Raw genomic sequence first — 57671 nt, 5'->3', positions numbered from 1 at the left:
CATCATAATATCCATGATGAGCTTGGATTCCTCTTTTGAGAAAGAAAGATTACGTTTTTGAAGCTCCCGGTTTAACTGCATGATCTGAGGAAGCATCTGTTCCATAGTAGCATTGTGGGAACCGTTTGCAAGTTCCAGAATAATCTGACGTTTCAGGGGCATAAGGTTTTTCAGACGGGGATCGTTTTCAAATTGATTCATGGCAATGGATCGTCCTTTCTGTTTTATAGGATTTATTTTGATTCCGGTTATATGTATTTATAATCTATAATGACCGGTCAGGTTGCAGACCGGGTGTTCGTGTCGTATTCCTGTAACAACTGCATGATGTGATCTATGGAATTGTCGCTATGTTGGGATAATGATTGATCAGTCGTACTGGTATTTTTCGTGTTTTCATGTGTGGAGGAATCGTGAATTTTCTCATCTGTTCTGTTCCCCTGTATGGACGGATTATTATTTGTATATTCTGTATCTGTGGATATAGATGTGTTATCCGGCTCAGCTTGAACGGTTTGGTCATAAGACTGGAAAATGCTTTGAAAATCCGAAAACTCAGAATCGGTCCGGTTCATGGCATTCATAACCTGCATCATATTCATTGCCTGCTGCATATTTTTCATCTGATCGGCGATATCCGGAAAGCCACACTGGGCCAGCGATGCCAGAATATCATTTTGATTATGAAGATCACGGTTGAAATCACACTGACGGATATAGGACTGATTGTTGATCACACGCATGATCTGTTGGAGTTCCATCATTTTCAGATAGATAACGAGTGGCATGCGCATAGGTCCTTCCACAAAGGGTAGGATTGCTTCCAGAAGAAACAGACGGTCATCCGATATTAATTTGTCAAGTGGATGGGAGTGTGGAATCTGATTCATGGAAACCTCCTTATGAGTACTGTGATACGGATGTTTCCGGATGGTTAGCCGGTTACCCGTTTTCTGTTATAAGTTTCATAGTGTTATTTATGAATAGTCAGGTGTAATTATGCATAATAAACAGAAAATGGATGCTGCAAGAATAACCGGAACTGCCAGCGGTAGGGCATGGGACAATTCCGGTAGCATGCTTGTTATATTGGTGAAATGGTCACTGATCGCATTTCATATGTTCCCGCATCATTTTGAAATGAAAGGGAATGGTTGCTGTTAGCATCCACAGCCACAACCGCAGTCATTTCCATTGCCGCATCCACCACAGCAGCAAAGGAGAATCAGGATAATCCAGATGCAGTCACAGCCATTACTTCCGCCGCCACAGCCACAGTCATTTCCAAAACCATTTCCGCAGCAGGAGAAGAGAAGAAGAAGGATGATGATGCAAGAGCAGCTGCTGCCTCCACCAAAACCAAACATTCCATTTTTTCCACAACCGCACTGTGTTGCTGATAAATCACTCATGGTAAATACCTCCAATTTTCTTTATGCTATAGAGTATTCCGGGGAAAGACAAATGTGACAAAAATACAAAAACAATATACGAAAAAACCATAGATATGATATAATGATGAAAAATCGCTTGCTTGCAAGGGCGATTTTTCGAATGCATTGAGTGAGCTATGCTCACGAAATAATGAGCGAAAGAGAGCCAACATGCTCACGAAATAATGAACGCAAAAGCGCTTATAAAGGGGTAAAAACAGGAGGAGATAACAGTATGATTTATAAATGTGTAAACTGTGGTGGAAATGTTGTATTTGATCCACAAAGTGGACATATGAAATGTCTAAGCTGTGGCGGAAGTGACTGTGAGCAGAGTATACCGTCGGAGACACCGATGATCTGTCCGTCCTGCGGATCACAGATCACATATCGGAATGAATATGGTTCAGCAGGAAAATGTCCAGCCTGTGGTACATTTCTGATCAGAGATGACTTTGTGGTGTATCCGTATGGACCGGATATGATCCTGCCATTTAAGTTTTCAAAACGTCTTGCAGAAGAGAAACTAAAGGAAGAATTTGGAAAGAAGTTATTCCTGCCAGCGGACTTTTTATCGACAAAGACACTGGAAAAGCTTCGCGGAGTATATGTTCCATTCTGGATATATGATTTTGATTCCAATGTTGATTATACCGCAATAGGTACGAAGGTGCGGACATGGACATCCGGAGATACGAGATACACGGAGACATCTTATTTTGATGTATACCGGAAATTGCATATCAAATACAACGGAATTCCGGTTGATGCATCAGTCGAGATGCCGGATGGAATTATGGACCTGATGGAGCCTTATGGATATGATGCGCTGTTAAAGCATGATAATAAGTTCATGTCAGGCTTTGAGGCAGAGGTTTATAATTATACCCCAGATCAGTTATCCGGACGTGCGGTTAAAAAGATCAACGATACATCCATGGAGTGGGCAAAAAGTGAAGCCAGCGGATATCATTCGTTGTTGACTAAAAACATGAATGCCAATAATCAGTTGCTTGGAAATAAATTTGCTTTGATGCCGGTGTGGATTTATGAATACCGGTATCAAGGACAGAATTACATGTTTTATGTAAATGGTCAGACTGGAAAGTGTGTTGGAACTCCGCCAAGAAGTGTCAGCCGTGCAATCGGACTGACAGCAGCATTTGCTGCATCGGTTGCGGCTTGTGCCAGTGGAATTGCTATGCTTCTGGAGGTGTTGTAAATGAAAAAATTCAGGATAACAGTTCTTATATTATTTGCGATCGGTATTGTATTTATGATCATGGGACTGATCGTTTCAAACAGCAATCTGAAGCATGATGCACGGAGTAATACGGAATGCAGGACAGATCAGCGTGTGTTTGATTATGCAGATAAACTGACAGGCAATGAGGAACGGTCACTGGAAAAAAAGATTGCAAAATGGGAAGACAAAACAGGCATGGATATCGTTGTAATGACGATCGATAATGCACAGGCACAGAGTATGTTCGGTACTTATATGGACGATACTTATTATGAAGAATTTGAGGCAATCAAGACAGTTGCCAAGAGTTTCAGTGAGCAGGAACGCTTTGGTTGGGAAAACTGGGAATACAACCCACAAAGTAACCGGAGCACCAGCGATGGCTATGTACCAAGCGACAGCATCATTATAGCTGCAAATTATGAAGCTGGTGATGTATGGATGAGCACAACAGGAACAAGAGTCAGAGCAAGGATCAGTGATTCCAAAGCATCCAGCCTAACAGAGAAAGGTGGCAAGTACCTGAGAGAGGATGCAGAGAAGGGGTTTGCAACTATGATCCAGGGGGCGGTACAGTGTATGAAGAGCTCCAGTGGTGGCGGTCTGAAGATTCCCCCATTTTATATTGTGATTCTGGTGCTGATCTGTGGAGCTATATTCTTTATAACGAATATGTCAAAGAAGGCAGGCGAAACGACAACTAATCTGAATACATATGTAAATGGAAATGTGCAGGTACTGGACAGAAGGGATATATTTGTCCGCAAGGAAGTTACCAGTGTTAAGATCGAATCATCCAGCAGCGGCGGAGGCGGCAGCAGCGGTGGAGGAGGCGGCAGCCACGGTGGTGGCGGAAGCCATTTTTAAAACGAAATGCTAGAGAACAAGAAGTTAAATATATTATTATTAAAGAATACAGGAATGTCATTACTGCCTACGATCGTGATCATGTTGCTGATCGTTGGCGGTATGCGGCATTTTCATCTGTTGAATAATCTGGATTTTTATCATGTGGATGATCCGCAGCAATTAGGAGTCTTATATGACGCAGGCACCACTAATGTAGAAATGCGGTTTCAGAAGCTGACCTATATGGGATACGATTATGAGATAGATGGAGAACGGGTAGGCGGTTATTATTATGTCTGGGTAAATGGTAAATTTATGGTTGTTCTGCTTGACAGTGATGAGACGATCATCTGTGATTATCTGGTGCAGGGACAGTTGAAGAAGGATCCTGCGGCATATAACTATATATTGTCAGAATGTGCGGAGAGTGTAGGAATCGAACAGCAGCAGTTAGAGACTATCACATACGATTATCTGATCAGTGAGGTGGATTATCCAAAGACATTTTATATGATCGTAAAGGCAGCGTTGATCATTGCATTTGCAGTGATTATATTATCGATCATTGAGGGAATTGTATACTGGTTTTATCCATGGAAGCATCCACAGATCCGTCAGATGAAAGGATATCGTGACAAGAAGCTGTTAACAGGAGATATTAACCGTCAGTTGCATGATGCACTGGTATATGAAACAGGAAATTGTTATGTGACCAGAAAATATCTGGTAATCTGGACACCATTCCGGACGGATATCATTGTGCTGCGGGATATCGATGTGGTTTCCCGGCATAAGGAAACAAAGAAAATACTGCCATGGATGCCGCTGCGGGATGTGTACAAGCTGATCATTTCAAATTCAAATGGTGCAATATTTGAGCATGATTTTCATGATGAGAAGATCCTGGATACAATATTGCCATATATACAAAAGAAAAAACGGGACAGATAGGATAACACAGTGGAGTGTTACTGGGTCTGCCCCGTTTTTTAATAGCTATACTGCAAAGCAATCATTTGGTGATGTGCTTATACATCCAGTTTGTCCTGTTCTTCGATCACATCGAGATCCTCTGATACATCAGATAAGCCTTCATTTTCATAAAGGATCGGGCTTTCAGTTTCTTCTGTAACAGTGGCTACTTCTTCAGTGGAATGTTCTGTTTCCTTCGGTTTGGCATCATCTGCCGAAATGTCAGAGGTGTTTTCTGACTGCTGATCGATTGTTCCTTCCACAGGAGCATCATCTAAAGAGAAATAATCACGTTCCGGTTCTTCCTTTGCAGGCATTTTTTCTTTGATCGTATTTTTTACTTTCTCTACCTTGTCATCCATATCCAATGACTGGTATACAGTAGAATTTTTAATCTTATCCCGGAATACATAGCAAACACCGCCGATCGCAGCGATCGTAGCAGCGGCTTTGAATAATTTACCTTTTCCCATAATACATAATCTCCTTTATATATGATGTAAAGTCGTTATAAATAACGTTTCCATAATTTTAATATGTATACACGGAAAAAGCAAGAAAACAATGATAAACAAAAAGGGAATGCAGGCAGATTTCACGAACTTTTAACATTTGCCTGATAAGATGAAGTATGCTATAGTTTTGAAAGATATATGATCGTATATTGATCAGTGTGAGGATTTTCCTGGAAGAGGATCGAAAGGACATATATGAAGATAAAATTAAGAACAAATAAAAATAGCAGAGATCAGAGGGGGAAGAAAGATGGGTCGATTTGAGACAGAGTTAGAAGATTTAAAAAAGAGACAGAAGAAGCTGGAACATAGTTATTCCAATATTGGGACAATCCGGTTCCTGATGTTCCTTGTGATGCTGGGCGGACTGATCGTCGGACTATATGATTCCAATATACCGTTTCTTGCAGTAGGTATCGTGGCTGTCGTTATTTTTGTACTGCTGGTGTTCCGGCATGGTAAGCTGAATGAGGAACTGGAATATACGAAAGCAAAGGTGATCGTATATGAGCGGTATATGAAACGTTATGATGATAGTTGGAAGGAGTTCGCAGAAGATGGCTCCGAGTATCTGACCGATGATGATCTTGTAGCAAAGGATCTGGATATTATGGGAAAGAATTCCATCTATCAGTTTATCTGTGTGGCAGGAACAGAGGATGGCAGGCAGATGCTTGCTGAAACGTTAAGACAGCCTGAATTTGCGGCAGAGGACAGAACGAAACGTCAGATCGCGATACAGGAGCTTGCAGAGAAGCATGACTTCTCCATGGATTTTGAGACATTGTGTGTGAAGTCAGAAACCGGAAAGAAGAAAAAATATTCATCCGATGAATTTGTTGCCTATTGTACCAGTGATGATCATATACCGGAGATTTTCCAAGTGCTTCGTTTTCTGCTTCCGTTGATAACGATCGTGCTTCTAATTCTGGGTATTATGGGAAAAGTCAATCTGGGATATTCCCTGATCTCCTTTTTTGGAGTTTTGCTGTTTGCATGGATCACATCAGGTGTTGCAGGACAGGCGGTTATGCCGATGATCTCATTTGGATATGTGATCAATGACTATATCCGGATGTTTGAACTGGTCTCCGGTGAAACATTTGATTCAGAGTTGTTGAATGATATCAAGAATACAATCTCTACAGATTCCGGAGCACTGAATGCTGTAAAGAAGCTGGAGCGTATCAGCGCAGCATTCAATATCCGTTATAATCCAATCGTACATCAGGTATTATGTGGATTGTTTTTATGGGATTTTCATCTTGGAATTATGATGGATAAGTGGAGAGACCAGTATGGCAGTCAGGTGAAGGACTGGATCCATGCGATTTCAAGAATGGAGGAATTGTTATCCTTTGCAGTACTTGCCCGTACCAGAGAGGTGTCCTATCCGGAGGTGACAAGACATGAGAAAGTAGAAGTATCAGCAGAAAATCTGCGTCACCCGTTGATCAATCCGTCGAAGGTAGTTCCAAATGATGCAGCCTTTAAAGGGGGAGCTACGATCATTACCGGTTCTAACATGTCCGGCAAGACAACATTTTTACGAACCCTTGGCATCAACCTGATCCTTGCATATGCCGGAGCTCCGGTATGCGCAGAGAAAATGCATGCAGATTACATGAAGATATTTACATCCATGCGTGTGACGGATGATGTCAGTAATGGTATATCAACCTTTTATGCAGAGATACTCCGGATCAAGTCGATGGTTGAATATAAGAAGAATGAAATGCCGATGTTATGTCTGATCGATGAGATATTTAAAGGTACAAATTCGGCAGACCGTATTGTAGGAGCAACCCAGGTGATCCGAAAGCTGTCGGATGATCATTCCATGACACTTGTATCTACGCACGATTTTGAACTGTGTGAGCTGAAGAGTGAGAGCGGGGCGCCGGCAGCAAATTATCATTTTGAGGAGTACTATGAAGGTGATCAGTTAAAGTTTGATTATAAGAAGAAGGATGGCAGATGTACAACGACAAATGCGATGGCAATCCTTCATATGGCAGGACTTGATTAGTAAATACTGACAAAACGATTTTCAATTCATAGGATTTGTATTTTCAGCAATTATGCACAATGACGATTTGTAGAAATTACCAAAAACTGATTGAAGAGTAAAATGTTTTGTGATATAGTTATAAATATGAAGGAAATTTTATCGAAAGCATACAAAGAATAGACAAAAAAGGAGGAATAGAATATGCTACCAGCTAACATTGCATCAGACAATGATAATAATGTTCTATCCATAGCAGCATCCAATAACAAAGGATTACTGATCAGATTTTTGAACGAGCAGGTTGAGGACGGTTTTTATGCACTTGTTATTGATTATCTGAAAGACAGTAATTTTGATTTATCATCCATGATGGTTGATGATGAAGTAAAGGCTCAGTGTACAAAGTTATATGAGCTTGCTGAATTCGTTGATTTTAATATTAAGGCAACCGGACGTTATGAGATTGAAGAGTGGATAGAGCCATTATTCAAATTTATTTATGGTGATATTGATCCATCAGACATCGATGCGCCTATCAGTGCAACTGGTATTTACAGATACAGCATTTGGCTGATCTATCTGTATCAGACAGAGAAGTTCCCGGAGGCTATGCGGCTGATCGGTGAGCGTATCGCACCATTACTTATCAATGTAAGTTATCAGATCTTAGAGGATGACGACAGACCAAAGAACTTTGATAAGGCAGTGATGGGATATCTGGATCTGATCAATGTTGTAATGGAGATGGGACTCCCACTTTCATCAGCAAAATCAGATGCATACATCAACAATCTGGAAGTTCTCTTTGACTATGTAGTGGAAGATCCACATGTTGGAAATGATTATAAGATTCAGTTCAGCATTGGTTTGTTTAATGCATATATCAATGACAAGAATTATGGAAAAGCATTTGAATTCTACGGATTAAATGCAGAATACATTCCAATTGACAATCTTGCGGTATATGAGAATTTCAAGGAGCTGATTCGTAACTGTAACAGTGCACAGAGTACAAGTGTACTGTCCAGAAGCGTTGTATCTGCTATCTCCAAGCAGGAGATTTACAACAAGAGGATCGATACTCTTCTTGCTGAGGTTTCAGGATTTATCAAGAAGGTATACAAATATATCGAGGATGAACCGGAGATGAAGAAGAATCTTCAGACACTTGGAACCGGTTCCCAGTTGAATGGCAAGACAAATATCTTTGAAGGTCTGTATGAATATAACCTTGTATTCTACGAATGTGGTATCAAGGCAATCGTAAATCAGGATATGTCAACACGTTCATGGGAAGAAAAGTATGAGATGCTTGAACTTCTCTATACAACATTAAATGTTGTATTTGACGGATACAATGTATATGAGATTTCAAATAAAATCGAGCATCAGTACATTGAATTAACATGGATCAATAATTATGTAAATGCAAATCCAAATCTTCTGAAGCAGTTCTTCAGTGTAAAGGAAAAGATCAAGGCATTTAAGGTTCGTAAGAATTCAATCCTTGAGAAGAGCAAGACCAACTACGAGATCAAGAAGATGATCGACGACAGACAGAAGCACCTGTTATTTATGGCTGCTGAAGATATGATCGTTAATGGACTTGGCGGTGGTAAGCTGCAGATCATCAGCTCAGGATATGATTTGAATACGGCAAAGAAGTATTTACAGGAAACTTATGCAAAGATTGTATTGCCTGCAAAGTACGGTCAGGAGACACAGACATCCGGTGGTGGTTTCTTCGGAAAGAACAAAGGCTCAGCGGCTGATGCAGATCTTGCAAGATTACTGCGTGATGCATCTGTAGAAGAAATGTTGTGTAAGTCTGAATGGTTATGGAATCAGCATAATGATAAGGGCCTTGAGAAGCCAACTGCAGAAGAAGCAACTTATGCTGTTGCATGTCTTGTAAAAGTAATTCACAGAATGCTTGACAAGAAGGGAACTTCAAAGGCTGCAAGCTCTCCGAATAAGAAGGTAATCATTACCAAGACAGGTAAGGTTATCGAGTTATCTGATGAATCAGGTCAGGCACCTGTAAAGCAGCAGGAGTCCGGTGTGATTGAAGCAATTGATAACATCGTAGTTCTTCTGAAAGACAAGTCGGAAGAAAATGTAAAATATGTAAAGGCGTATATCGAAGATCTGTTAAATGCACTGATGAAGACAAAGTGGGACAAAGATACCATGCTGTCACAGTTTGATGCAGAAGAGCTTCGTGCAAAATCCTTCCAGGTAATCAAACGTCTGAATATGGATATGTTAGTTTAGTATAAAAGCTTAGACAATAAGAGCAAATAAAAAGAGGTATACATTCCAGATGAAAAACTTAGATCTGAAATGTATACCTCTTTATTGTTAGAAAAATGAGAACTGATACTATTATTATGGAACAAGCCTGCCTGATTTACCGTACAATCTGATGTTTTTTCAGGTAGGAATGCAAAATCCATTTTTCAGGGATCCGCTTCAGGACAATCTGGATCTCTTCTTTTTTGTCGATGGGCATCACTAACAGTGAAGTGATACCGGTGTTATTTGCGCCCCAGAGATCTGTAAACAACTGATCGCCGACAAAGAGGGTATTTGCTGTATCAGTACCAAGAAGCTGCATGGCCTTCTGGTAACCGGTGCGTTTTGGCTTTCCGGCTTTATAGATGTACTTTACATCCAAAGGCTTGTTGAATTCCGCAACTCTGGGCTCTTTGTTATTGGATACCAGACAGATACCAAATCCGATCGCTTTTAACTTCTGGATAAGTCTGATTGCTTCTTCTGTTGCCGGAGCATTATGGGGAACAAGGGTATTGTCGATGTCAAATAAGATGCCGCGATAGCCCTTTTTATAATATTCGGCAAAATCAATGACATAGGTTGATGTATAATATTCTGATGGATAAAATTTCTGAAACATGTTAAACTCCAATAGTATAAGATAGTAAAATTATAAATAGTGTAAAACGGATTTGTCAAGAAATATACAGGAAGTATATAAGAAACAGATAATTGTCAGATAGGAAATACGAGGTTAGACAGTATGCAGGAAACATATATGAGGAGAGCCATTGAATTGGCAAAAAAAGGAATCGGAGCGGTAAATCCGAATCCGCTGGTTGGAGCAGTGATCGTAAAGAATGGGCGGATTATTGGTGAGGGATATCACAGAAGATACGGAGAGCTTCATGCGGAGAGGGATGCATTTGCACATCTGACAGAGGACGCAGCGGGCGCGGAAATGTATGTGACGCTGGAGCCCTGCTGCCACTATGGCAAACAGCCTCCGTGCGTGAATGCGATCATCGAGCATAAGATCAGCAGAGTCTATGTCGGATCAGATGACCCGAATGCGCTTGTATCTGGAAAGGGATATCAGATACTACGGGATGCAGGAATTGAAGTTATCACACATGTATTAAAAGAAGAATGTGACAGCCTGAATCCGGTATTTTTCCATTATATTGTAAATAAGACACCATATGTCGTAATGAAATATGCAATGACTATGGATGGGAAGATTGCAACATACAGTGGAAAGAGTAAATGGATCACCGGCGAAGAAGCAAGAGCCCATGTAATGGAGCAGAGAAATGCACTTACAGGTATCATGGTCGGAAGCGAGACGGTGATAAAAGATGATCCGTCGCTTACCTGCAGGATAGAGGGAGGAAGAAATCCGGTTCGAATTATCTGCGACAGCAGACTTCGGATTTCAATGGATTCCCAGATCGTTAGAACAGCATCGAAAGTACCGACGATTCTTGCAACCATACAGTCAGAGGATCAGGCAGATAAGAAGCAGAAGCTGATCGGGGCAGGTGTTGAGATCATCGAGACGGAGAGTGTGGATGGTCATGTGGATCTGCAGGAACTGATGAAACAGCTCGGAGCAAGAAATATAGACGGAATTCTGCTTGAAGGTGGAGGCACTTTAAATGAAAGTGCATTAAAAGCAGGCATTGTAAAAGAGGTCGATGTCTATATAGCACCGAAGATTTTTGGTGGAAGTGCAGGCTATACGCCGGTCGGTGGTGTGGGAGTAGAATCACCGGCAGAATCCTATCCGTTTGAGCTTGGTTCCATTCAGAGGTTTGGAGCAGATATTATGCTTCAGTATTTTCAGATAACAGCTTGACAAACATAACAAACTGTGCCAATATAACCATGTTGAAGTCTTCAGGGCGGGGCTCATTTCCCCACCGGCGGTATACATAGTAATCTATGTGAGCCCGCGAGCCGTAAGGCATGATTTGGTGAGAATCCAAAGCCGACAGTAAAGTCTGGATGAAAGAAGAATGCAGAGAGAATTTCAATAGCAAATTGAAATTAAAACATGAATACGGACATGATGGAATGTGTAGTTGAATGTTTTACAATATGCTGTTGTATGAAAAAATATTAAAGAAATCTGCGACAACATTTCATAACAAACAACCCGCCGGAGACATAGTTCTCTGGCTTTTTTTATGTTAAGTTATATAGGAACTTAACATGTTAAAAGAAGTAATTCAGCGAGTAAGTTGTTAATTAATTAGGTTGACAGTTTTTTTGTAAATAGTCAGTTTGTTACTCCATTGATCTTGTGTAGTAAACCTTTTTTCATGTCGGTCCTTAACGAACTGCAAAGGGCAGTGAGTTTAGTACCGTTACATGAAAATAGAGCGCAAGCGTTTTACGGAACAAGAGTCAATGGGGTGACGAAATGACTGTTTGCAAAAAAACGTCCCCGAAAAGGAGGCAGTCATGTTCACAGGCATTGTGGAAGAGACAGGCACGATTAAGAAGATAGAAAAAGGCACATCATCCTGTCGCCTGACCGTAGAGGCAGATAAGGTTCTGCAGGGAAGCGAGATCGGTGACAGCATAGCTGTCAATGGGGTATGCCTGACGATCACAGGAATGTCGGGGCATTTGTTTACGGCAGATGTGATGGCAGAGACGATAAGAAGAAGCAATCTCGGAACCTTAAGCTCCGGCAGCAGGGTAAATCTGGAACGGGCGATGGCGGCAGATGGAAGATTTGGTGGACATATCGTATCCGGACATATCGACGGAACCGGGGTGATCACAGAGTACACTAGAGAAGAAAATGCAATCTGGGTGACAATAACATGTGATAAAAAGCTATTAAAGTATATCATCGAGAAGGGATCGATTACGATCGATGGAATCAGCCTGACGGTTGCTTATGTCGATGATCGCTGCTTCAAGGTTTCGATCATCCCACATACGGCGGAGGAGACAACGCTGATCCGCAGGCAGACCGGAGCAGTGGTCAATCTGGAAAACGATGTGATTGGCAAATATGTAGATAAACTGCTCCATTTTAAAGACAAAGAAGAACCGGATGCAGGGAAAAAAGTAGATATGAATTTTCTGGCAGAAAATGGATTCTTATAAAATAAATGTTCCTATGGAGGTAAAGACAGATGGAATTAAACAGTATAGAAGAAGTATTAGTAGATCTGGCAGCCGGTAAGGTGGTCGTTATGCTCGATAACGAAGACAGAGAGAACGAAGGAGATGTCATTTGCGCATCTGAATTCGCGACCACGGAGAATGTGAACTTTATGGCAAAATATGCAAGAGGTCTGATCTGTATGCCGATGGATGATTCTTATGTGGAGAAATTAAATCTTCCGCAGATGTGCATCACAAATACAGATAATCATTGTACTGCATTTACAGTTTCTGTTGATCATGTAAGCACTACAACCGGAATCTCAGCGTATGAGCGTGGCATTACAGCCAGAAAGTTCGTAGAAGAAGCTGCAAAGCCGGAGGATTTCCGCAGACCGGGTCATATGTTCCCATTACGCGCTGTTCCGGGCGGGGTGATTGAACGAGGCGGACATACAGAGGCAACGGTTGATCTGTGCAGACTTGCAGGCTTGAAGCCATGTGGTCTGTGCTGTGAGATCATGAAGGATGATGGTACAATGGCAAGAAAAGATGATCTGCTTGCATTTGCCAAGGAGCATAACCTGAAGATCTCCACGATCGAAAAGTTAGTTCAGTATCGTAAGGAACATGAAGTATTTGTAGAATGTGTAGCAAAGGCAAAGATGCCAACCAGATATGGGGAGTTCACGATCTATGGATATATCAATAAATTAAATGGCGAGCATCATGTGGCACTGGTAAAGGGTGATATCACGGATGGCGAGCCGGTATTATGCAGAGTTCATTCCGAATGTCTGACCGGAGATGCACTTGGTTCAGCCCGTTGTGACTGTGGCCAGCAGTATGATGCAGCAATGAAGATGATCGCAAAGGAAGGCAGAGGCGTGCTTCTGTACATGAGACAGGAAGGACGTGGGATCGGTCTGATCAATAAGATCAAAGCATATCAGTTACAGGATCAGGGTTTAGATACCGTAGAGGCAAATCTGAAGCTTGGCTTCCCTGAAGATGCAAGAGATTACACGATTGGAACACAGATCTTAGTAGACCTTGGTGTCAGAAAGATGAGACTGCTTACGAACAATCCATTAAAGGTATATGGTTTGTCAGGATACAATCTTGAGATTGTGGAACGAGTACCGATCCAGATGCAGCCGGGCAAATTTGATGCATTTTATCTGAAGACAAAGAAAGAAAAGATGGGTCATATACTTGATCTGTAAAGCCATATGGACTGGGAATTATATGCATAATGATTTAGTGGTAACAGAGAATAAGCAATTGTAAATATTGAGATCGAATCAATAACAGGAGGATAATAAAATGAAGAAGATTGAAGGAATGATCGTAGCAAATGGTGCCAAGATCGGTATTGTAGCAGCAAGATTTAATGAATTTATCGTATCAAAACTGGTAAGCGGTGCAGAGGATGCATTATTACGTCACAGCGTAAATCCGGATGACATATCTGTTGCATGGGTCCCGGGAGCATTTGAGATTCCGGTTGTAGCCAAGAAGATGGCGATGTCAGGAAAATATGATGCAGTGATCTGCCTTGGAGCAGTTATCCGTGGAGCAACCAGTCATTATGATTATGTATGTAATGAAGTATCCAAGGGAATCGCATCTGTTTCACTTGAATCCGGTATTCCTGTTATGTTCGGTGTTGTAACAACAGAGAATATTGAGCAGGCAATCGAGCGTGCCGGAACAAAGGCAGGTAACAAGGGTTACGATTGTGCAATGGGCGCACTTGAGATGATTGACCTGATGAAGCAGTTATAAAAATTGCATAGTATAAACGAAGGTTCAGGGTTTTATGATGCAAAGGTCATAGAACCCTGAATGTATTCATACTGCGTGGAGCGTTTTTGTTCTTATGCGATAATAAACGGAGGAAATAGATATGAATAAGACAAGAAAGATTCTCTTTTTTGATATCGACGGAACTCTGATCACGGATGATGGAAAACGGTATTTTCCGGACAGTGCAAAAGAGGCAATACAAAAGGCAAGAGAGAACGGGCACCTGGCATTTATCAATACGGGAAGAGTATTCTGCAATGTGACAGAAGAGATCAGAAGCGCAGGCTTTGATGGCTTTGTCTGCGGCTGTGGAACGCATATTGTTTATAATGGAGAGACATTGTTTCATCATGATACACCATATGTGGTCTGTGCAGGCGTTGTTCAGAAATGTAAGGAATATAGAATGGATGCCGTATTTGAACACGCGGACAAGGTATTTACCAGCTCTGCTTTTTCCGATAATGAGCATTTAAAAGAACTGATCAGTTATTTTAAAGCGACCAGCACCTATATGGAGAATGATGATCCGGCAAATGATCATATCTTTGATAAATTTTGTGCATGGTATGATGCTGACACTCCGTATCTGGAAGAGTTTAAGACATATCTGGAAAAAGATTATATGTATATCCAGAGAGAGGGAAATTTTTGTGAGGTCGTACCAAAGGGATATACGAAGGCAACCGGTATCCGGTATCTGCTTGATTATTTTGACCTGCCATTAGAAAATGCCTATGCGTTTGGAGACGGAAGTAATGATGAACCGATGTTGGCATATGTGCCAAATAGTATTATAATGAAAAAAGGTCCGGAGTATCTGAAGAAGAAAGTCCGTCTTGTAGCGGATGATGTCAGAGAAGACGGAATCTATAAAGCTATGAAAAAAATGGAGATTATCTAATGGACGAAGAATATTCAAAAGTAACGATGGTCGATCAGTTAGCCATCGCAGTATCCAGCCCGAAAAATTATAAGCATCTGACGAAGTTAAAAGCGAGCAAGACGGCAGGATTTATGATTCTGATTGCTTTTATCCTGACCTTTATCGAGTTTGGAATCGGTGTCATTACCTTTATCATGCATGTGGGAGGGTTAAATAACCTGATCACGAATAAGGTTCCGCAGTTTGTGATCGAGGATGGTAAGCTTACGGCAGAATCAGAGATGTCACTGGATATTGGAAATGCAACGATATATATGAATACGGATTATGACAGAATTACACTTGATGATATCAAGACAAATGGCGTGTATATTGCATTTGGCAAAGAGAATGTAGTTATGGGAATGATAAACGGCGGACAGACGTATGAATATTCAACGATGGATCTCGACAAATTATTCTATGATGGGTTTAACAATGATCAGCTTGCATCCGCAGTGCCGGCGTTCTATGTGGCTATTGTCATTATGTACATTGTAATGATGTTCGGAAGTGTAATAAAGATGATCTTCCTTGCACTTGTATTTTCGATCGTTGCACGGACACTTGCGAAAGGTCTTCATACAGGGCTGTCCTATGGAAATGTATTCCGGGTATGTCTTTACGGACTGACTTTACCGATGCTGTTGACATCCGTGAATACCTGTCTGGACTTCCTGATTCCATCATCGATCATGTTTGTGATCACTCTGATCCTGGCATTTTCCATGATAAACAGAGGTATCGCAAGTCATGTGGGAACAACAGCACCACCGGAGGATTGGTTATAAAGGGCGATATAAAAGGAGGCTTTTATGGAGATCGAAAGAAAATATCTGATAAAAGAGATACCGTTTTCACTGGAAGCGTATCCATATAAGAAACTGGAGCAGGGGTATATCTCGACCAGCCCCGTCATCCGTATCCGAAAGGCAGATGAACAATATATTCTTACAGTAAAGTCAAGCGGATTACTGGAACGACAGGAATTCGAGCTTCCGATGAATGAGACGGATTATAAACGGTTGCTTGGTAAGGTTGATGGAAATCTGGTGACGAAACGTCGGTATATCATCCCGCTTACGGATACAGAGGGAACAACCGGCGATAAGGAAAAAGATGCAGGACTTAAGATTGAACTGGATGTCTTTGAGGGGCTGTATCAGGGGCTGATCTATGCAGAAGTCGAATTTGAGACAAAGGAAGATGCAGATAATTTCGCAGCACCGGCTTGGTTTACCAGAGATGTATCTATGGATGGAGCGTATCATAACAGCGCATTAAGCAGTATGAATGAAGAACAGAGACTTGCATTTATGGCAAGAGTTTTCGGACATTAAGAATGGAGGCAGAAGCATGAAAGTCAGAATGTTATTTGAAACAGGATATGAAGAAGTAGAAGCATTGACCGTTGTAGATCTGTTAAGACGTGCAAAGGTTGACTGCCTTATGGTGGCAGCAGACGATCAGGATACGGTTACAGGTTCACATGGAATCACAGTAAAGATGGATGAGAAAATCAGTGAACTTGCAGATGATGCAGATATGATCGTACTTCCGGGTGGTATGCCCGGTGTGACGAATCTGATCGCAAATGAGAAGGTAAGGAATCTTGTATGCGGACAGTATGAAGCAGGAAGATATGTTGCAGCAATCTGTGCAGCACCTACTGCTTTTGGAGCATTTGGCATCTTAAAGGATAAGAAGGCTACCTGCTATCCGGGAATGGAGGCGGGACTTCATTGTGCGGAAGTATTATATGACAGTGTAGTAACAGACGGTAAGGTAATTACAAGCCGAGGTATGGGAACAGCTATTGATTTTGGTCTGAAGCTGGTTGAGATCCTGACAGATCAGGATACATCAGAGAAGCTGGCAGCAGCTATTGTTTACAAATAAGAATTATGGAATTTAAAGTTTCGGTCAGGCATATGGTAGAATTTATATACAGATGCGGCGATATTACAAGCAGCAGTAATGGGACTCTGTCAAAGGAAGCAATGAATGCAGGAAGTAAGATGCATCGGAAGCTTCAGAAAATGGCAGGGTCTTATTATGATGCAGAAGTTCCTTTAAAGATCACGATGAAGAAAGGAATTCATGATCTGGATGTTACGGTAGAGGGCAGAGCAGATGGGATCATAGATCTGAGAGGTGAAAAGAACCGAAGCAGGAAGAAGAAGGAAATTGAGCGGCAGGTGATTCGGGTAGAGGGTAGATATTGGAGCCGGCTGCTGCTCAAAAAAACGGAGAGTCTGGATCTGGAAGTCGGTGAAGACTTCATGGAACAAAATTCTGCCGGAACAATCGGTCAGATGCAGGAAATGAATGAGCCTGCGGATGTTACGATCGACGAGATCAAAGGTGTATACAGAAAACTTGCTGATATCGAAGTGCCGGAAACAGTTCATGTAGCACAGGCAATGTGCTATGCCTATATTTATGCAAAAGAGCAGTCTTTGGATCGGATCAATGTACAGATCACATATGTGAATCTGGAAAGTGAAGAAGTAAAACATTTTTTTTATGTGTTTTCTTGTTCATTTCTTGAGAAATGGTTTCATGATACAGTGGATGAGATGATGAAATGGGTTGATCATGCTGTATCACATGCAAGAAGCAGAGATGCGTCAATTACAGAATTGGAATTTCCATATGAATATCGGAAAGGACAAAAGCAGATGGCTGCCTGTGTGTATAAGGCGATTGAAGGGGAGCGCAGATTGTTTGTGCAGGCTCCAACCGGAATCGGGAAAACGATGGCAGCGATGTTTCCTTCCGTTAAGGCATTTGCAACCGGGCTGGTATCGAAAATCTTTTATCTGACCGCAAAGACGATCGCCGGAACCGTGCCGGATCAGGCACTTACATTGCTGCGGGAACGTGGAGTGAAGTTTTCTTCCGTTATGTTGACTGCCAAAGAGAAGATATGTCTGAATGAGACGATGGAATGTGATGCAGAGCACTGCCCTTATGCGAAAGGACATTTTGACCGGGTTAATGATGCATTATTTGAATTGATCACTCAGGAGGAAAAAATGGATCGGGAGATCATCCGGGCTTATGCGGAAAGGTATCAGGTCTGTCCTTTTGAGCTGGGACTGGATGCAAGCCTGTTTGCAGATGCTATTATTGGAGATTATAACTATGTGTTTGATCCGAGAGTGAATCTGAAGCGGTTCTTTTCACAGACAGCATATGATACAGGACGGTATGTATTTCTGGTAGATGAAGCACACAATCTGGTGGACCGGGCATCGTCCATGTACAGTGCCACGCTGTATAAAGAAGATTTCCTTGCTGTAAAGAGGCTGGTAATGCCGTACAGCAAAAAACTGGCACGGAGTCTGGAATCCTGCAACCGGGAGCTCCTGGAATTGAAGAAAAAATGTCCGGAGCATGGATATCAGATTTTAAATGATATTGGGGTTCTATATCTGAAGCTGCTGCATCTTCATACGACGATGGAGGCTTTTTTAGAAGATTACAAACAGATCCCGGAACGTAAGGAGATACTGGAGTTTTATTTTGCACTTACGACATTTTTAAATATTGCGGATCTGATCGATGACAGCTATGTGATCTATGATGAGCTTAAGTCGGATGGCAGATTTATGGTTCGGTTATATTGCGTCCATCCGGCGAATAATCTGAAGCTTTGCCTGGATAAGGGTGTATCGACTGTTTTCTTTTCGGCAACGATCCTGCCGGTAAAATATTACATGGAGATGCTGTCCGATACGGTGACCGATCAGGCTATCTATATTCCTTCTCCGTTTGATCCGGAGAAACGACAGATCATGGTTGGTGTGGATGTATCTACGAAATATACCAGACGGTCTGTAAAGGAGTATAAGCGCGTGGCTGAATATATCAGGCAGTTGTTTAACGCACATTCCGGAAATTATATGGTGTTTCTGCCATCCTATAAGATGCTTCAGGAGGTCTATGAGCAGATGATAGAGGGTGATTGTTCTGGCATGGAACTGCTCTGTCAGGAACAGAACATGAAGGAGGCAGACCGGGAAGCATTTTTGGATCATTTTTCAGCGAAAAGAAATGTGGTTGCCTTTTGTATCATGGGCGGGATCTTCTCTGAGGGGATTGATCTGACCGGAGAACGGCTGATCGGATCGGTTGTAGTAGGTCCGGGACTTCCGCAGGTGTGCAATGAGAGAAAGATCATGATGGACTATTTTAATGCCAGAAAGAGTATGGAGGCATATGCTGGCTCATCGGTTGATGGTTTTAAATATGCATACCTGTATCCGGGCATTAATAAAGTATTTCAGTCAGCCGGACGCGTGATCCGGACAGAAGCGGATGCCGGAGTGATCCTGTTGCTAGATGAACGATTTGGAACCGGGGAATATAATTCGTTATTTCCGGTGGAGTGGCAGGATGCGGTCTTTGGAAATTTTGATCAGATTTCGCAGAGCATAGAACAGTTCTGGTCGAATCTTAATCTTTCCTGAAAACGGGAATATATATACAAGAATACTGGAAATTCGCATATACATGTGATAGAATGGACGCAGGCATTTTTTACAGCCTGCATGCAGTGCATGCTTTTATATAAAATTATGAAACTGTTCTGGAAAGGCAGATAGGGGAAAAATGAAAAATATTACAGTAAAAGATATTGTGAAAGCAACAGGAGGTTTCCTGCTTTGCGGCGATGAAGATACACCGATCACAGGCCTGTGTATTGATTCCAGAAAAGCACAGCCGGGAGATTTGTTTATTCCTCTGTTGGGTAATAAAGTTGATGGACATCGTTTTATTGAATCCGCTATGGAGAAAGCGTCTGCAACTCTGACATCGGAGCATGATAATGTTGTTATTTCAGAGAAGCCGTTTATCCGTGTTGATGACACGATGAAAGCACTTCAGGCAATTGGAATGGATATCCGTGACCGGTATGATATTCCGTATATTGGAGTGACAGGAAGTGTAGGAAAGACAACGACCAGAGAGATGATTGCAGCGGCTGTCAGCACAGCAAAACGCTGTTTTCAGACAAATGGAAATGAAAATTCACAGATCGGTGTACCGATGACACTTTCCAGAATGACAGATGGATATGATGCTGCGGTGATCGAGATGGGGATCAGTGAACCTGGTCAGATGGAGATATTGTCTGAGATTGTAAAGCCATCGATCTGTGTGGTGACGATTATCGGTGTTGCACATATTGAATTTATGAAAACCCAGGAGAATATCAGAAAAGAGAAGCTGTCTATTATCAATCATATGAATAAGGACGGCCTGTTGCTGTTAAATGGAGATGATCCATTACTGCGTGAGATAAAAGCGGATATGCCATGTCGGACACTTACTTTTGGTATAGATGAAATTTGTGATTTTCAGGGATCCAATGTAAAATGTGGAGAGCAGGGCATGGAATTTGATTGTACTCATAATGGTGAGACCGTTCATGTTACCATGGATATCCTCGGAAAACATAACGTGAGAAATGCACTGGCAGGTATTGCAGTTGCATATCAGATGGGAATTCCGATAACAATTTCAGCAAAAGCCTTTGAACATTTTGAAGGACAGAGACAGAGACTCATCCATATGGAGAATCGATATACGATCCTCGATGATACCTATAATGCAAGCCCGGATTCCATGAAGGCAAGCATTGATGTGCTTTGTGATATGGACTGCGAGGGAAAAAAGATCGCAGTACTGGGAGATATGTTTGAGCTGGGAGCTGACAGTGCCAGCTATCACTATCAGATCGGAGAATACCTGCGGGACAAGAAGATCGATGAGGTTGTGGTAATCGGAAAGGAAGCTTTGGAGATTAAAAAGGCACTGGATGTCTGCGACACAAAGTATGCAAAAACATTTTCATTTATGGATAATGAAGAAGTGGCACTTTATCTGATGGCTATTATGAGACCAGAGGATGTTGTTTTGATCAAGGGATCACACGGCATGAAAATGGACGAAATTGTCAAAATTCTTACGAATTAATTATGCAAATTATACAAAACAACCATATAAACTACCAAATTTCATAAAATTTGGTAGTTTTGTTTGTCTAAAATGACTTTGATTTTCATGAAAAAAAACACTCTGTGGTACAAAACGGAGAAAAAACAGTACTTGTATTGAAAAAAAAAGGAAAATGGAGTAATATCAATTCTAGCTTGAATAAAGAATACATACATGAATTGTTACATAAGTAAAGTGATAGAAATTAGTTTTAAAACGGAGGGTGTTAATCATGGCTACTAAGAAGACTGAAGATGCAAAAAAGGTTGTTGCAAAAAAGGCAACAGTAGAAAGCGTTGTTGCTAAAGCTGAAGCTGTAAAGAAAGCTGAAGCTGCTAAAGAAGTAAAAGCAGCAGTAAAGGCTGAGCCAGTAAAGGCAGAAGTAAAAGAAGAGAAAAAGCCAGCAGCTAAAAAGCCGGCAGCAAAGAAGCCAGCAGCTAAGACAACAGAGACAGTTTTTGTTGAATATAACAATGGACAGATCAATGTTTCTGACATTGTAGCAAAAGCAAAAGAAGCACTTGGCAATAAGGCAGTTAAGGAATTGAACGTATATTACCAGCCAGAAACAGGTATGGTATACTATACAGCTGATGGAGAATCAGGTTCTTACAGTCTTTAATCTATAAATAGTTGGAAGGGCAGCGTTCTTAACATAAGAATGCTGCTTTTTCTGTATAATTAGAAAGGAAGAAGTGAAATATGAAGATTGGTTTTATTGGCTGTGGCAATATGGCAACAGCGATCATAAAGGGAATTATCAGAAAACAGATCATAGATGCAGAGAATATCATAGCATCTGCAAAGACGAAAGCGACACTTGACAGAGTTCAGAAAGAGCTTGGAGTAAAGGTATCAACCGATAATCTGGAGGTAACAGAAAACAGTGATATTCTGGTTCTGGCGGTAAAACCACAGTATTATCCGGAGGTGATCGCTCAGATAAAGGACGTAGTCCGTAAAGAGCAGATTGTGATCAGTATAGCACCGGGAAAAACATTAGACTGGTTACAGGAACAGTTTGGAGGAGGTGTGAGGCTTGTCCGGACAATGCCAAATACACCGGCACTGGTTGGTGAGGGTATGACAGGAGCATGTCGGAATGAATATGTTACCGATGAAGATTATGCAACAGTTCTTCGGATCCTTGGAAGCTTTGGTGAAGTAGAGACAATACCGGAAAATCTGATGGATGTATGTGTATCGGTCAGCGGAAGTTCTCCGGCATATATTTATATATTGATCGAAGCTATGGCAGATGGAGCGGTGGCAGATGGTATGCCAAGAGCACAGGCATATAAATTTGCAGCACAGTCCGTGCTTGGAAGTGCAAAGATGGTACTTGAAACGGGAAAACATCCGGGTGAATTAAAGGATCAGGTCTGCTCACCTGGCGGAACAACGATGGAAGCTGTCCGCGTCTTAGAAGAAAAAGGCTTCCGTTCCTCCGTGATTGAAGCAATGAAAGCCTGTGTCCGTAAAGCCCGCGGGTTATAATAATTGACTACAAACAAATCCGTTGTACTATGCCACACTGTTATGAAGCAAACCTTGTCCGAGGCCGGTACTTAAGTTGCGTCTTTTGCAGCTTTATGTACCGCTGCACGAGGACTAGAACGAAAGTGTTTTGCGTAATAACAGGTGTGGTATAGCACAGCGGATTTATTTGTATGACAGGTAGATGTTATAAGGCGGTGTCACCGTGTTCGCCGGTACGGATACGGATGACATCGGCAACATCATAGACGAAGATCTTGCCGTCACCGACTTTTCCGGTTGATATCTTTTCACATACCTTAAAGATGATGTTATCGGCAACATCATCCTTGACGATGGTTTCAATCTTGATCTTCGGAATCAGGTTGACCACATATTCACTTCCACGGTATGTTGTTTTATAACCCTTCTGATTACCATATCCCATAATATTTGATACAGTAGCACCGGTGGATCCGCATTCGTCCAGAATGGCTTTTACATCATCCAGTTTTTCAGAACGGACAATAATTGATAATTTCTTCATGTATAACCCTCCATTCTATACATATATAACTAAAGATATGATACCATATTCTCGGTTTCATTTCTACAAGTGGAACAGAATGGGAGATTTTGTATATTATCTGAAGAAAGAACAGGAAAACAGGGAGGAATGAGAGTAGCTGTACTTAATTTAATTAATCGGGGGTGGCAATAAGAAAATTATTTAGAAAAATTTAACCGTTTTACCAGAAATAATACTGTTTTCATATGGGTGGAATCTGTGGTATCATGTAGCAGAGTTATATCATTTAATATAGATAGCTGTTTTAGACAGGAAACAAAAGTATGGAGGATGAAAATGTCTGATTATAGAAATGATGATGAAAATAAAGAACTGACCAGTCAGACGGTGGCTGATGATCATAAAACAGAAGATAAGCATGAGGATGAATACGAGAAATATTGCTATCTCTGCAGAAGACCGGAAAGTGTTGCCGGAAAGCTGATCGATATGCCGGGCAATATACATATCTGTGCAGACTGTATGCAGAAGACCTTTGATAATCTGAATCAGGGCGGATTTGGTGGAATGCAGTTCCTGGATCTCTCCAATCTTTCCAATATGGGAAATATTGATATGAGCAGACTGATGGGAATGAATGATATACCGGATAAACAGAAGGTGAAGAAGAAAGCGGCAAAGCCGAGAAAAAAAGAGCAGGAAATGACACTTGCAACGATCCCTGCACCGCATAAGATCAAAGCAATGTTAGATGAATATGTGATCGGTCAGGAATATGCCAAGAAGGTAATGTCTGTTGCAGTATATAACCATTATAAGCGTGTACTGACAGATTCCATGGATGATATCGAGATTGAGAAATCCAATATGCTGATGGTAGGGCCGACAGGCTGTGGTAAGACTTATATTGTAAAAACGATCGCAAAGCTGTTGAATGTACCGCTTGCGATCACAGATGCGACCACACTTACGGAAGCCGGTTATATCGGTGATGACGTAGAAAGCGTATTGTCAAAGCTGTTGGCAGCCGCTGATAATGATGTTGAAAAAGCAGAAAAGGGAATCGTATTTATCGATGAGATCGATAAGATAGCAAAGAAGCAGAACAGCAACAGCCGTGATGTGAGTGGAGAATCCGTTCAGCAGGGCTTGTTAAAGCTGTTGGAGGGCGCAGATGTTGAGGTTCCGGTTGGTTCCGGAAGCAAGAATGCAATGGTTCCTATGACAACGGTCAATACAAAGAATATTTTATTTATTTGTGGCGGGGCATTCCCGGCAATCGAAGATATCATTAAAGCAAGATTGAATAAACAGTCCTCGATCGGTTTCCGCGCAGATCTGAAGGACAAATACGACAAGGATCCGAATATCTTAAAGAAGGTGACCAACGAGGATCTCAGGGAATTCGGTATGATACCGGAATTTCTTGGAAGACTGCCTGTCTTATTCACATTGGATGCGTTAGATAAGGATATGTATATCAAGATCTTAAAGGAACCGAAGAATGCAATCCTGAAACAGTATAAGAAGCTGCTGGCACTGGATGAGGTAGACCTTCAGTTTGATGATTCTGCATATGAAGCAATCGCAGAAAAAGCACTTGAAAAGAATACAGGAGCAAGAGCGCTTCGGGCGATCATTGAGGAATTCATGCTGGATATCATGTATCAGATCCCAAGAGATGATAGCATTGGCAGGGTGATCATAACCGGAGATTATGTAAATGGCAAGGGCAATCCGATCATCGAGCTTCGTGGTGTAGAGCCGATGCAGATCGAGGCCTGTGCGACAAAACAATCATAATAATTGATGCAATAAGAAAAAATACTGTAATTAATAAGGTTTAAAGATTGTATACAGAAAATATACGGTCTTTAAGCCTTTATTATATTGGCTCATAATTTTTAGATCGTGAGATGGTATTGCAGAGCAGAAATGGAACATTACCGGAATTTTTGAATGTGTTGTATTGCAGCGGCACCAGTATGTAAATGGTTATCTCTGGGTAAGATAAAAGAAAAATACAGATGTATTGCAGAAAGATAATCAGGGACTCTTCCGATGCTGATACCGCAGTCTTGTATCAAGGTAGTCCTTGATGGTCGCAGAATCCTGTGATACTATGAAAAAAAGCGAAAAGGAGCAGGGCATGTTTAAAAAGAGATTATTACGAACCTGTAAAAATGTAATGGCTGCAGCTATCTGCATTTCTCTTGCGGTTGGATTATCTGCCTGTGGGGAGACACAGGGAGAGCGCAGACATCTGAATGACAAAAACGATACAACTGAAAATACAGAGAGGGCGCAGGAGTCTTTCTCCGAGGATGCGCTGAAGAAGCAGCAGGAATTTGAACAGTATCTGGATGATTATTTTAAGGATGTTGTTACGGACGACACGTTGACGTATAATTATACGATCAAGGATGGTACGGATTACGGTCTGGAAGAACCGGAGGTCACACTGGGAGACCCGGGAATGACAGCAGAGGAGATCGGACAGGATAAGGAAGAGTTTGAAGGCTGGGTAAAGAAGCTGGATGCTATTGACCGTTCCTGCCTGACAGAGGATCAGAAGCTGACCTATGATGTGCTGGATGAGTATTTTGAAGTGTCTGCGGGAATTTTTGATAATGTATATCTGTATGAGCCGTTTTCCCCGATGCGTGGACTTCAGGCCAATATTGCAACGAATTTCACAGATTACCGATTTGATGATAAGGGAGATGTGGAACGTTATATTGAACTGCTTGGTCAGATTCCGGATTATTTTGCAGAGTATCTGGATTTTGAACAGGAAAAGTCAGAAAAAGGTTATTTTATGAGTGATGCAGTCTGCGATAAAGTCATCAGTCAGTGCAAGGATTTTGTTGCAGATAAAGAAAATCATTTTATGGTAACAACATTTAATGATAATATTGACGCACTTGATTTTCTGACGGATGAGGAAAAGGCAGAATACAAGGAGGCTAATAAGCAGGCAGTTGAGAATTCCCTGCTTCCGGCATTTGAGAATGTTGCAGAGGTGCTTTCCGGTCTGAAGGGAACCGGAACCAATGATGGTGGTATCTGCAACTATGATGGTGGCAAGGAATATTATGAATATCTGCTGAAAAATTTTGCAGGAACAGCCAAATCGCCGGAAGAGGTAATCGATATGCTGGATACAGAGCTTCAAAAACTCATGGTATCGTTATATCAGTATTATTTGGGAAATCAGGCGGCATATGAATATTTTGCTGCCAATTATGATTCAATATTTGCGGAAACCGATCAGATGACAGCTTCGGAAATGGTCGATAAAATGATGGAAACGGCATCAGAGCATTATCCGGATGCAGGAACGATAAACTATAAGGCAGAGGCGCTGGATAAGAACCTCGAAACGATCATGGATGATGTACTGGCTTATTATATGGCGCCGGCAATCGATGATCCGGATAATAATCTGATCCGGGTGAATGGTCTGCATACGGATGGCATGTGGACGACACTGGCACATGAGGGATATCCGGGTCATATGCTGCAAAATGCTTATTATATGTCAACGGATCCAGAGCCGGTCCGGACTTTGATGAACTTCTTAGGATATAAAGAAGGCTGGGCGATGTATGCATGTTATGATTCTTTATATTACTATGAGTATGAGGAACCGGAATATGGAGACACCATTGCAGCCCTTTACCAGTTGAATGATGAGATGAGTTATCTTATGATGGGAAGAGTGGATCTGGGAATCAATTATGAGGGATGGACGTTGCAGGATACAGCCGATTATCTGACAAAGAATGGAATGGATGGCAGTGCTGCACAGGAGCTGTACACGACAATGGTCGGAGATCCGGCAGTATATCAGAGTTATTCGACCGGATATTATGAAATGAAAGAACTGCGGGATTATGCAGAAGAGAAAATGGGAGATGACTTTGACCTGAAAACATTTAACACGATTATTCTGGAAACAGGTCCATGTCAGTTTGATATACTGAAGGAACAAGTGGATAAGAAGCTGCAGGGGCCGATCATATAACAGGTGCAAAAAAAGGTATAGAAAGAAATCAGACGGAATAGACTGTATACGAAAAGCATACGATGGGAATCGAAATGGAATGTGAAAATGTAGCGTACAGGGAGGATTATGCAGACTATCTGATTGAATACAACGAAGAGCGGGAAGCTGTTTTGGATATTTACAGAGAAAACGGCTGCCTGCTCTTTATTGATGAGCGGTTTGCTGTTTTATACAGGGAGAAGCCGGAGGATTATATGCAGATCTTTTCCAGACTGGAATATACACTTTTCCCCAAATTGTATGGGCTGATGGATACCAGTAGTGTAGAAGCAGTCGGAGCTGTGAATATACAGCAGGAATCGATCCTTGGACTTACCGGAAAGGGAATTCTGATCGGAATTATCGATACCGGGATTGATATTCGGAATGATCTGTTTCTGGATGCTGCCGGAAATACAAGAATTATTGCAGCATGGGATCAGTCCGTGCCGGGACCATCAGATCAGGAAGAAAATCCCGGATATGGAACGGTATATCAGCAGGAGGATATTAATGAAGCCATACGAAATGAAGCGGATATCCTGACAGATGCAAATGGACATGGAACCTTTCTTGCAGGGATTGCAGCAGGAAAACGGACAGCTGATTTCACAGGAGTGGCGCCGGAAGCAGAATATGTGATTGTAAAATTAAAGCAGGCAAAGAATAATCTGCGGGGACTATATGGTGTGCCGGAGGACGTAGAAGCATATCAGGAAAATGATATTATGATGGGGGTAGCATTTCTGCGGAGACAGGCAAGCAGACTTCGGAAAAATATATCGATCCTGATTGGAGTTGGTTCGAACAGTGGGAGCCATACTGGTTCTTCTGCATTAGAAGCCCTGCTTTCAAATGTTGGTATCATGACCGGAGTCGCTGTGTCCGTTCCGGCAGGAAATGAGGGAATTGCAGGGCATCATTTCAGAGGCAGGATCGAAGGGGGAAGCACTTATACGGAAATGGAGATTAATGTTACGGGAAATAACAGCTTTACACTTGAAATCTGGGGAGCGGTTCCCAATACATATTCTGTGGCATTTGAGATTCCGGGTGGGGAGTTTGTAAGTCAGATTACTCCCCGCTTTGATAAAAGTGAAGTCATACGTCCGGTTTTTGGTGGTGGGATCATATATATCGATTATTTTCTTGTGGAGGATCAGTCGGGAGAAGAACTGATCATGATGCGCTTTTTTGATCCGCCAAATGGTCTGTGGCGGATCCGGGTATATGGAAGCGGTGATACCGAGAAGACCTTTCATGCATGGCTGCCGATCACGGCATTTCTTTCCCCGGATACCCGGTTTATAAGACCAACGCCTGAAACAACGCTTGTGAATCCGGCTACAGGAGTAGTTCCGATGGGAGTGGGGGCATATGATCATTATTCGGATACACTGTTTCTGGATGGAAGCAGGGGATATACGGCGGCAGATGATATCAAGCCGGATTTTGTTGCTCCGGGTGTTGATGTATATGGTCCGGGCAGAGCAGGAACATTTGTCAGAAAATCAGGTACTTCTGTTGCAGCAGCGCATTGTGCCGGGTGTGCGGCATTAATCCTGCAATGGGCAAGAGACCGGGATCTGGCACGGTTTGTAAATGGAAATCAGATCCGTAATTATTTTATTCGGGGAGCAGTTCGTCCGGGAACGGCAGGAAGTCCGTTTTCATATGTTATGAACGATACAGAGGGATATCTGTTTGCAAGGGAATATCCGAACCCGGAGTGGGGCTATGGAATCCTGAATGTGTATAATACCTTTGATTCGCTCCGGACCTGACACTGTAAATGTAACAAAAATGTAAAAGATTTATAATTTTTCGTAAAATGATTTTACAGATTTTGTGCGGTGTATTATACTATAAGACGTGTTTGTAACCAACAGGTAAAGGGCATGTATAAAATGTGCCAGAATGGATAATAATAGTCGGAGGTACATATGGATAAAAAGATTCATACGGATAACTCAGAAATATTTGAAACAGAAGATATAGATGAAGTAAGTGAGATCATAGAGACAGAAGATATAGATGAAACCGAGCCGGAAGAGACACATCAGACAGATGTTCCGGAAACGGATGAAGTTCCTGCAAAGAAACGGTTCTGGAGGAAGGATAATATACTGAAGATCATAGTTGCAGTGCTTGCTGTACTTATCATATGTGAATATACCTTCTTTGGTGTGTTCTTTCAGACAAATAAAGCAAAATATGAAAAGGCAAAGCAGGAGACGCAACAGGAAGAGAGTTCTACTGAGGAGAAGAAAGTAAATATTGTTACAGAAGAGCCTTTGCCAACTACAAATATTAATGACGATTCCGAGAATGAAGAAGAAATAGAAGTAACATCGGAATATAATACCTATGATTCACACACATCTTACTCTACGGAAGCCTCTACGACGTATGAGGTAACAACGGCAGCGGGAACCGAAGATGAACTTCCGGTTGTAACGACCGAGGAACAGAAGCCGATCGTAACCGAAGAGCCGTCAACGGAAGAAAAGACGACAGAAGAGAAGACAACCGAGGAGGAGACAACCGAAGAGAAGACGACTGAGGAAAAGACGACGGAAGAACGTACGACCGAGGAAAAGACAACCGAAGAAAAGACGACAGAAGAGCGTACAACGGAAGAGAAAACGACGGAAGAGAAGACAACGGAGGCTACGACAGAAGCTACAACGGATCCATCCACAAAAGCAGATCAACCGATCGACCTTCCATTTATTCCGGCAGAATAAGAATATAAATAAAAAGCAGTCCAGTCTGGATGGTGAAGAACAGATCACCGGAGACTGAACTGCTTTTTTAATTGGTATGCTGTTCCAGATATTCCTCTAAACAAAGATGCTTCTGGTACATTTCTGTAGCAGCTTCAACACCAACATAGCGGTAATGCCAGGGTTCATAAGAGATTTCTGTTATATCGGATTTATCTGCCGGATAACGGAGGATGAAGCCGTATTTATAACAGTTTGCCATCAGCCATTGCTGGGTGGCGGTATCTTCCTGGGAGGAATCCAGCTCCTGGTTGCCAATGGAACAGATATCAACGGTAAGGCCGAGCTGGTGTTCGCTGGTACCGGGATAGGCAACCCAGGTAGCAGCAAGGGCTGTAGCATCATCTTCGCTGTAACCCTGCTCCAGATAAGAATTCTTTTTATTTGTATAGAGCCGTTCCTGTGTTTCATTTGTACGGTAGGAAGAGCAGATCAGAGGGTCAAGACCTTCGGCTCTTGCATCGTCCATCATTTTTTGAAGCCCGTCATAAGCACGGCGGTCGATCGACTGATCGTTTCGCAGTTCGACCAGATCAACGGTCCAGTCGGCTGGCAGGGTATGAGACATATTGACCAGTGTCAGCAGCCCGTTGTTTTTTGCTTCTGTTGCGGAGGCAAGCGTTTGTAAAACGGATGCAGTATCAAAGGAAGAATAGCTGCCGGAGGATGCTTTGGTTTTCTCGGTGGAATCTTCGGAGACAGAAACCTGTTCTGTTGTGATGGACCTGGAGTCTGACTGGGAGACCTGTTCCTGAAGTTTCATTTTTTTTGCCTTTCCTGCAAGGATTACAAGTATCAGTAACAGTATATAGATGATCCCCAGAATTATGACCTTCTTTTTCTTAATTACAGTTCCAAATATATGCAACATGATGTTCGCTCCTTTGTCTTTTGTTTATGTACAGAAGGATACGCCACAGAAGCATACAAAAATTCTCAAAAAAGCATCGTTTTTGCATATTTATCATCTTTTTTTTTTATTTTGCGATGGTATAATGGGGAAGATACATTAGAAAATGATGAGGAATAACTGTGAAGAAAATAGAACATTTAATTACGGTAGTCTATCCGGGCTCCATTGCAGAAGAGATGGAAATAGAACCGGGTGATTATCTGCTTGCAATCAACGATAAAGAAATAAAAGATGTATTTGATTATCGTTATATGATCAAAGATGAATATATAGAGGTGTTGATCCGTAAATCATATGGAGAAGAATGGCTGCTTGAGATCGAGAAGGATTATGATGATGATCTTGGGATGGAATTTGAAAACGGTCTTATGAGCGATTATCGTTCCTGTACCAATAAATGCATGTTCTGTTTTATTGATCAGATGCCGCCGGGGATGAGAGAGACACTTTATTTTAAGGATGATGATTCCCGGTTGTCTTTTTTGCAGGGCAATTATATCACGCTTACAAATATGACAGATGAGGATGTGGATCGTATCATTAAGATGCAGCTTGCGCCGATCAATATATCGGTTCAGACGACCAATCCGGAGCTTCGCTGCAAGATGTTGCATAATCGTTTTGCAGGTGACCGGCTGAAATATCTGGATCGTCTTTTTGAAGGGCATGTAGAGATGAATGGGCAGATCGTTCTCTGCAAGCGTGTAAATGACGGGGCAGAGTTGGAACGGAGTATCCGGGATCTTGGAAAGTATCTGCCATTTATGCGGAGTGTATCCGTTGTTCCTGCCGGACTTACGAAATTCCGAAAAGGTTTGTACCCATTAGAATTATTTACGAAGGAAGAAGCGGGACAGGTTATCGATCTGATCGAGAGTTATCAGAAAAAATTCTATGAAAGGTATTCGCTTCATTTTATTCATGCAAGTGATGAGTGGTATATAACGGCCGGACGGGAATTTCCGGAAGCAGAACGCTATGATGGTTATATCCAGCTTGAAAATGGCGTTGGAATGATGCGATTGTTTTTAGAGGAATTTGATGAAGCCTATCAGGAGCTGCTGGCTTCACCGGAATATCAGGAACAGAAAGGAACATTCCGCCGTACGATCTGTATGGCAACCGGAAAACTGACATATAGTACGGTTGTAGACTTTGCAGCAAGGCTGATGCAGGCATATCCAGGACTTACGATCCGTGTATATTGCATCCGGAATGACTTCTTTGGAGAAACAATCACAGTATCCGGACTGATCACAGGCATTGATCTGACGACCCAGTTAAAAGAGCGGCAGGCAGCAGGAGATGATCTGGGAGAAGCGCTGCTCATTCCATCGAATATGTTGCGAATGGGAGAACAGGTATTTTTAGATGATATGACAGTTGCACAGGTAGAGAAGCAGTTGGGCTTAAAGGTGGTACCGATCGAATCCGGAGGTGCAGATTTTATACAGGCAGTCATCGATCCTTCCTATTCGATGGATCGAAACAATGAAACCGTTGGATATATTCAGGCATTTGATAATACAGAAGAGTAAAAAAGATGCTCTTTTTGGGTAATTGTAATTTCATTCTATAGTGGTACAATGTGAGCAAAAATTTTGGTACAGAAATATCAGAGAAAATGAATGGAGGATACGTATGAAACAGTTAATGCTCAAACCAACGATTTATAAGTATGACACATGTAAGGAATTTGCTGATGAATTCCATATCGAAAAAGGTGATCTGGTAATTACAAATGAATATATCTATGAACCGTTTTTTGGAAAGATGGATCTGGAATGTGATGTTATCTTTCAGGAAAAATATGGTGCAGGTGAGCCTTCAGATGATATGGCGGAGGCAATTTATAAGGATATAAAGGGTGAACATAAAAGAATTATAGCAATCGGTGGAGGAACGGTAATTGATATTTCAAAGCTGTTTGCATTAAAGTATGTATCCCCGATTCTTGATCTGTATGATGGCAAGCTTCCGATAGAAAAAGATAAAGAACTGGTACTGGTTCCAACTACCTGTGGAACCGGTTCAGAGGTAACAAATATAGCGATCCTTGCATTAAACAGCAGGGGAACGAAGAAGGGGCTGGCAGTCGATGAGATGTATGGAGATTCTGCGGTCCTGATACCGGAGCTGTTAAAGGGGCTTCCGTTCCGCTTCTTTGCAACCAGTTCGATCGATGCACTTGTCCATGCAGTAGAGTCCAGTTTGTCTCCGAAAGGAAATGAATATACACGTATGTTTGGCTATAAGGCGATCGATATGATCCTTCATGGATATATGGAGATCCGTGAGAAAGGACCGGAGGCCAGAATTCCATTGTTAGACCGTTTCCTTGTAGCTTCAAACTACGCCGGAATCGCATTTGGCAATGCTGGCTGTGCGGCAGTACATGCCTTAAGCTATCCACTTGGAGCAACCTATCATGTTGCACATGGAGAATCGAACTATGCCATGTTTACCGGAGTCATGAAGAATTATATGGAGATCAGGCAGGATGGAGAAATTGCAAAATTAAATGCATTTATTGCAGATATCCTTGACTGCGATGTTGAAAATGTCTATGAATCTCTGGAGGATCTTTTAAATATTCTGATTCCAAAGAAAGCATTGCATGAATATGGGGTAACGGAGCAGGATCTTGTCGAATTTACCGATTCCGTTATGACGAATCAGGGTCGTCTGATGGCGAATAACTTCGTGGAACTTGACCGGGACAGAGTTTACAAGATATATAAAGAACTCTTTTAATCCGGACGGAGCCTTTTCGGATATAGAAAAAAAGAAAGATGGAACATCATCTTCTTTTTATTACCCAGATCAGACATAATTCTACGGAGTTCTGCTTGTAAAATGTCGAGACGGTACAAAATTGTTCCTCAGAGGCGAAAAGCTGTCGCAACTTGCGGAGAGAAGCATATTCCAAAGCAGGTATCATAGAGATATAATGTTGTCCAAGGCAGAAGAGCAGGAGGGACATTATGAATTATGTAAAAATAATGATAGTAAAGCGCGACAAAAGAGAAGTGGAACAGCTTGTATCTATCGTGAAGTCGATTCCGGGGTATGAGATTTCGGGGATATGTGACAGTGGACAGGAAGCCGTGAAGAAGATTCTGGAACGGGAACCGGATGTTGTGATCATGGATGAGGTTTTGCCGGGCAAAGATATCCTGGAGATAACAGAAGAGATCATGCACTATAAGAATCTGAAGAATACAAGGATTCTTCTGTGTGGATCGAAAACACATAAAGAATATCTTGACTTCATCTACTATAAGATCGCAGACCGCCTTGTATTGCGAATTCTTGATGTGCCATATGATGAACGAAAGATCCGGGAGATTATTGAGGATGTTATGAAGGCTAAAAGAAATGATAATTATCAGAAATTGGTGGAAACAGGTTCGGATGGAACCATGCTGGAAGCTGTAGTGACTGATATCATACATGAGATTGGCGTCCCTGCACATATAAAAGGATATCAGTATCTTCGCAGTGCGATCCTGATGGCAGTTCACGATATGGACATCCTGAATTCAATTACAAAGCAGTTGTACCCATCGATTGCAGAGGAATATGGAACGACAGCCTCCAGAGTGGAACGTGCGATCCGTCATGCAATCGAGGTTGCCTGGGGTAGAGGCAGTATGGATACGATCAATGAATTATTTGGATATACGATCCATGCGGGAAAGGGCAAACCGACAAATTCGGAATTTATTGCATTGATTGCAGACAAAATTCGACTGGATAATCGCAGTATGCTTCAGAAAACGGAGTATTCCCTGCAAAGTATTTCTTAGAAATATGGTGCATTCCATCAGGTGACGACGAAATATGTCGAAAAATGGATAAAAATTCACTTATCAGAGGGGGTTCTGTGAACCTGGTAAGTTCTTGACATTTGTCGAAATCACAAATATACTTTAGAAACAGTCGATTTTTCAAACAAAAAAGATTAAGGGGGATTGAATAATGAACAATCAAGAAATCAGTATTATTATTGCTGATAGCGACTGTGAATTAATAGCACGTCAGCTTACAGCAGCGAACACAAGAACAGGGATGAGGGTTCTTGATAAGGTAAGTGATGGGGAGAGTGCGATCGAATCAATAAAAAAATATCAGCCAGATGTTGTACTTTTAGATATCTGTCTTCCGGTTCTGGATGGATTAGGGGTAATGGAACAGATCCGGGAATCAGGCGAATGCCCAGATACATTATTTGTCATTGTAACATCGGTTGGTTCGCAGAGACTGATACGGTGCGCGTTCGAACTGGGGGCATCTTTTTATGTATTGAAACCATATAATTCTGAGCAGCTCATTGCAAGAATTCATCAGATTTACAACAGAAGAAAAGAGGTACAGACTGAGATCTCAAAAGATCTGATCTGCATCCAGAATAGAGAGGAATTGTCTGGTGCAGCGAATAATATTGAGAGTGATGTAACGGATATTATCAGGGATATAGGAATTCCAGCTAATATAAAGGGTTATCAATATATTCGTGAAGGAATCATTATGGCAGTAAACGATGTCAATATGTTGAATTACATAACGAAGCTTTTATATCCGACGATTGCAAAGAAATATAAAACGACATCATCCAGCGTAGAACGTGCGATTCGTCATGCGATCGAGGTTGCATGGAGCAGAGGACAGATCGATGTGATCAATGATATTTTTGGATATACGGTGAATGCTGGTAAAGGAAAACCAACGAATTCAGAATTTATTGCACTGATCGCAGATAAGCTCCGGATCGAATATCGAAAAAGAGCATGATGTGTATAAAAAGTTCCTTGTTTGTTGACGTATAATGAGAGAAACGTGTATAATAGATAAGGTGCTGAAATAAAAGATGGAAATCCTGTATAAGACAGGGATCCTAATAAATAAAAAACAAAACAGAGCGCCATGGGGGCTCTGTTTTTTGCTGTAAAGGAAGAAGAAATGATAGAAACAGTAGCGTCAGCAGATATGCTGATCGATGAGGTAATGCGGGTAAAGAAAAATCGTCTGGCTCCCGATTTTGCCACAGGAAAAGAAAAAAGATTAAGTATTGTATCCGGTGTACATGGAGATGAAGTGGCAGGACAGTATATCTGCTATGAGGTGATCCGACGGATCAAAAAGGATTTTGATAAATTAAAAGGAATCGTGGACATATATCCGTTTATTAATCCAATGGGCTTAGAAGCACAGGTGAGAGATGTTCCCGTGTTTGATATTGATATGAACACATTGTTTCCGGGTTCTACAGAAGGAACGGTCGGGGAGTATACGGCGGCACTTGTGCTGCAGGATATTAAAGGTTCGGATATCTGCGTCGATCTGCATTCCAGCAGCGTATATTTGAAAGAATTACCACAGGTACGGGTGAATTCGGATATTGCCGATGATATTCTTCCGTATGCTGCCAGAATGAATACGGATGTTGTATGGGTGCATCCATCCTCTACCGTTATGGAAGGAAGCCTTGCATACTCGTTAAATGAGATCGGAGTAAAGAGTATGGTCGTAGAATCAGGTGTTGCACTTATGATCGATTATGACTATGCGGATCAGATCGTTGAAGGATTATTTTCATTGATGGAATATATGGGGATCTGGGACGGCTGCGCATATAATACACATATGCCGAAGATTGCCCGAGATACGGATGTTTCTTTTGTGAATGCAGAGAGCAGTGGTATCTTTATACCAAAGGTAAAGCACTCAGGCGTAGTCGAAAAGGGAGATGTGATCGGACAGATCGTAAATGTACTGACCGGTTCTGTCGAAGAGACGATCCTGTCACCAAGAAGAGGCGTGGTATTCTCACTTCGCGCTTATCCGGTGATCGAGGAAGGCTCGCTGGTTGCCAGAATATTTGGAGGTGTGACAAATAATGCGTAAAGAGATCATATATACGATGAACACCGCCTATCGTGGAGAATATTCCATTAAAGGCTTCAGCTTCGGAACAGGAGAAAAGGCGGCATGTATCATGGGAGCTATGCGCGGAAATGAATTCCAGCAGTTATACATCTGTTCCCTGCTGTCGAAAAAATTAAGCGAACTTGAGACAAGAGGAGCAATCGTATCGGGAAAACAGATACTGCTGATTCCATCCTTAAATTACAGTTCCTTTAATGTCGGTAAGAAATACTGGATCTCTGATAATTCTGATGTGAACCGTGCTTTTCCGGGAAATCCGGAAGGACAGGCGACCAGCAGGATAGCGGCAGCGGTTATGGATCATGTAAAAGATTATGCGTATGGAATACAGTTTGCAAGCTTTTATATGGATGGAGAATTTATCCCGCATGTCAGAATGATGGAGACGGGAAAGCAGAGTACCAGTCTGGCCAATCTGTTTGGTCTTCCTTATGTTCTGACAGCAGAACCGAGGGCATATGATAAGGCAACTTTAAATTATAACTGGCAGATCGGAGGAACCGAGGCGTTTTCCGTGTATTCCGGTGTGACGGAGAAGATTGACGGTGAGAGTGCAGCACATGCGGTTTCAGCGGTACTCCGATTCCTGACCAGAATGGGAATCATCCGGTACAACTGTCATGCAGGTTATATATCGACTGTTCTTGATGAGGAGGAACTGCTGTCTGTAAAGTCAGATAAATCCGGTGGTTTTTTAAAGCGGTTTGTAAGTCCGGGAGATGAAGTGGTTCGGGGAAATGTTATTGCAAATGTTATAAATCCGATGACCGGAGAGATCGCAGCCGATATTTACGCACCGACAGATGGAATTATTTTCTATGCGCAGAATGCACCGATGATCTATCAGAATTCAGTGGTATTCAAGCTTATCCGCAGACTGCACAATTAAAGATGGCTGTTTTGAGGTTTATTCGGTAAACAGCAACAATTTAAAAAGAAAAGCTGAAAAAAGCTATTCAATGAATTTCAAAAGTGGTATCATAGGCGTTGTAAAACGCTTGTAATAATATGAATTCCCGGAATATGGGAAAAAACATATGATAAAAATGGAGGTTTTTATGAGCACAGTTAAGAGAGTTTATGTTGAAAAGAAGCCTGACTATGCAGTTAAGGCAAAGGAACTTCATGACGAGATCAAGAACTATCTGAATATCGATGCCGAGTATGTAAGAGTACTGGTTCGTTACGATATTGAGAATCTGTCTGAAGAAACATACAAAAAAGCACTGGTTACAGTATTTTCAGAGCCACCGATCGATATGATCTACGAGGGAGATAATCTTCCAATGGCAGATACAGATAAGGTATTTTCTGTTGAGTTCCTTCCGGGACAGTTCGATCAGAGAGCAGATTCAGCAGAACAATGTGTTAAGCTTTTAAATGAAGATGAAGATCCTATCATAAAGACAGCCACAACATATATTTTATCCGGTAATGTAACGGATGAGCAGTTAAAAGCAGTTATGGAATACTGTATCAACCCGGTAGATTCCAGAGCCTGTGGTATGGAGATCCCTGAGACACTTGTTACCGAGTATGAAGAACCGGCCGACGTTATTGTTTTTGATGGCTTTAAGGATATGACAGAGGACAAGTTAAAGGAGTTATATGATTCCCTCGGACTTGCGATGACATTTAAGGATTTCCTTCATATCCAGAAGTATTTCAAGGGTGAAGAGAAGCGTGATCCATCTATGACAGAGATCCGTGTGCTGGATACATACTGGTCTGATCATTGCCGTCATACCACATTCTCAACAGAGCTTACAAATGTTGAATTTGATGATGGTGATTATAAGGATATGCTTGAGAAGACATTTGATGCTTACCGGGCAGAGATGAAAGAAATGTACAAGGACAGAGATGATAAGTTCATCTGTCTGATGGATATAGCCCTTATGGGTATGAAGCAGTTAAAGGCAGCAGGCAAATTAGACGATATGGAAGTATCCGATGAGATCAATGCCTGCAGTATCATCGTTCCTGTAGAAGTAGACGGTGAGACAGAGGAATGGCTCGTATTCTTCAAGAATGAGACACATAACCACCCAACTGAGATCGAACCGTTTGGTGGTGCTGCTACTTGTCTTGGTGGTGCGATCCGTGATCCGTTGTCAGGTAGAGGATATGTATATCAGGCTATGCGAGTAACCGGAGCAGCAGATCCTACAAAGTCTTTAAAGGATACTCTTCCTGGAAAGCTTCCACAGAGAAAGATCGTTACGACCGCAGCAGCAGGTTACAGCTCATATGGTAACCAGATCGGTCTTGCAACAGGACTTGTAAATGAAATATATCATCCGGATTATGTAGCAAAGAGAATGGAGATCGGAGCAGTTATGGGTGCAGCTCCAAGACGTGCGGTAAAACGTCTGAATTCTGATCCGGGAGATAAGATCATCCTTCTCGGCGGACGTACCGGTCGTGACGGTTGTGGTGGAGCAACCGGATCATCCAAGGCACATAACAGCCAGTCTCTTGAGACCTGTGGTGCAGAAGTACAGAAGGGTAATCCTCCAACAGAGAGAAAGATCCAGCGACTGTTCAGAAGAGAAGAAGTTGCTTCTATCATAAAGAAATGTAATGACTTTGGTGCCGGCGGTGTATCCGTAGCGATCGGAGAACTTGCACCTGGTCTGGTTGTAGATCTGGACAAGGTTCCAAAGAAATATGCAGGTCTGGATGGAACAGAGCTTGCTATTTCAGAATCTCAGGAGCGTATGGCTATCGTAGTAGATCCAAAAGATGTAGATACGATGCTTAAGTATGCGGATGAAGAGAATCTGGAAGCCGTTGTTGTAGCAGAAGTAACAGAAGAACCAAGACTGGTTCTGACATGGAGAGGAAAAGAGATCGTAAATATCTCCCGTGCATTCCTTGATACAAACGGCGCACATCAGGAAACAGATGTTAAGGTAGAGATTCCTGCAAAGGCAGATAATTATTTCGATTCTGTAAAAGAACCGGAAGATGTAAAGAAAGCATGGATCGACACATTATCAGATCTGAATGTATGTTCACAGAAGGGTCTTGTTGAGATGTTCGACAGCTCAATCGGAGCAGGCACAGTAACGATGCCATATGGTGGAAAGTATCAGCTTACACCGACACAGACAATGATCGCAAAGCTTCCTGTTATGAAGGGTAAGACCGATACGATCACAATGATGAGTTATGGATTTGATCCATATCTGTCAAGCTGGAGCCCATATCATGGTTCTGTATATGCAGTTGTAACATCTGCAGCAAAGATCGCAGCAGCTGGTGGTGATGTTTCAAAGATCCGTCTGACCTTCCAGGAGTATTTCAAGAGACTCGGAACAGATCCATACAGATGGGGTCAGCCATTTGCAGCCCTGCTTGGTGCATATGATGTTCAGGTCGGACTTGGACTTCCATCTATCGGGGGTAAAGACAGTATGTCAGGAACCTTCAATGATATCGATGTTCCTCCGACACTGGTTTCCTTTGCAGTTGATGTTGCAAGTTACATGAACGTAGTAACACCGGAGCTTAAGAAAGCAGGCAATGTGCTTGTTAAGCTTGATATAGAAAAAGATGAAAATGATATCCCGGTATATCAGAATGTACTTGCCATGTACGATCTGTTACATCAGGCAATCCTTGCAGACAAGGTAGAATCTGCTTACGCTGTAGGATTTGGTGGTATGATCGAAGCTGTCAGCAAGATGGCATTTGGTAATAAACTGGGTGTAGATATTGATACCTGTATTACAAAGAGAGAACTGGTTTCCAAGGATTATGGTTCAATCATCCTTGAAGTGAAGCCGGAGAATGTAAATACACTTGGTATTCCGGTTAAGAAGATCGGTACTGTAAATAACAGTGCAGCATTCACCTATGGTGATGTAACAGTTACAATGGATGAAGCACTTGCTGCATGGACAAAGACACTGGAGAAGGTATTCCCGACAGAGTCAGGTGTAGAACAGAAGAAGATCGAGACCGGTCTTTTTGATGCAAAGACCGTATATACAGCAAAGAATAAGGTTGCAAAGCCAAAGGTATTCATTCCTGTATTCCCGGGTACAAACTGTGAATATGATTCTGCAAAGGCATTTGAACGTGCAGGTGCAGAGGTTGAGACGATCGTATTCCGCAACATGACAGCACAGGGCATTCGTGATTCTGTAGATGCATTTACAAAGGCAATCAGCCAGTCACAGATCATCATGTTCCCGGGTGGCTTCTCCGCAGGTGATGAACCGGATGGTTCCGGTAAGTTTATCGCAACAGCATTCCGTAATGCGAAGATCGCAGACGAGGTTATGAAGCTGTTACAGCAGAGAGATGGTCTTGCACTTGGTATCTGTAACGGATTCCAGGCACTGATCAAGCTCGGACTGGTTCCTTACGGTGAGATCCGTCCACAGACAGATGATTCACCTACATTGACGATCAACAGTATCGGTCGTCATCAGTCCAAGATGGTTTATACCAAGGTGGTAACAAACAAGTCCCCATGGTTAAAGGAAGCTGAACTTGGCGGCGTATACACAATTCCAATCTCACATGGTGAGGGAAGATTTGTTGCAAGCAAGGAATGGTGCGAGAAGCTGTTTGAAAATGGTCAGGTTGCAACACAGTATGTTGATATGAATGGTAACCCGACAATGGATGAGTACTACAATGTCAATGGTTCTTACTATGCGATCGAAGGTATCACAAGCCCGGATGGTCGTGTACTTGGTAAGATGGGACATTCAGAGCGTACCGGTCGTGCGGTTGCAGTCAATATCTATGGCGACCAGAACCAGAAGATCTTTGAAAGTGGTGTAGATTACTTCAAGTAAGAGAATAATAGATCATAAATAAAAGCCCGCATGATAGGATTGAGGCATAACCGTTTGGTGGCTGAGAGAGGATTATGCGGGCTTTATTATTTGTTAAAGACTTGTATAATCATGAGGTTTTGACAGATTCATGATGTAGTCAGAAAAATGAGAAAAAGAATTTTTACAGATTTAGGTATAAATATAAAGGAGATTGGAACTATGGACAAAAAAGAGAAAGGGAAAAAAAGAAGTTGGGGACTTTATGTTCTTGCATTCTGTGTACCGGTTATCGGACTTCTGGTACATATGTTGATTGGAAAATGTTATCCATTTGGTGATAATTCTATTTTACTTGGGGATGCCAAAGATCAGTACCTTTCTTTTTTTAAAGAATTATATGACCGGTTAAAAAACGGCCAGTCACTGCTTTTTAGTTGGAATGGTGGAATGGGTTATGATTTTTATTGCAATATGATGTATTATCTGATGAGCCCATTCAACCTGATCACGCTTTGTTTTGGCAGATACAGTATGGAACTGGGCATGATCGTAACCATGGCAGTGGAAATTGGTATGTGTGCTGTTTCTGCATTGTATTATTTTAGACATACATATATTAATTCTATGGAGCATGGAAGGATAAATGATGGAGTAACATTTGTATTTTCCATTGTTTATGCAATGTGCAATTATATTTTAGCCTATCAGTATAATCTGATGTGGCTTACCAGCCTGGTATTGGTTCCTTTTGTTATGCTTGGAATTGAGAAAATTGTCAGAAAACAAGATTACAGATTGTATATCGTAACCATGATACTTGTATTTGTTGTGAATTTTTATTTTGCATGGTTTGTCTGTCTGTTATCCTTCTTCTGGTTTATTGATCAGAACCGGGGAGGATGCAAAGCATGGATGAAATGCTTTGTCAAATGGTTTCTGGTATCTGTCTGTGCTGCACTTGCGGCAGCAGCAGTATTAATTCCGTGTTACATATTAGTACGTTCCAGAAATGATAATTTTACAAATGCATCCTCTTATACATGGAACACGATTGGAAATATAGGAAACTTTATTCAGAGCTTTTTCTGGGGACATGCATTGGATATAGCTGGACACGATTTGTTTACAGTTAACTCGTATTGTGGAATTGTTATTGTGGTACTGATGGTCTGCTATCTGCTTAATGCGGAGATAACGCCTGGCAATCGTATACGCCGCTGTGTGATATTGCTGTTTCTGGCGGCTTCCCTGTGTGTTTCGGGATTGATCTATGTGATGCATGGTTTTTCATATCCGCATAGTATATCCAATAGAGATGTTTTTTTACTTACAGTATTTATTATAATATCTGCATTTGAACAGGTTTGTAAATTAAAAAAACTTGGAATTATTAGAATGTCAATAGTTGCAATCATTCTGATGGGTTTAACAATTTGTGCATTTATATGGAATAATGATGTACAAAATATTATATGTTACATGGGAACAATTCTGATCCTTGTTTACAGTTTAATATGTTTATTTTTGTATGAAAGAAATAGCATAACAGGGAAAAGTATGCTTATAAATGTAATTGTTTTATGTTTGCTTGAAGTTATGGGAAACTCGTTTTTGATCAATGATAACTCAAAGGTAGATATAAGAGTTCTTCCTAATATTGCTGCATCGGAATGGGAAGACGATTATAAAGCAATTAAATTGCAGGCGGGAGAGAGAAAGACAAGCTGGGTATTTTCAACAAACAATATGATTGATTCAGATACAAATTTGTTTTCGTCAATGAAAAATACAGAAATGGTGTGGCTGTTTCGAAGGTTAGGACTCTCTTATCAGGATAATGGTGGATGTTATGTATATCGTGGAACAACACCTGTAACTGCAGCTATGTTTAATGTACGAAATGTTTTAACGGATTCACCAGCGCATTATGGTGGATATACCAGTAAAGAACAAAAGAAAATATATAATGATTATCAGCAGACTTCGGATGTACTTCAATTAATGGAAAATGATTATTTAGCCGGACTTGGATTTATGTGTTCTTATGAACTTGAATTGAATGATTGGATGAATGGAAATGCATTTGAAGTACAGAATGCTTTTATGAGCAGTGCCTTAGGGGAAAAGACTGATTTGTTTACAGAGGTTACCATTCCGTCTATAGAGATTTCAGGAAATTATTGCCTGCCATTTAAACAACAAGGTAATTTATTCCCATATTTATCAACAGCTTTGAATGATTCTGTAATGAATCTGTCATTAGGAATTACTATTCCAGAAGATATACATTTGTATGTACACTTAAGTGATGCATATAGAGTTATGACAAATGTATATATTGATGGAAAAGAATATAGTACACTTGATACATATCCATCAAATGGCGAGATCCTTGACCTTGGTAATTTGAAAAAAGGACAGAAGGTGAGTCTTCTTGTATATACACTTGCGAGTCCTGGAGTCAAAGGGGAAACGATGATTAATTTTTATAGCTTGGATGATGTTCTCATGCAGACTTCTTTGACTCAATTAAGGGCGCAGAAATTAGAAGTGTCTCGTTTGGATGATACACGGATTGAGGGACACATATCGGCAAAAGAAGATGGCATTTTATATACCTCAATTCCATATTACAAGGGATTTCAGATATATGTAGATGGTAAAAGAGAATCAGTGGTCCCAATCGGAAAAGCGCTAATCGGTATAGAGATGCAGGCAGGAGAACATGATATTCGTATTACTTACTTTCCATATGGACTAAAAGCCGGAATTATCTGTAGTATATTAGGATTGCTGTGTACAGCGTTTATTATATGGTTGAATACCAGAAAACTTCAAATAATTAAGGAAGGAAAAACAAGAGTAGAAAATTAATTAAATTCTTCTATTTTTGATTAATGATCTTATGGAGAAAAGCAGAAGAGAACGAATGGAATGGCTGGTTATAATGCTGGTTGTCAGTCTGCTGTGCATGATACCATGTATGGGGAAACTGCTTCCGCAGGGAGACGATATGACTTTTCATATTCTGAGAATAGAAAGTGTTTATCATGCAATAAAGACCGGACAGGGTTTCCCTGCATATATTTATGATAAACTGCTGGAGGGGTATGGTTATGGAGCAGGAATCTTTTATCCGGATATCCTGCTGCTTCCTGCAATCCTGCTTCGTTTTATGGGACTGTCACCGGCAGGAGCCATGAAGGGATATATTTTCCTGTTGCTGTTACTGACCTGTTATACATCATACCGGGCAGGAAAAGTAATTGGAAAAAGTCATTTTGTGGGGCTTGTTACGATGGTACTTTATACAATGGGACATTATCATTTGGAAGATATATACAGACGGTCGGCAATGGGAGAAGTTGTCGCTATGGCATTCATTCCTCTGGTATTTCTGGCATTGTATGATTATACAGAACGGGAAGAACGGAGAAAAGGGTTGTTATGTCTGGTATTTTCCGGTTTGCTGCTCTGTCACACGATCAGCTTCGTGTTATGTGTTGGAATCGCTGTGGTATGGGTGCTGATCTGTATCCGAAAGGTATGGGATAAAAAGCATATTCTGGGCGTGCTGGCTGAGATTTTAGGTTGTGTACTGCTGACTGCATTTTACTGGATTCCGGTATTGGAACAATTTGCGGATGGAACATTTTATGTCAGTACGAATCCGGCATTTGAGACACAGGATGAGATGATGACGATGCTTGGTATTGTAAGTGGAAGACTGTCAGTTTCCTTTGCAGAGCTTGGTATTTTCCTGTTACTGGTAATGCTTGGACTACGGTCACAGATAAAAAATAAAAAGGCAATTCTGTGCCTTTGCCTTGCAGTTGGTTTGTTACTCATAGAAACACGGTTGTTCCCATGGAAATTAATAGATAAAACACCGCTTATCAGTCTGCAGTTTCCATGGAGACTGAATATGTTCACAGAATTTTTTGTAGCATTTGGAATCGGAAACCAGTTATATGCATTATACAAACACAGTCTTTTATCCGAGAAAAACTGCAAACTGTGTTTTGTGCTCTGCGTATTGGTCGGTGTCTTTAATCTGAGTGTCGTATGGCAGGTGGAGATCCTTCGGCACATGGATTATTCATATGACTATATCGAGACACCGGCAAATACAAATGAGATCGGCTTTTGTGAATGGCTGCCATCAGAAGCAGACAGAGGACAGACAGTGTTCAGTGATAACAGTGGAACGATATGGTTGTATGGAGAGAATGAGAAGACGGAGACAGGTGAATATCATTCAGATGGAAGCTATTCCTTTGATGTAAATGGTACTTATGACAGTTGTGTTGTTCCGAAATATTACTACAAAGGATATGAAGCAACTGTAGCCGATCCGGCCGGCAGTCAGGAACTACTTCCGGTTTCCAAAGATCCGGATACCGGACTGGTCAGACTGGAACTGAATGGGAAAAGCGGAACGATTTGTGTCTGGTACGGAAAAACCATAATGCAGACAGTATCGAAATGGATATCTCTGCTTAGTCTGTTGCTTATCGTTGCTTTTGGTGTGATCCAGTTCCTTACAAAGCATAAAAGTGGACGGGAAAATACAGACACACAATACATCTGATTTTGTGGAATGTATTAAGTGATGAAATCACGAAATATTACAATAATCTAAAAAAGTACATAACGCTTTTGACTGGTGTCGGTTTTGCAGATAGGCGAAGCCGACACTTCTTTTTGGAATAGGTGTTGGAAGGGGGATTTCTACGATACGTCCATCCTTCAGGTAGCTTTCAGAGAATTCCCGGACAACACTGGCGATTCCCATACCGATCGCTGCGAAGTCAAGCAGGAGATCCATGTTATTGATCTCAAGAAGCTGGTTACAGTGGAATGAATGTTCATTCAGATAGTTATCGACATGGGTTCTGGTTACATTTGCCTCCTCTAACATCATAAGTGTAGAGTGGCGGAAGATATCCCGGATATGATCTTCGGTCAGGACTTCAGAATCCAAAACGGACTGCTGTACATTCATAAGCGGGATCAGGTTCCCTATGATCGAGCCGGGAAATACCGGATAGCCGGTAGTTTCCGGTTGTATATCGGCGGTTCCTTCGCCTGCTTCCAGACCGGCTTCTGTTTCCCGGTATGGAAAATTATCGATATAATCACTATTTGCCACGAAAATATCATGGATGGAGCGTACATGGGAATAAGTGATATTTTTAGGTAGTTCCGTTTCGCAGATCAGACCGATGTCGATTTCTTCATTTTTTAAGAGCCGGATCGTATTTTTGGTAGAGTGGCAGTCGATGCTGACCTTGATATTCGGGTTATCTTTGATGAAGGGCTTCAAGTAGTCCAACAGGATATGCTTGCAGAGAGAGGTGCTGACACCGATACGGATATGACCAATCCCAAGTTCGTTGTATTTTTTCAGACTTTCTTCTCCCTTTACAATGTTATCCAGCGCGCGTTCGATATAGTCATACAGGATCGTCCCCTCTTCGGTCAGGGCAACGCCCCTGGAATTGCGGACAAAGAGTGCAATCCCTATGCTTTCTTCCAGATTGCTGATCGCCTTGCTGACTGCGGGCTGGCTGATATAAAGCTGGTTTGCGGCACGGCTGATGCTGCCGGTTTTAGCAACTGTGTAAAACACATTATAATAATTCAGATTATTGATCATGGCGTCCCTCCAATATATAAATACAAGTTATACAATGTATTACTATTATATATTGTAATTATACCAGTCGGTGTGGTAAAATCAATAAAAATATTCAATAACAAAATGCGTGAAATAGCGACAGTTATTTACAAAATAAGATTTAGGATCAGGAGGACAAAGCACATGGGTATGACAATGACTCAGAAGATTTTAGCTGCACATGCAGGACTTGACAGCGTGGAAGCCGGACAGTTGATTGAGGCAGATTTGGACCTTGTACTTGGAAATGATGTTACAACACCTGTAGCAATTCATGAGATGGACAAATTCAATAAGAAAGAAGTATTTGATAAGAATAAGATTGCACTTGTAATGGATCACTTTACACCGAATAAGGATATTAAGAGTGCAGAGCATTGTAAATGTGTCAGAGAATTCTCGGCAGAGAACCAGATCAAGAATTTTTTTGATGTAGGTTCTATGGGTATTGAGCACGCTCTGTTACCGGAGCAGGGACTGATTGTTGCAGGCGAGACCTGTATCGGTGCAGATTCTCATACATGTACATATGGTGCACTTGGTGCATTTTCAACCGGTGTTGGAAGTACTGATATGGCAGCCGGTATGGTGACAGGCAAAGCATGGTTTAAGGTACCATCTGCGATCAAGTTTAATATTGTAGGAGAGAAAGCACCTTGGGTCAGCGGTAAGGATGTTATCCTTCACATCATTGGTATGATCGGTGTAGACGGCGCATTATACAAATCTATGGAATTTGTTGGTGACGGTATTAAGAACCTGACCATGGATGATCGTTTTACTATCGCAAATATGGCAATCGAAGCAGGTGCCAAGAACGGAATCTTTCCGGTGGATGAATTAACAGAAGCATACATGAAGGAACATTCCACAAAGGCTTACAAGAAGTATGAAGCAGATGCAGATGCAGTTTATGATGAAGAGTATACGATTGATCTTTCTACACTTCGTCCAACAGTTGCATTTCCACATCTGCCGGAGAATACAAAGACAATTGATGAAGTTGGCGATATCAAGATCGATCAGGTTGTGATCGGATCCTGTACAAATGGACGTATTTCCGATATGCGTATTGCAGCAGATATCATCAAGGGCAGACAGGTAGCACAGGGTGTTCGTGTCATCGTGATCCCCGGAACACAGGAAGTATACTTACAGTGTATCGAAGAAGGACTCATGACGATATTTGTAAAGGCAGGCGCTGTAGTTTCCACTCCTACCTGTGGACCATGTCTTGGTGGACATATGGGTGTTATGGCAGCAGGAGAAAAAGCCGTATCCACAACCAACCGTAACTTTGTAGGACGTATGGGTCATGTTGATTCAGAAGTATATCTGGCAAGCCCGGCTGTTGCAGCAGCATCAGCGATCACAGGCAAGATCAGCAGTCCGGAAGAACTTGGATTATAATTAAGGAGGGTACGCAGAATGAAAGCATATGGTACAGTACACAAATATGGTGACAACGTAGATACAGATGTTATTATCCCTGCAAGATATCTGAATTCATCAGATCCTGCGGAGCTTGCAAAACACTGTATGGAAGACATAGATAAGGAATTTGTAAACAACGTAAAAGCAGGAGATATCATTGTGGCAAAGAAGAACTTTGGCTGTGGTTCCTCCAGAGAGCATGCACCGATCGCGATTAAAGCATCCGGTGTAAGCTGTGTTATCGCAGATACATTTGCAAGAATTTTCTATCGTAACTCGATCAATATCGGACTTCCGATCATTGAGTGTCCGGAAGCAGCAGAAGGTATCGAGGACGGTGATGAAGTAGAGATCGATTTTGACAGTGGTATCATCTACGATAAGACAAAGGATACCCGGTATAAGGGGCAGGCATTTCCTCCATTCATGCAGGAGATCATTAAGAATGAAGGTCTGATTAACTACATTAACAACAAGTAATGCACATTTGAATAACTCTATGCTATGCAAGCTTGCTTGCATACAGCATAGGAGTTATTCAAATGTATAGTGCGCAGCACAAACCGAGCCGAAAGGCGAGGTTGCATTACTTGGTAAAGAAAGGCAGGAATAAAAGATGAAATGTAATTTAGCAGTGATCAAGGGTGACGGTATTGGCCCTGAGATCGTAACAGAAGCAATGAAGGTTCTGGATAAAGTCGGTGAAGTATATGGTCATACATTTGATTATGAGCAGATCCTGATGGGTGGATGCTCGATCGACGCAACCGGAGTGCCGCTTACAGATGAGGCAGTAGCAGTAGCAAAATCAAAGGATGCCGTATTGTTAGGCTCCATTGGTGGAAATACTTCTACCTCGCCATGGTATAAGCTTCCTCCAAATTTAAGACCGGAAGCAGGACTTCTTAAGATCCGTAAGGAGCTTGGATTATTTGCAAACTTAAGACCGGCAAATCTTTATGAGGAGTTAAAGAGTGCCTGTCCGTTAAAGGAAGAGATCGCAGATCGTGGATTTGACATGATGATCATGCGTGAACTGACAGGTGGCCTGTATTTTGGAACAAGAAGTACAGAGGAGATCGATGGTGTGTTAACTGCACATGATAACCTTGTATATAATGAGAACGAGATCCGTCGTATTGCGATCAAGGGTTTTGATATCGCAATGAAGAGAAGAAAGAAAGTTACATCTGTAGATAAGGCAAATGTTCTGGATTCTTCCAGATTATGGAGAAAGATCGTAGAAGAAGTGGCAAAGGATTATCCGGAAGTAAGCTATGAGCATATGTTAGTTGATAACTGCGCAATGCAGCTTGTAAAGGATCCTGCACAGTTTGATGTTGTATTAACAGAGAATATGTTCGGTGACATCCTTTCCGATGAGGCATCCATGATCACAGGTTCGATCGGTATGCTTCCGTCTGCATCCTTAAATGAGACGAAGTTTGGTATGTATGAGCCAAGCGGCGGATCAGCACCGGATATTGCAGGACAGAACAAGGCCAATCCTATCGCAACGATCCTGTCGGCAGCTATGATGCTTCGCTTCACATTTGACTTGGATAAGGAAGCAGATGCAGTAGAGCAGGCTGTAAAACAGGTACTGGTAGATGGTTACAGAACATGTGATATCATTTCGGAAGGAATGACACCGGTAAGCTGTTCTGAAATGGGAGATTTAATTGCAGAACGCATAAAATAAAGGAGAGTATAGATATGAAGAGTGATAATGTAAAAGTCGGAATGCAGCAGGCGCCACATCGTTCCCTGTTTAATGCACTCGGTATGACAAAGGAAGAAATGAAACGTCCGCTGGTAGGTATTGTATGTTCTTACAATGAGATCGTTCCGGGACATATGAATCTGGATAAGATCGCACAGGCAGTTAAGATGGGAGTTGCTATGGCTGGTGGTACACCTGTCATGTTCCCGGCAATTGCAGTCTGTGATGGTATCGCTATGGGACATATCGGTATGAAATATTCATTAGTAACCAGAGATCTGATCGCTGATTCTACAGAAGCAATGGCAACTGCACATCAGTTTGATGCACTGGTTATGATCCCGAACTGTGATAAGAATGTACCTGGTCTGTTAATGGCTGCAGCAAGAGTAAATGTACCTACCGTATTTGTATCCGGTGGCCCAATGCTTGCAGGTCATGTAAAAGGTCATAAGACCAGTCTTTCCAGTATGTTTGAGGCTGTTGGTTCTTATTCGGCAGGAACCATGACAGCAGAAGATGTAAATGAATTTGAATGTAAGGCATGTCCTACCTGCGGTTCCTGTTCCGGTATGTATACAGCGAATTCCATGAACTGCTTAACAGAAGCACTTGGTATGGGACTTCCTGGAAACGGAACGATACCTGCGGTGTATTCTGAGCGTCTGAAGCTTGCAAAGCATGCAGGTATGGCTGTTATGGATATGTACAGAAAGAATATCAGACCAAGAGATATCATTACAAAAGAAGCAATCATCAATGCATTAACCGTTGATATGGCGCTTGGATGTTCTACCAACTCCATGCTTCATATTCCGGCTATCGCACATGAGATCGGGTTTGACTTTGATATTTCCTATGCAAATGAGATCAGTGCCAAGACACCAAACTTATGTCATCTGGCTCCTGCAGGTCCTACTTATATGGAAGATCTGAATGAAGCTGGTGGCGTATACGCTGTTATGAATGAATTAAAATCCGCAGGTCTGTTAAATGAAGCCTGTATGACAGTAACCGGTAAGACGATCGGTGAAGCTGTTGACGGCGTAGCAAATAAGAATCCGGAAGTTATCCGTACACTGGATAATCCATATAGTAAGACTGGTGGTCTTGCAGTATTAAAGGGAAATCTTGCACCGGACGGTTCTGTTGTAAAGCGTTCCGCTGTTGTGCCTGAGATGATGGTGCATGAAGGACCTGCAAGAGTATTTGACTGTGAAGAAGATGCAATCGCAGCAATCAAGGGCGGTAAGATCGTATCTGGTGATGTCGTTGTTATCCGTTATGAAGGACCAAAGGGAGGTCCCGGTATGCGTGAGATGTTAAATCCGACATCAGCGATCGCCGGTATGGGACTTGGCTCATCGGTAGCCCTGATCACAGACGGAAGATTCTCAGGAGCCAGCCGTGGCGCATCCATCGGACATGTTTCACCGGAAGCAGCAGTTGGCGGTCCGATCGCACTCGTAGAAGAGGGAGATATCATCAAGATCGATATTAACAATACTACGATCACGTTAGATGTACCGGATGATGTGCTTGCACAGAGAAAGGCTGCATGGAAGCCAAGAACACCGAAGGTAACAACCGGTTATCTTGCAAGATATGCCGCTATGGTAACATCAGGAAATCGTGGAGCAATCTTAGAGGTACCAAAGGCTGATAAGTAGAGAGTATTAAAGGAGCAAAAGGAAAATGGCAAAGAAGATATCAGGTTCTGAGATAGTAATTGAATGTTTAAAAGAACAGGGTGTTGATATTGTGTTCGGGTATCCGGGGGGTGCAATCTTAAATGTCTATGATGCCTTATATAAGCATCAGGAAGAGATCACGCATGTACTTACATCACATGAGCAGGGGGCAGCACATGCCGCTGACGGATATGCAAGAGCAACAGGTAAGGTCGGTGTCTGTATGGCTACATCCGGTCCCGGTGCAACAAACCTTGTAACGGGAATTGCAACTGCATATATGGATTCCGTTCCGATGGTTGCGATCACCGCAAATGTCGGAGTAAATATGCTTGGTAAGGACAGCTTTCAGGAGATCGACATTGCAGGTGTTGTAATGCCGATCACAAAGCATAGCTTTATCGTAAAAAATGTAGAAGATCTGGCACCGACGATCCGACGTGCATTTAAGATCGCAAAGAGTGGAAGACCAGGTCCTGTCCTTGTTGATATTACAAAGGATGTTACGGCTGCAGAGGCAGAGTATACATATGAAGAACCGGCAGTGATCGAGCGTAAGACAGATACAATCCGGGAAGAAGATATAAATAAAGTGATCGAGATGATCAAAGTATCCAGAAGACCATATATCATGGCAGGCGGCGGAGTGATCATTTCAGGAGCTTCCGAAGAATTAAAAGAATTTGCCGAGAAGGTAGATGCACCTGTATGTGATACACTTATGGGAAAGGGCGCATATGATGGTACAAGCGAGCGTTATACCGGCATGATCGGAATGCACGGAACCAAGGTATCGAATCTTGGAGTATCCAGATCCGACCTTGTGATCGTGGTAGGAGCACGTTTCTCCGACCGTGTAATCGGAAATGCTTCCAAGTTCGCACCAAATGCAAAGATCATTCATATTGATATCGATGCAGCCGAGATCGATAAGAATATTCCGGCAAATGCAAGCATTGTGGGTGATGCTAAAGAAGTTCTGACGATATTAAACAGTAAACTTCCAACTCAGTCAAATCGTTCCTGGATGGCAGAAATCAAGGATTTAACAGAGAAAAATCCGGTCACATACGACATGAATCACTTAAATGGACCGGCAACTATCAAAAAAATCTATGAAATTACCGAAGGAAATGCTATAATCACTACTGATGTAGGTCAGCACCAGATGTGGGCGGCACAGAATTACACTTATAAGGAGCCAAGAACTTTCCTTTCATCAGGCGGACTTGGTACTATGGGATACGGTGTCGGTGCAGCTATCGGCGCAAAATATGGCAGACCGGATAAGACTGTAGTAAATATCGCAGGAGACGGATGCTTCCGTATGAATATGAACGAGATTGCGACAGCAGCCCGTTATAAAGTACCTATCATTCAGGTGGTATTAAATAATCACGTTCTCGGAATGGTAAGACAGTGGCAGAATCTGTTCTACGGACAGCGGTATTCGAATACAGTATTAGATGATTCTGTTGATTTTGTAGCAGTATCAAAAGCACTTGGGGCAAATGCAAGTAAGATCACATCGATCGAAGAGTTTGAAACAGAGTTTAAGAAGGCATTGACAGCAGATGGTCCGACCGTACTGGATGTTATGATCGATTCCGATGATAAGGTATGGCCTATGGTAGCTCCAGGTGCTGCAATCGACACCTGTTTCACAGACAAAGATCTTGATAATTAAAAATAACAATATTAAAAAAGAAGGAGATAAAAAATGGCAAGAGTATTTAACTTTTCAGCAGGTCCATCCATGCTTCCTGAATCTGTATTAAGAGAAGCAGCAGAAGAAATGCTTGACTACAGAGGAACAGGCATGAGTGTTATGGAGATGAGTCATCGATCGAAAGCATTCGATACGATCATCAAAGAGGCAGAACAGGATCTTCGCGATATCATGGAAATCCCTGATAATTACAAAGTATTATTCTTACAGGGCGGTGCTTCCCAGCAGTTCGCTGCGATACCTATGAACCTTATGAAGAATGGTGTAGCGGATTACATCATCACAGGTCAGTGGGCAAAGAAAGCATACGAAGAAGCTAAAAAATATGGAAAGGTAAATGCTGTTGCTTCATCAGCAGATAAGACATTCTCCTATATCCCGGATTGTTCTGATCTTCCGATTGATGAGGATGCAGATTATGTATATATCTGTCACAACAATACAATCTATGGAACTACATATCACAAGCTTCCAAATACAAAGGGTAAGATTCTGGTAGCAGATATGTCATCCGACATTCTGTCTCAGCCGGTCAATGTATCTGACTATGGTGTGATCTACTTTGGCGTACAGAAGAACGTAGGTCCGGCCGGTGTAGTAGTTGCGATCATCCGTGAAGATCTGATCCGTGATGACGTTATGCCATTTACACCAACCATGTTAAAGTATAAGACACAGGCAGATGCAGATTCTCTTTACAATACACCACCATGCTACGGTATCTATATTTGTGGCAAGGTATTCAAATGGGTAAAAGAGATGGGTGGTCTTGCAGCTATGAAGGAGCACAATGAGAAGAAGGCAGCAATCCTTTACAATTTCTTAGACAGCTCCAAGATGTTTAAGGGAACTGTAGTAAAAGAGGATCGTTCTTTAATGAATGTTCCATTTGTTACAGGTGATGAAGAATTAGATGCCAAGTTCGTAAAGGCTGCAACAGAAGCTGGTTTTGTAAATCTGAAGGGACACAGAACGGTTGGCGGCATGAGAGCATCGATCTACAATGCAATGCCGATCGAAGGTGTTGAGAAATTAGTAGAATTCATGAAGGATTTCGAAGAGAAGAATTCATAATAAGAGCATTCTGCATGCAGTCCTTTGGGATTGCATGCGGAGGCGGATATAAAGGAGAGTTAAATAAAAATGGCAGTTAAAGTGAATTGTTTAAATCCGATCGCTGCATGTGGCATGAAGCTGTTACCGGATACATATGAAATAACGGATAATTATGCAGACGCAGATGCGGTCCTGGTAAGAAGTGCATCCATGCATGATCTGGAACTTTCAGACAAACTCCTGTGTGTTGCAAGAGCAGGTGCAGGTGTAAATAATATTCCACTTGATAAATGCGCAGAAAAGGGCGTTGTAGTATTCAATACTCCAGGTGCAAATGCAAATGGTGTTAAGGAACTGGTTGTAGCAGGTCTGCTTCTTGCTTCCCGTGATCTGATGGGCGGATACAACTGGGTAAAGGACAATGCTTCTGACGAGAACCTTGCAAAAGCAGTTGAGAAGCAGAAAAAGCAGTATGCAGGTAATGAGATCGCCGGCAAGAAGCTCGGCGTTATCGGTCTTGGTGCGATCGGTGCCAAGGTAGCAAATATCGCAGTCAGACTTGGAATGGAAGTATATGGTTATGATCCGTTTGTATCCGTTGATGCAGCATGGGGCTTATCCAAATACATCAAACATATTACAAATGTAGAAGATATCTATAAGGAATGTGATTATATCACGATCCATGTTCCAGCACTTCCTGCAACAAAGGGAATGTTGAATGCAGATGCATTTGCCATGATGAAGGATGGTGTCAGAATCCTGAACTTTGCAAGAGATGTTCTTGTAAATGATGAAGATATCAAGGCAGCACTTGCAAGCGGCAAGGTAGCAAAATATGTAACAGATTTCCCTAATCCGGCAATCGCAGGTACAGAAAATGTAATTGCATTACCACATCTTGGTGCCTCCACAGAAGAATCTGAAGATAACTGTGCGATCATGGCATGTAAAGAAATCACAGACTTTATGGAGAATGGTAATATCAAGAACTCCGTAAATTATCCAAATGTAAATATGGGCGTATGTGGTGATACTGCCAGAGTTACAATCTGCCATAAGAATATTCCTAACATGCTGACACAGTTTACAGGCGTATTTGCAAAGCAGGGCGGAAATGTATCGGGAATGATCAGTCAGGCAAAGGGTGAATATGCATACTCAATCCTTGACATTGATAAGGTTCCTACAGAAGACGATATCAATGCATTGCTTGCAATTGATGGTGTTATCAAGGTTCGCGCGATCTAAGAAAAAAGATTAGGAGATTAGTAAAAATGAGTGATAAACTGAAAGTTGGTATTCTTGGTGCTACCGGTATGGTGGGACAGAGATTTATAGCATTATTAGAGAATCATCCATGGTTTGAGGTTGTAACAGTGGCTGCAAGCCCAAGAAGTGCCGGAAAGACATATGAAGAGGCAGTCGGCGATAGATGGAAGATGGATACTCCGATGCCGGAGGGCGTTAAGAAGCTCATCGTTCATAATGTAAATGAAGTAGAACAGGTTGCTGCAACTGTAGATTTTGTATTCAGTGCAGTTGATATGTCAAAGGAAGAGATCAAGGCGATTGAAGAAGCATATGCAAAGACAGAGACTCCTGTAGTATCCAACAACTCAGCACATCGCTGGACACCGGATGTTCCTATGGTAGTACCTGAGATCAATCCGGAGCATATGAAGGTCATTGATTTCCAGAAGAAGAGACTTGGAACAACCAGAGGCTTTGTAGCAGTAAAACCAAACTGCTCCATCCAGTCTTATGCACCGGTTCTTACAGCATGGAAAGAGTTTGAGCCATATGAGGTGGTTGCTACCACATATCAGGCAATCTCAGGTGCAGGTAAGACCTTTAAGGACTGGCCGGAAATGGTTGGAAATATCATTCCATATATCGGTGGAGAAGAAGAAAAGTCAGAGAAGGAACCACTTCGTATCTGGGGTAAGATCGAGGATGGAGTGATCGTTCCTGCAACAACACCGGTTATCACATGTCAGTGTATCCGTGTTCCTGTATTAAACGGACATACAGCAGCTGTATTTGTTAAGTTCAAGAAGAATCCTACAAAGGAACAGTTGATCGAAAAGTTGGTATCATATAAGGGCGTTCCTCAGGAGCTTGAGCTTCCAAGCGCACCAAAGCAGTTCATCCAGTATCTGGAAGAAGACAATCGTCCACAGGTATCAATGGATGTTGACTTTGAACATGGTATGGGAATCAGCGTTGGTCGTCTTCGTGAAGACACTGTATATGACTGGAAGTTTGTTGGTTTATCCCATAATACAGTCAGAGGTGCAGCAGGTGGTGCTGTCCTTTGCGCAGAGTTATTAAAAGCACAGGGATATATCACAAAGAAATAAATGTTCATAGCAATAAGTTGAAAAAAGGAGGTTCTTTTAGAATATACAAAAAGAGCCTCTTTTCTTTCATAACATAATGCAAGATTTGTATGAGGAGGATAAAATGCTGGGGGTCTGGTTTATTATATGTGTTATTTTTCTTACAGTGTTTCGTTATATATGGAAAAGAAAGGAAAATAATCCATGTATGTTATTTTCGTATTTTTTATATTTGTATGATGTGACTGGATTGTTTTACTATGTGCTTGTTGGTAAATGCCGTGTAAAAATACTGTATCTGCTAATTGTTCTTTTCATGGTTATTCTTCAAATAGGATTACCATTCCTTTTCA

Annotated in this window: 47 protein-coding genes and 1 riboswitch (1 of these 48 only partly in view); of the genes, 39 read left to right on the top strand and 8 right to left on the bottom strand. The window is 41.8% G+C overall.

The features are described from left to right. On the bottom strand, window positions 1-201 hold the 5' portion of the coding sequence (locus DXB77_RS10985; RefSeq protein ID WP_117807377.1) for a hypothetical protein. 57 nt of this gene lie to the left of the window's left edge; 201 of the gene's 258 nt are visible here — the first part of the coding sequence; its start codon is at window positions 199-201; its stop codon lies off the left edge, out of view. A 77-nt stretch (window positions 202-278) separates the two neighbouring features. After that, window positions 279-890, bottom strand: coding sequence for a hypothetical protein (locus DXB77_RS10980; protein ID WP_117807378.1), 612 nt, complete (start codon window positions 888-890; stop codon window positions 279-281). Window positions 891-999: 109 nt separating this feature from the next. On the opposite strand from DXB77_RS10980, the gene DXB77_RS13045 reads away from it, so the two are divergent. Beyond that, on the top strand, window positions 1000-1164 hold the full coding sequence (locus tag DXB77_RS13045) for a hypothetical protein (protein WP_182439480.1): 165 nt from the start codon (window positions 1000-1002) through the stop codon (window positions 1162-1164). Here the strand turns inward: DXB77_RS13045 and DXB77_RS10975 are convergent. Next, on the bottom strand, window positions 1161-1412 hold the full coding sequence (locus tag DXB77_RS10975; RefSeq protein WP_117785440.1) for a chorion class high-cysteine HCB protein 13: 252 nt from the start codon (window positions 1410-1412) through the stop codon (window positions 1161-1163). The two genes, DXB77_RS13045 and DXB77_RS10975, sit on opposite strands and share 4 nt — an antisense overlap. A 256-nt stretch (window positions 1413-1668) precedes the next feature. On the opposite strand from DXB77_RS10975, the gene DXB77_RS10970 reads away from it, so the two are divergent. The 3 genes from DXB77_RS10970 to DXB77_RS10960 are packed head-to-tail and all read left to right on the top strand — an operon-like array spanning window position 1669 to window position 4479. After that, window positions 1669-2655 carry a hypothetical protein gene (locus DXB77_RS10970; RefSeq protein ID WP_117807379.1) on the top strand — a complete coding sequence of 329 codons (987 nt, stop codon included), beginning with the start codon at window positions 1669-1671 and terminating at the stop codon, window positions 2653-2655. Continuing rightward, on the top strand, window positions 2656-3546 hold the full coding sequence (locus tag DXB77_RS10965; RefSeq protein WP_117807380.1) for a TPM domain-containing protein: 891 nt from the start codon (window positions 2656-2658) through the stop codon (window positions 3544-3546). It begins immediately after the preceding gene. Window positions 3547-3600: 54 nt separating this feature from the next. Then, a complete protein-coding gene (locus DXB77_RS10960) occupies window positions 3601-4479 on the top strand; it encodes a hypothetical protein (protein WP_147353820.1) in 879 nt (292 codons plus the stop codon). A gap of 77 nt (window positions 4480-4556) precedes the next feature. On the opposite strand, the gene DXB77_RS10955 is transcribed toward DXB77_RS10960, so the two are convergent. Further along, on the bottom strand, window positions 4557-4973 hold the full coding sequence (locus DXB77_RS10955; protein ID WP_118663218.1) for a hypothetical protein: 417 nt from the start codon (window positions 4971-4973) through the stop codon (window positions 4557-4559). 292 nt (window positions 4974-5265) lie between these two features. Here DXB77_RS10955 and DXB77_RS10950 point away from each other — a divergent pair, with 292 nt between their 5' ends. Together DXB77_RS10950 and DXB77_RS10945 are read left to right on the top strand one after the other, a co-directional pair. Then, window positions 5266-7044: a DNA mismatch repair protein MutS gene (locus DXB77_RS10950; protein WP_118663217.1), complete on the top strand. Its 1779-nt coding sequence runs from the start codon at window positions 5266-5268 to the stop codon at window positions 7042-7044. 183 nt (window positions 7045-7227) lie between these two features. Further along, on the top strand, window positions 7228-9300 hold the full coding sequence (locus DXB77_RS10945; protein ID WP_117807383.1) for a hypothetical protein: 2073 nt from the start codon (window positions 7228-7230) through the stop codon (window positions 9298-9300). A 136-nt stretch (window positions 9301-9436) separates the two neighbouring features. On the opposite strand, the gene DXB77_RS10940 is transcribed toward DXB77_RS10945, so the two are convergent. Continuing rightward, complete coding sequence (locus DXB77_RS10940) at window positions 9437-9943, bottom strand: YqeG family HAD IIIA-type phosphatase (protein ID WP_118663216.1); 507 nt, start codon at window positions 9941-9943, stop codon at window positions 9437-9439. A gap of 123 nt (window positions 9944-10066) precedes the next feature. Here DXB77_RS10940 and ribD point away from each other — a divergent pair, with 123 nt between their 5' ends. From ribD to proC, 12 genes are all read left to right on the top strand, one after another. Next, entirely contained in the window at window positions 10067-11161 is a 1095-nt protein-coding gene (gene ribD, locus DXB77_RS10935; protein ID WP_117821920.1) for a bifunctional diaminohydroxyphosphoribosylaminopyrimidine deaminase/5-amino-6-(5-phosphoribosylamino)uracil reductase RibD, read from the top strand. Between the two features lie 33 nt (window positions 11162-11194). Beyond that, window positions 11195-11326, top strand: a riboswitch (FMN riboswitch). A 443-nt stretch (window positions 11327-11769) separates the two neighbouring features. Beyond that, entirely contained in the window at window positions 11770-12426 is a 657-nt protein-coding gene (locus DXB77_RS10930; RefSeq protein ID WP_118663215.1) for a riboflavin synthase, read from the top strand. A 29-nt stretch (window positions 12427-12455) separates the two neighbouring features. Continuing rightward, window positions 12456-13652 (top strand): bifunctional 3,4-dihydroxy-2-butanone-4-phosphate synthase/GTP cyclohydrolase II, encoded by a 1197-nt coding sequence (locus tag DXB77_RS10925; RefSeq protein WP_117821918.1) that lies wholly within the window; start codon window positions 12456-12458, stop codon window positions 13650-13652. A gap of 100 nt (window positions 13653-13752) precedes the next feature. After that, complete coding sequence (gene ribE, locus DXB77_RS10920) at window positions 13753-14214, top strand: 6,7-dimethyl-8-ribityllumazine synthase (protein WP_008402941.1); 462 nt, start codon at window positions 13753-13755, stop codon at window positions 14212-14214. A gap of 121 nt (window positions 14215-14335) precedes the next feature. Beyond that, window positions 14336-15139: an HAD family hydrolase gene (locus DXB77_RS10915; RefSeq protein ID WP_117821917.1), complete on the top strand. Its 804-nt coding sequence runs from the start codon at window positions 14336-14338 to the stop codon at window positions 15137-15139. Further along, window positions 15139-15951, top strand: coding sequence for a DUF1189 domain-containing protein (locus DXB77_RS10910; RefSeq protein ID WP_117821916.1), 813 nt, complete (start codon window positions 15139-15141; stop codon window positions 15949-15951). The genes DXB77_RS10915 and DXB77_RS10910 overlap by 1 nt, the downstream gene beginning before the upstream one ends. Before the next feature lie 24 nt (window positions 15952-15975). Next, window positions 15976-16500, top strand: a complete 525-nt coding sequence (locus DXB77_RS10905; protein ID WP_117821915.1) for a CYTH domain-containing protein — start codon at window positions 15976-15978, stop codon at window positions 16498-16500. 16 nt (window positions 16501-16516) lie between these two features. Beyond that, complete coding sequence (locus DXB77_RS10900; RefSeq protein WP_117821914.1) at window positions 16517-17059, top strand: DJ-1 family glyoxalase III; 543 nt, start codon at window positions 16517-16519, stop codon at window positions 17057-17059. A gap of 32 nt (window positions 17060-17091) precedes the next feature. Next, entirely contained in the window at window positions 17092-19635 is a 2544-nt protein-coding gene (locus tag DXB77_RS10895) for an ATP-dependent DNA helicase (protein WP_243100178.1), read from the top strand. 142 nt (window positions 19636-19777) lie between these two features. Then, window positions 19778-21145 (top strand): UDP-N-acetylmuramoyl-tripeptide--D-alanyl-D-alanine ligase, encoded by a 1368-nt coding sequence (murF, locus tag DXB77_RS10890; RefSeq protein ID WP_117821912.1) that lies wholly within the window; start codon window positions 19778-19780, stop codon window positions 21143-21145. Between the two features lie 253 nt (window positions 21146-21398). Beyond that, entirely contained in the window at window positions 21399-21788 is a 390-nt protein-coding gene (locus DXB77_RS10885; protein ID WP_117807390.1) for a DUF6465 family protein, read from the top strand. 80 nt (window positions 21789-21868) lie between these two features. Further along, entirely contained in the window at window positions 21869-22663 is a 795-nt protein-coding gene (gene proC / locus DXB77_RS10880; protein WP_118663213.1) for a pyrroline-5-carboxylate reductase, read from the top strand. A 187-nt stretch (window positions 22664-22850) separates the two neighbouring features. Here proC and DXB77_RS10875 read toward each other — a convergent pair whose 3' ends face one another. Beyond that, window positions 22851-23189, bottom strand: coding sequence for a P-II family nitrogen regulator (locus DXB77_RS10875; RefSeq protein ID WP_008402931.1), 339 nt, complete (start codon window positions 23187-23189; stop codon window positions 22851-22853). Between the two features lie 318 nt (window positions 23190-23507). Between DXB77_RS10875 and clpX the strand changes: the two genes are divergently transcribed. From clpX to DXB77_RS13040, 4 genes are all read left to right on the top strand, one after another. Then, complete coding sequence (gene clpX / locus DXB77_RS10870; RefSeq protein ID WP_118484536.1) at window positions 23508-24974, top strand: ATP-dependent Clp protease ATP-binding subunit ClpX; 1467 nt, start codon at window positions 23508-23510, stop codon at window positions 24972-24974. A gap of 346 nt (window positions 24975-25320) precedes the next feature. Beyond that, entirely contained in the window at window positions 25321-27198 is a 1878-nt protein-coding gene (locus DXB77_RS10865) for a DUF885 domain-containing protein (RefSeq protein ID WP_118663411.1), read from the top strand. Window positions 27199-27260: 62 nt separating this feature from the next. Beyond that, window positions 27261-29003: a S8 family peptidase gene (locus tag DXB77_RS10860; protein WP_243100177.1), complete on the top strand. Its 1743-nt coding sequence runs from the start codon at window positions 27261-27263 to the stop codon at window positions 29001-29003. A gap of 159 nt (window positions 29004-29162) precedes the next feature. Next, entirely contained in the window at window positions 29163-29966 is an 804-nt protein-coding gene (locus DXB77_RS13040; protein ID WP_179960532.1) for a hypothetical protein, read from the top strand. Between the two features lie 67 nt (window positions 29967-30033). Here the strand turns inward: DXB77_RS13040 and DXB77_RS10850 are convergent, their stop codons facing one another. Then, complete coding sequence (locus DXB77_RS10850; RefSeq protein WP_207665161.1) at window positions 30034-30876, bottom strand: M15 family metallopeptidase; 843 nt, start codon at window positions 30874-30876, stop codon at window positions 30034-30036. Window positions 30877-31037: 161 nt separating this feature from the next. On the opposite strand from DXB77_RS10850, the gene DXB77_RS10845 reads away from it, so the two are divergent. From DXB77_RS10845 to DXB77_RS10805, 9 genes are all read left to right on the top strand, one after another. Then, window positions 31038-32456 (top strand): DUF512 domain-containing protein, encoded by a 1419-nt coding sequence (locus DXB77_RS10845; protein WP_118663212.1) that lies wholly within the window; start codon window positions 31038-31040, stop codon window positions 32454-32456. Window positions 32457-32559: 103 nt separating this feature from the next. After that, window positions 32560-33672 (top strand): 4-hydroxybutyrate dehydrogenase, encoded by a 1113-nt coding sequence (locus tag DXB77_RS10840; protein WP_118663211.1) that lies wholly within the window; start codon window positions 32560-32562, stop codon window positions 33670-33672. A gap of 230 nt (window positions 33673-33902) precedes the next feature. Beyond that, on the top strand, window positions 33903-34727 hold the full coding sequence (gene spo0A / locus DXB77_RS10835; protein WP_117821906.1) for a sporulation transcription factor Spo0A: 825 nt from the start codon (window positions 33903-33905) through the stop codon (window positions 34725-34727). 172 nt (window positions 34728-34899) lie between these two features. Then, the gene (spo0A, locus tag DXB77_RS10830; protein WP_117821905.1) at window positions 34900-35712 is read left to right on the top strand and encodes a sporulation transcription factor Spo0A; all 813 of its coding nucleotides are present in this window, start codon (window positions 34900-34902) and stop codon (window positions 35710-35712) included. Between the two features lie 168 nt (window positions 35713-35880). Further along, window positions 35881-36825: a M14 family metallopeptidase gene (locus tag DXB77_RS10825; RefSeq protein WP_117785519.1), complete on the top strand. Its 945-nt coding sequence runs from the start codon at window positions 35881-35883 to the stop codon at window positions 36823-36825. Then, window positions 36818-37756 carry a M14 family metallopeptidase gene (locus tag DXB77_RS10820; protein WP_117821904.1) on the top strand — a complete coding sequence of 313 codons (939 nt, stop codon included), beginning with the start codon at window positions 36818-36820 and terminating at the stop codon, window positions 37754-37756. Before DXB77_RS10825 ends, DXB77_RS10820 begins: the two co-directional genes overlap by 8 nt. A 169-nt stretch (window positions 37757-37925) precedes the next feature. Continuing rightward, a complete protein-coding gene (locus DXB77_RS10815) occupies window positions 37926-41681 on the top strand; it encodes a phosphoribosylformylglycinamidine synthase (RefSeq protein WP_118663210.1) in 3756 nt (1251 codons plus the stop codon). A gap of 201 nt (window positions 41682-41882) precedes the next feature. Continuing rightward, window positions 41883-44537, top strand: coding sequence for a YfhO family protein (locus DXB77_RS10810; RefSeq protein WP_182439479.1), 2655 nt, complete (start codon window positions 41883-41885; stop codon window positions 44535-44537). A gap of 55 nt (window positions 44538-44592) precedes the next feature. After that, window positions 44593-46254 (top strand): DUF6541 family protein, encoded by a 1662-nt coding sequence (locus DXB77_RS10805; RefSeq protein WP_182427461.1) that lies wholly within the window; start codon window positions 44593-44595, stop codon window positions 46252-46254. Window positions 46255-46281: 27 nt separating this feature from the next. On the opposite strand, the gene DXB77_RS10800 is transcribed toward DXB77_RS10805, so the two are convergent. Further along, window positions 46282-47322: a LysR family transcriptional regulator gene (locus DXB77_RS10800; RefSeq protein WP_118484520.1), complete on the bottom strand. Its 1041-nt coding sequence runs from the start codon at window positions 47320-47322 to the stop codon at window positions 46282-46284. 165 nt (window positions 47323-47487) lie between these two features. Here DXB77_RS10800 and leuC point away from each other — a divergent pair, with 165 nt between their 5' ends. From leuC to asd, 8 genes are all read left to right on the top strand, one after another. After that, window positions 47488-48753, top strand: coding sequence for a 3-isopropylmalate dehydratase large subunit (gene leuC, locus DXB77_RS10795; RefSeq protein WP_021944394.1), 1266 nt, complete (start codon window positions 47488-47490; stop codon window positions 48751-48753). An 18-nt stretch (window positions 48754-48771) separates the two neighbouring features. After that, window positions 48772-49257, top strand: a complete 486-nt coding sequence (gene leuD / locus DXB77_RS10790; protein ID WP_117785428.1) for a 3-isopropylmalate dehydratase small subunit — start codon at window positions 48772-48774, stop codon at window positions 49255-49257. Window positions 49258-49393: 136 nt separating this feature from the next. Further along, window positions 49394-50479: a 3-isopropylmalate dehydrogenase gene (gene leuB, locus DXB77_RS10785; RefSeq protein ID WP_118484518.1), complete on the top strand. Its 1086-nt coding sequence runs from the start codon at window positions 49394-49396 to the stop codon at window positions 50477-50479. A gap of 14 nt (window positions 50480-50493) precedes the next feature. After that, window positions 50494-52170, top strand: a complete 1677-nt coding sequence (gene ilvD / locus DXB77_RS10780) for a dihydroxy-acid dehydratase (RefSeq protein WP_118500596.1) — start codon at window positions 50494-50496, stop codon at window positions 52168-52170. 25 nt (window positions 52171-52195) lie between these two features. Then, window positions 52196-53878, top strand: a complete 1683-nt coding sequence (gene ilvB, locus DXB77_RS10775) for a biosynthetic-type acetolactate synthase large subunit (RefSeq protein WP_118500595.1) — start codon at window positions 52196-52198, stop codon at window positions 53876-53878. A gap of 33 nt (window positions 53879-53911) precedes the next feature. Further along, window positions 53912-54994 carry a 3-phosphoserine/phosphohydroxythreonine transaminase gene (gene serC, locus DXB77_RS10770; RefSeq protein WP_021944398.1) on the top strand — a complete coding sequence of 361 codons (1083 nt, stop codon included), beginning with the start codon at window positions 53912-53914 and terminating at the stop codon, window positions 54992-54994. Between the two features lie 69 nt (window positions 54995-55063). Further along, entirely contained in the window at window positions 55064-56227 is a 1164-nt protein-coding gene (locus DXB77_RS10765) for a phosphoglycerate dehydrogenase (protein WP_117821899.1), read from the top strand. 26 nt (window positions 56228-56253) lie between these two features. Continuing rightward, window positions 56254-57339, top strand: coding sequence for an aspartate-semialdehyde dehydrogenase (gene asd / locus DXB77_RS10760; protein WP_008402908.1), 1086 nt, complete (start codon window positions 56254-56256; stop codon window positions 57337-57339). Window positions 57340-57671: the final 332 nt, after the last annotated feature.

It is taken from the genome of Clostridium sp. OM05-9 (assembly GCF_003481465.1).
Taxonomy (GTDB): Bacteria; Bacillota; Clostridia; order Lachnospirales; family Lachnospiraceae; genus Coprococcus; species Coprococcus ammoniilyticus.
Note: the sequence above shows the minus strand (reverse complement) of the source record. Positions and strands in the feature narration are given on the sequence as shown.

What these genes read in the sequence shown, in the direction of transcription:
- DXB77_RS10940 (WP_118663216.1), bottom strand. Translation starts at nt 9,943, where the DNA reads ATGTTTCAGAAATTTTATCCATCAGAATATTATACATCAACCTATGTC.
- DXB77_RS10900 (WP_117821914.1), top strand. Translation starts at nt 16,517, where the DNA reads ATGAAAGTCAGAATGTTATTTGAAACAGGATATGAAGAAGTAGAAGCA.
- DXB77_RS10980 (WP_117807378.1), bottom strand. Translation starts at nt 890, where the DNA reads ATGAATCAGATTCCACACTCCCATCCACTTGACAAATTAATATCGGAT.
- DXB77_RS10860 (WP_243100177.1), top strand. Translation starts at nt 27,261, where the DNA reads ATGGGAATCGAAATGGAATGTGAAAATGTAGCGTACAGGGAGGATTAT.
- DXB77_RS10930 (WP_118663215.1), top strand. Translation starts at nt 11,770, where the DNA reads ATGTTCACAGGCATTGTGGAAGAGACAGGCACGATTAAGAAGATAGAA.
- DXB77_RS10885 (WP_117807390.1), top strand. Translation starts at nt 21,399, where the DNA reads ATGGCTACTAAGAAGACTGAAGATGCAAAAAAGGTTGTTGCAAAAAAG.
- DXB77_RS10840 (WP_118663211.1), top strand. Translation starts at nt 32,560, where the DNA reads ATGAAACAGTTAATGCTCAAACCAACGATTTATAAGTATGACACATGT.
- leuD (WP_117785428.1), top strand. Translation starts at nt 48,772, where the DNA reads ATGAAAGCATATGGTACAGTACACAAATATGGTGACAACGTAGATACA.
- DXB77_RS10970 (WP_117807379.1), top strand. Translation starts at nt 1,669, where the DNA reads ATGATTTATAAATGTGTAAACTGTGGTGGAAATGTTGTATTTGATCCA.
- DXB77_RS10975 (WP_117785440.1), bottom strand. Translation starts at nt 1,412, where the DNA reads ATGAGTGATTTATCAGCAACACAGTGCGGTTGTGGAAAAAATGGAATG.
- DXB77_RS10960 (WP_147353820.1), top strand. Translation starts at nt 3,601, where the DNA reads ATGTCATTACTGCCTACGATCGTGATCATGTTGCTGATCGTTGGCGGT.
- DXB77_RS10955 (WP_118663218.1), bottom strand. Translation starts at nt 4,973, where the DNA reads ATGGGAAAAGGTAAATTATTCAAAGCCGCTGCTACGATCGCTGCGATC.
- DXB77_RS10850 (WP_207665161.1), bottom strand. Translation starts at nt 30,876, where the DNA reads ATGTTGCATATATTTGGAACTGTAATTAAGAAAAAGAAGGTCATAATT.
- DXB77_RS10950 (WP_118663217.1), top strand. Translation starts at nt 5,266, where the DNA reads ATGGGTCGATTTGAGACAGAGTTAGAAGATTTAAAAAAGAGACAGAAG.
- proC (WP_118663213.1), top strand. Translation starts at nt 21,869, where the DNA reads ATGAAGATTGGTTTTATTGGCTGTGGCAATATGGCAACAGCGATCATA.
- DXB77_RS13045 (WP_182439480.1), top strand. Translation starts at nt 1,000, where the DNA reads ATGCATAATAAACAGAAAATGGATGCTGCAAGAATAACCGGAACTGCC.
- ilvD (WP_118500596.1), top strand. Translation starts at nt 50,494, where the DNA reads ATGAAGAGTGATAATGTAAAAGTCGGAATGCAGCAGGCGCCACATCGT.
- spo0A (WP_117821906.1), top strand. Translation starts at nt 33,903, where the DNA reads ATGAATTATGTAAAAATAATGATAGTAAAGCGCGACAAAAGAGAAGTG.
- DXB77_RS10875 (WP_008402931.1), bottom strand. Translation starts at nt 23,189, where the DNA reads ATGAAGAAATTATCAATTATTGTCCGTTCTGAAAAACTGGATGATGTA.
- DXB77_RS10765 (WP_117821899.1), top strand. Translation starts at nt 55,064, where the DNA reads ATGGCAGTTAAAGTGAATTGTTTAAATCCGATCGCTGCATGTGGCATG.
- DXB77_RS10965 (WP_117807380.1), top strand. Translation starts at nt 2,656, where the DNA reads ATGAAAAAATTCAGGATAACAGTTCTTATATTATTTGCGATCGGTATT.
- DXB77_RS13040 (WP_179960532.1), top strand. Translation starts at nt 29,163, where the DNA reads ATGGATAAAAAGATTCATACGGATAACTCAGAAATATTTGAAACAGAA.
- DXB77_RS10910 (WP_117821916.1), top strand. Translation starts at nt 15,139, where the DNA reads ATGGACGAAGAATATTCAAAAGTAACGATGGTCGATCAGTTAGCCATC.
- leuC (WP_021944394.1), top strand. Translation starts at nt 47,488, where the DNA reads ATGGGTATGACAATGACTCAGAAGATTTTAGCTGCACATGCAGGACTT.
- DXB77_RS10820 (WP_117821904.1), top strand. Translation starts at nt 36,818, where the DNA reads ATGCGTAAAGAGATCATATATACGATGAACACCGCCTATCGTGGAGAA.
- clpX (WP_118484536.1), top strand. Translation starts at nt 23,508, where the DNA reads ATGTCTGATTATAGAAATGATGATGAAAATAAAGAACTGACCAGTCAG.
- DXB77_RS10805 (WP_182427461.1), top strand. Translation starts at nt 44,593, where the DNA reads ATGGAATGGCTGGTTATAATGCTGGTTGTCAGTCTGCTGTGCATGATA.
- DXB77_RS10800 (WP_118484520.1), bottom strand. Translation starts at nt 47,322, where the DNA reads ATGATCAATAATCTGAATTATTATAATGTGTTTTACACAGTTGCTAAA.
- asd (WP_008402908.1), top strand. Translation starts at nt 56,254, where the DNA reads ATGAGTGATAAACTGAAAGTTGGTATTCTTGGTGCTACCGGTATGGTG.
- DXB77_RS10865 (WP_118663411.1), top strand. Translation starts at nt 25,321, where the DNA reads ATGTTTAAAAAGAGATTATTACGAACCTGTAAAAATGTAATGGCTGCA.
- DXB77_RS10895 (WP_243100178.1), top strand. Translation starts at nt 17,092, where the DNA reads ATGGTAGAATTTATATACAGATGCGGCGATATTACAAGCAGCAGTAAT.
- ilvB (WP_118500595.1), top strand. Translation starts at nt 52,196, where the DNA reads ATGGCAAAGAAGATATCAGGTTCTGAGATAGTAATTGAATGTTTAAAA.
- spo0A (WP_117821905.1), top strand. Translation starts at nt 34,900, where the DNA reads ATGAACAATCAAGAAATCAGTATTATTATTGCTGATAGCGACTGTGAA.
- DXB77_RS10905 (WP_117821915.1), top strand. Translation starts at nt 15,976, where the DNA reads ATGGAGATCGAAAGAAAATATCTGATAAAAGAGATACCGTTTTCACTG.
- DXB77_RS10925 (WP_117821918.1), top strand. Translation starts at nt 12,456, where the DNA reads ATGGAATTAAACAGTATAGAAGAAGTATTAGTAGATCTGGCAGCCGGT.
- serC (WP_021944398.1), top strand. Translation starts at nt 53,912, where the DNA reads ATGGCAAGAGTATTTAACTTTTCAGCAGGTCCATCCATGCTTCCTGAA.
- murF (WP_117821912.1), top strand. Translation starts at nt 19,778, where the DNA reads ATGAAAAATATTACAGTAAAAGATATTGTGAAAGCAACAGGAGGTTTC.
- DXB77_RS10815 (WP_118663210.1), top strand. Translation starts at nt 37,926, where the DNA reads ATGAGCACAGTTAAGAGAGTTTATGTTGAAAAGAAGCCTGACTATGCA.
- DXB77_RS10810 (WP_182439479.1), top strand. Translation starts at nt 41,883, where the DNA reads ATGGACAAAAAAGAGAAAGGGAAAAAAAGAAGTTGGGGACTTTATGTT.
- DXB77_RS10945 (WP_117807383.1), top strand. Translation starts at nt 7,228, where the DNA reads ATGCTACCAGCTAACATTGCATCAGACAATGATAATAATGTTCTATCC.
- leuB (WP_118484518.1), top strand. Translation starts at nt 49,394, where the DNA reads ATGAAATGTAATTTAGCAGTGATCAAGGGTGACGGTATTGGCCCTGAG.
- ribD (WP_117821920.1), top strand. Translation starts at nt 10,067, where the DNA reads ATGCAGGAAACATATATGAGGAGAGCCATTGAATTGGCAAAAAAAGGA.
- ribE (WP_008402941.1), top strand. Translation starts at nt 13,753, where the DNA reads ATGAAGAAGATTGAAGGAATGATCGTAGCAAATGGTGCCAAGATCGGT.
- DXB77_RS10915 (WP_117821917.1), top strand. Translation starts at nt 14,336, where the DNA reads ATGAATAAGACAAGAAAGATTCTCTTTTTTGATATCGACGGAACTCTG.
- DXB77_RS10825 (WP_117785519.1), top strand. Translation starts at nt 35,881, where the DNA reads ATGATAGAAACAGTAGCGTCAGCAGATATGCTGATCGATGAGGTAATG.